Origin of the sequence: Nonomuraea harbinensis (genome assembly GCF_019396385.1) — a bacterium.
GTDB lineage: Bacteria > Actinomycetota > Actinomycetes > Streptosporangiales > Streptosporangiaceae > Nonomuraea > Nonomuraea ferruginea.
This window is the reverse complement of the sequence record NZ_JAHKRN010000047.1, coordinates 1-55,038: the sequence shown is the minus strand read 5'-3', so window position 1 is coordinate 55,038 and position 55,038 is coordinate 1. Positions and strand designations below refer to the sequence as shown.

Sequence of the window (55,038 nt, the reverse complement as noted above, 5' to 3'; positions counted from 1 at the left end):
CCGATCAGCGACTGCGTGGGCGGCAGATCGCCCCAGATCTCCCGTACGGCCTCCAGGAGGATGTCCAGCTTGCCCGCGTCGTGGCCGACGATGTACGTCCGGATCTGAACGACGTGGCCGTAGTCCGACCCGGCCGCGGCGAGCGCGGTGCCGAGGTTCGCGAACGACTGCCTGACCTGCTCGGCGAAGTCGCCGGAGGTCACGTGACCGTCGGGCCCGGAGGCGTACTGTCCGGCGATGAGGACGAGGTCCCCGGAGGCTCGTGCGATGTGGCTGTAACCGAAACCGGTGGGGTCGTGCAGCGTGTCGGGGTTGATGATGGTGGGTTTCATGATCGTGTTCCTTTCTGGATGTGCCGCGTCCGATTGACGCCGACGATGAGCGCGGCGGCCAGGGCCAGCCCGGAGGCCACCCACAGGACACCGGCGACGGCGACCCCGTCAGCGGTGAACCCGCCGAGCAGGGCGCCGAAGGCGATGGACAGGTTGAAGGCCGCCACGAACAGCGACGACGCCGACTCGGTCATCTCGGGCGCGGCCTTGAGCATCCAGGTCTGCAGGGTCACCGACACCCCGCCGTAGGCCAGTCCCCAGACGACGAGCAGGACGGTGCCCGCGAACGGGCCCCCGGTCAGCGCGAACAGAGCAGTGGCCGCGGACAGGACGGCGGCGATCAGGACGAGCGTGCCGCGCAGGTGCGCGCGTACCCGGTGGCCGGCGAGGAAGTTGCCGACGACGCCCGCCAGCCCGTACGCCATCAGCAACGCGCCGATCCAGCCGTCGTCGATCCCGGCGAGGTCGTGCAGCAGAGGGCGGGCGAAGGTGTAGGCGGCGAAGTGCCCGGTGATCAGCAGGGCGGTGACGATCACGCCGATCCGGACACCCGTGTTCGCGCGCAGCAGGGCGGGCAGGTCGGGCAGGCCGATCGTGCGCTGCGCCGGCAGGCGAGGCACCAGAAGCAGCAGAGCGGCCAGCGCCACCAGCCCCAGGATCGCGACGCCGGCGAAGCCGCCGCGCCAGCCGGTCAGCTCACCGATCAGCGTCCCGGCCGGGACGCCGAGCACGGACGCGGTGGAGACGCCACCGAAGATCACGGCGGTCGCGGCGGCGACCTGTCCGGGCGGCACCAAGCGGACCGCGAGCCCGCCCGCGATGGCCCAGAAGCCTCCGACGCTCACCCCGACGGCGAGCCGTGCCACCAGCACGACGGCGACGTGCGGGGCGAGTGCGCAGACCAGGTTCGCCACCGCCATGAGCCCGATCAGCCCGGCCAGCATGACCTTCCGGTCCACCGTTCCGGCCCGCGCCGTGAGCAGCGGGGCGGCCAGCCCGGCGACGAGCCCTGGGACGGTGACCATCAACCCGGCCGTGCCCGGCGAGACGTCCAGTGCCTCGCCGATCGGTGTGAGCAGGCCCACGGGAAGCAGCTCCGAGGTCATCAACACGAAGATCCCCAGCGTCACCGCCGAAACCGCTGACCACCTTTGCACCTTTTCCTTTAACTGGATAGGAAACATCTAGGATTTTCTCCAAAGAAAGCCGCTTCGGGAGAGGAGCCCCTCCCTTTCGCGGGCGCGGATTCAAGCTCGCCGGCTTCGCAATCCCTGGCGGGTCTCGTTCGGCGTGCCGGGGAACCGCGACTCGACCGTGGCCTTGACGTCGGCGAGAGTCCGCGCGGCCAGCTCCGCCCGCCAGAGCAGCTCCGCCTTCCGCATGACCTGGGAGATCACGCAGGTTTCCCGGTAGTCGATCCCCGGCTCGCCGTCGGGGGCGTCGCGCAGGATCTGGGCGCACTGGAACGCGTCCTCCGGCCCCTCGATCGCCACCACCACGTCCAGCACAGTGATCTTCCGAGGGTCGCGGGCGAGCTGGAACCCGCCACGCGGGCCGGAGACCGACGACACGATCCCCGACCTCGCCAGCGCCTGCAACTGCTTGTTGAGGTACGCCGGAGGCAGCTTGAAGTAGTCGGCCAGGACCGCGGCCGGGACGGGGCGGCCGTCCTCGATCCACGTCAGGTTGAGGCACGTGTGCAGCGCCCACTCCACGCCCTCGCTCACCTTCACAATTCTGGATATTACATATCCAGGATTGCTCCCGCAACTCCTGCGGATACCCGGTGGCCGCGACGACCGCCCGCCGTGAATCCTGGAGTGGAGGCCGGTCGCCGCCCGATCTGATCGACGGCGACTTCATGGAAGGAATGCGTCGTGGGTGGAGTGACGGTCATCGAGGTGCCGCAGTGGCGTGGGTCCGGGGCGGCGACGGCGGAGCGGCTGGTGGCAGGGGCCCGACTGCTGGGCGAGATGGTGCCGGCGGACAGGCGGGTGCGGGTCGAGGCGGACGACGACCTCGTGGTGACCGCGTCGCGCGTGCGGAAAGCGCTGTCGGCGGTAGGCGACGGTCTCGTGGTGACCGCGTCGCGGGCGCGGGAGGCGCCGGCGGGGAGCGGCGGCGGTTTCGTGGTGACCGTGGGCGGCGACTGCGGGGTGGAGCTGGAGCCGGTGGCGGCGGCGCGGCGCGCGTACGGAGATCGGCTGGTCGTGGTCTGGTTCGACGCGCACGGGGATCTGAACACTCCCGAGTCCTCGCCTTCGGGGGCGTTCCACGGGATGGTGCTGCGGGCGCTGGTGGACGAGGGGCCGCGAGGGCTGACCGCCGACCCCGGCGTCGATCCCCGGCGGGTGGTGCTGGCCGGGGTGCGGGATCTTGACCCCGGCGAGGCCGCGTTCGTGGCCGAGGCCGGGGTCGGGCACGTGAGGACCGCCGACCCGGACGCGCTCGTGCAGGCGGTGACGGCCGCGGGTCTGCCGGGCACCGGCTCCTCCGGCCGGTTCCCCGCGTCCGGTCCGGGGGACGCGAGCGGCCCGCTTGCGCACGACATGGATACCGGGAAGGACCGCGACCCGGTGGTTTACGTGCATGTCGACCTCGATGTGCTGGAGCCGGAGGTGTTCGGGAGCGTGGGGAGCCCGGTGCCGGGCGGGTTCCTGCCGGAGGAACTCGTGCGCATGGTGACGGCTCTGGGCGAGCGGTTCGAGGTGGCCGGGCTCGGGATCACCGAGTACGAGCCCGGCCGGCCCGAGGATCGGGAGGTGCTCGCGCCCGTGGTGAAGGCGCTGGTCGAGGCGTGTGCCGGTCAGCCCGGACGCACCGCGCCACGGTAGACCGACCCGAAGTAGGGCGAGCGGAGGAACCGGACGACCTTGACCACGTCGCCGGTCTTGGGGGCGTGGACCATGAGACCCGCCCGGAGGTAGAGACCGACATGGGAGGGGTCGCCCGTCCCGCCGCCGAAGAAGACCAGGTCGCCCGAGCGGAGCCGGGACAGGGGGACGCGACGCCCCTGCCGGAACTGGGTGCCGGTGTAGTGACCGAGCCGGACCCCTGCCCTTCCCCATGCGTACATGGTCAGGCCGCTGCAGTCGAAGCCGACGGTGGCGGCTCCCCTGCCGATGCCCCTGGTGGGGCCGGAGCGGGACCCGCCGCCCCAGGAGAACGGGGTGCCGATCCGCGCCAGGGCGGCGGCCGCCGCGACCTCGCCCTTGAGGCGCCTGGTGACCGTGTCCGGCTTGGAGCCGGTGTCCGGTCTGGTGGCCCTGTCTGGCTTCGTGGCGCGCTCCGCCTCGCCCAAGCCGCTCACCTCGGGCAGAGAGAGATGGCACAGGGACGGGTGGTCGAAGAAGCCGCTGCCCGGCGCGGGGCACAGAGCGGCGGCGTGGGCGGGGACGGGCACGGAGACGAGCCCACCGGCGAGAGCGAGCCCTATCAGACGGGTACGTGACTTCATGGTCGGCCTCCTCGTGATCGGGGAGGCCAGGATCATCCGCACGGCATGCCCGCCAACGGGCCGAACGGGGTTCTGGGGACAATGTCGAACTGTCCACAGTCAGGCGGACGGAGCTTGGACGACACGTCAACCCGCGGACTGAGGTCGAGCATGGCGTCGCAGCCGGGTCTTGACCTCGCTGTGAAGCGTCAGCGCGGTATGAGGGCCCACACGACTCGTTCGCCTATGTGCGTGCGGTCGGTGCCCCAGCAGCCGTTGGTGAGGTCGTCCACAACCCACAGGCCCCTACCTCTCGTCTCCTCGGGGCCAGGCATCGAGGGCAGGGGAACACCCTCCGATACGCCGGGATCCACGACGCTCAACCGCCAGTAGCGCCTCTCCCTCTCCTCCACCGCGATCAGGCTCATCCTCACCCAGGGGCCGCCGCCGTGAACCATCGCGTTCGTCACCAGTTCGGATGCGATGAGCTGAAGGTCGGCCAGGGCCTGGTGGTCACCCATCCACCCTCGAAGCTCTCTACGCGCCAGCCCGGCAACCAGCTCACGCTTGCCGACTTCGCTGAGCAGCCACACTTTGATACCTGCGCACGGGTGCTCCGGCACTGTCACTCGCATAATCACCTCGGGGGCCGGGCGTACGACCTCGATTTCGGTCTGCACGCGCTTTTCCTCACCTCTACAAAGATCGTTCGCGCATGTGCGGTGAATCGTCGCGCGCTCTTGAATCACTGGCCAGAGTGCCAGCCAGACGCTACGTTGAGCAGCGAAAGCACCCGACATTCACCACACGAAACGACCCCACATTCCGTGTGTGGCGCTATATGCATCCACGCCAGGTCCCAGGAGTCGACAGATGCCCCCAAAAGAGCTGGACCCTGACGCCGGCCAAGCAGCGAGATTCGGGTACGAGCTGCGTAAAGAACGTGAAGCCAAGGGGATGACACAGGCACAAGTGGGACATCGGCTGGGATTCGCCCCCACCACTATCGGCGCATTCGAGCTCGGCACACGTCGTCCTCACCTGAAGCTCGCGCAAGCGTGCGAGGAACTGTTCAGGCTGGAACCCGGCGAACTCGTCAGATGGCTGCCGGAGGAGCCCTCGAAAGCCGCGCCGAAGTGGTTCGGCCCTTGGACGCTCAGGGAACGCTCGGCCAGGGCCATCTACACCTGGGAGCCGGTCATCGTGACCGGCCTGCTCCAGACCCGCGAGTACGCCGAGATCATCCTTCGGGCCAGACCAGGGAAGAGTCCCAGCCAGGTGCAGGAAGAAGTGGCGGCGCGGATGGAGCGCCAGGCCATCCTCACCCGCGACGATCCCGTGCTGCTATGGGCTTTTATGGACGAATCCATTCTTCATCGTCCGATCGGGTGCGAGGCCATCACCAGAAAGCAACTTGAACATCTCGTCGAGATGTCCGAACGGCCCAACATCACGATCCAGATCCTCCCGTACAGCGCCATGAGCGCCATCGGGATAGGCGGCGCTTTCGCTCTCGCTCAGGTCCCGGACGAGCCGGATGCGGCCTACATCGAGGGCTCTCTCCACGGACAGATCCGAGACACCGGCGACGACGTGGACATTCTCAAGCGGAGAATGGACCACATCAGGTCAGAGGTGCATTCTCAGCGCAATTCCATCGAAATGATTAAGAAGAGGTTGGAGGAAGAATGGACCTGGAGCTGAAACGAGAGCTCACCGACGCCGAATGGATCACGGCATCGAGCGACAACGGCGGCAACTGCCTTGAGGTGGCATTCCTCAGCGGGGACCGCGTCGGAATCCGCGACACGGAGCGGCCGGACCTGGAGCCATGGGTGGTCCGCGGCCCCGTCTGGGAAACCTTCAGCGAGGGCGTGAAGCGAGGCGTCTTCGACCGCTCCCCCTGATCAGATACCCCACGAGGGCCTGGCCCGTCGTCAGGCCCTCCCCCATTTCCAACGACACAGACATGTGTGTCACCGAAGGCTTCGGACACCACAACCGACCTAGGATCGCAGGCATGACCTCCACCGGTGTTGACCGCCTCCTGCGGATTGGCCTGCCCGTGGGTGTGTGGACCAAAGCCAAGGCATCCGGAGGAAACGGCGGGAGCTGTGTCGAGGTGATGCGGCGACCCGATGACAGCGTCCTGCTCCGGGACACCAAGGACCAGGGCAAGGGACCCGTGCTGGCCTTCGGGCCGGACGAGTGGCGGGCTTTCCTGGACGGGGTGTCCAAGGGGGAGTTCGACCTCCCCTGAGCCGATCAGAGCTTGTGTTCCGCGATGCGGGCGAAGGCGTGGATGTCCAGTTGCTCGCCCCGTACCGAAGGGTCCACCCCCGCCGCCCGCAGCGCCTGCTCGGCCCCTGCCGGGCTGCCCGCCCAGCCCGCGAGAGCGGCGCGGAGGGTCTTGCGGCGCTGGGCGAAGGCGGCGTCGATCACCGCGAACACCTCCTCGCGCGTGGCCGTCGTCGGCGGCGGGTCGCGGCGCACCAGCGAGACGAGGCCGGAGTCGACGTTCGGCACCGGCCAGAAGACCGTGCGGCCGACGGGGCCGGCTCTGCGTACGTCGGCGTACCAGGCGGCCTTGACCGACGGGATCCCGTACACCTTGGAGCCGGGCGCGGCGGCGAGCCGGTCGGCGACCTCGGCCTGGACCATGACGAGGCCCCTCTGCAGCGAGGGCAGCACCTCCAGCAGGTGGAGCACCACCGGCACCGCCACGTTGTAGGGCAGGTTGGCCACCAGCGCCGTGGGGGTGTGGCCGGACAGGTCGTCAGGCGTGACCTTCATGGCGTCGGCCTGGATCACCGTGAGCTTGTCGGCGAGGCCCCGCTCGGCGACCGTCTTCGGCAACTGCGCCGCCAGCACCGGGTCGATCTCGACGGCCACCACGTGACGGGTCTCCGGCAGCAACGCCAGCGTGAGGGAACCGAGGCCGGGGCCCACCTCGATGACCACATCGTCCGAGGTCACCCCCGCCACGCGGACGATGCGCCGGACGGTGCCGGCGTCGATCACGAAGTTCTGGCCTAGCTTTTTGGTGGGTCGCAGATCTAGCTTGTTCGCCAAAATACGTATTTCTGCTGGGCCCAGGAGCCTCATCATCCAATAAGTGTCGCGCATCGAAGAACCTGCGATGGCGCACGGGGGCCGGGTGAGGGGAGGATGGGTGGAACAGGAAGGGACATCCCTCATGGAGCCAACGGGCGCCGCCCCGCTTCGCCCGACGGACTTACGGGAGATCGGGCCGTACCGCATGCTCGGGCGGCTGGGTGAAGGCGGCATGGGGACTGTCTTCCTCGCCCGCGCGCCGACGGGGCGGTTCGTCGCGGTCAAGGTGGTGAAGGCCGAGTTCGCCAACCAGGAGGGGTTCGCGGCCCGCTTCCACGCCGAGGTGGAGAACGCCCGGCGGGTGGCGTCGTTCTGCACGGCGCAGGTGCTCGACAACGGCAACACCGGCGACGGCCGGCCCTACATGGTCACCGAGTACATCGCCGGCACGCCCATGTCCGACCAGATCTCCACCTACGGGGCCCTGGATCCCGGGCCGCTGCACGGCGTGGCGCTGGGGGTGGCGGCGGCGCTGGCGGCGATCCACGTGGCCGGGCTGGTCCACCGCGACCTCAAGCCGGCCAACGTGATCCTCTCGCTGTCGGGGCCGCGGGTGATCGACTTCGGCATCGCCAGGGCGCTCGACAGGGAGACGGGGTTCACCATGTCCGGGGAGCTGCTGGGCAGCCCCGGGTGGTGGGCTCCCGAGCAGGTACGGGGACACACCGTCACTCCGGCGGCCGACATCTTCGCGTGGGGCTGCCTGGTGGCCTACGCGGGCAACGGGCGGCACCCGTTCGGCCGGGGCGACCCCATCACGCTCGCCACCCGCGTGCTGCACAGCCAGCCTGACCTGGGTGCGCTGCCCGCGCCGCTCAACGAGCTGGTGCGGCGGGCCACGGCGATGGAGCCGGAGCAGCGGCCCACGGCTCAGGAGCTGCTCATCGCGCTGGTCGGCGGGAGCGCGCCCGCACCGGCGGCGACGGCGAACCCGCCGACCCTGGTGGCGACCGACTTGATGGCGGAGTGGGAGCCGCCCAGGAACGTGGTCGACGAACCGGACATCACCGCGACCTTCACGACGCCCCCGCCCAGTGACACCATGGTGGATCGGGACCCTTCGGGGAAGCGGCCCGCGGGACTCATCCCGTCCCGCGGCCAGGAGGGTCCCCCTTCACAGGACTCCTCACCGCCGGCGGCCCTCCCGAGCGGCTCCTTACCCGGCGGCGCGGCCGTACCGGGTGGAGGGCTGTTACCCACCGGTGCGGGCGAGCGCCCTCCGACGCCGGCAGAGCACCACGCTCCCCCACGCGACGAGGCGCATGCGCCCGCCCGCGAGCAGACCACGCAGCGCAGCCCCGCGCCGTCTCAAGGGGCAGGCACCCCAGGCGATCCGTACGCGACCACGGCGGACACCCCTCCCCAACAGCAGGACCATGAGGGCGAGCCGGTTTCCGTGACCGAGATGGGCAGGCGGGAGGAGCTGGCCGCGCGGGAGGAGCTGGCCCGCTGGCAGTCTGCCGCGCTTCCCCAGACGATCCCGCCGCCCGGCGGCGAACCGACCGACCCCGGCTACCAGCGTCCCCGCAGCACCCGATGGCTGATCGCCGCCGCCGCCGCGCTGCTGGCGATCACCGTCACCGGGGCCGTGCTCATCGTCACGTCGGGCCGCGACACCCCGGCCGGCACCACCGCGACCGGCTCCCCCGCCGCCGCCACCGCACAGCCCAACGACGTCGGGCGGCGGTTCGCGCTCGGCCCGGCGTTCGACGACCCGATGGTGATCGTGCCGGAGGCGCCGCGATGCGGGTTGCGGGAGTACGAGGGCAGGACGCAGGCCCAGGGCCAGCTGTGCGTGGTGCGCTGGGTGATGCTGAACCCGGGCGGCCGGCTGTGGGAGATCGGCGATCCCGTGGTGACCCTGCGCGACGACCGGGGCGGCCGCCACGACCCGATCGACGACGGTGCGGCGCCGGCGGCCATCGCGCCGGGCGACCGGATCGACGGGGTGCTCGTGTTCGACCTGCCGCCTTACCGCAAGCCGGTGGAGCTGTCGGCGACGATGCTGAAGGACGGCGAGCAGATCGAGGTCAAACTGTGAAGATCCGTGCGATTCTGCTGGCGGTGCTGCTGGGTGTGTCAGGGCAGGGGGTGACGTACGCGGCGGGCACGGCCTGCGCCGGGGTGAGCGACTTCGACGGCGACGGGGTGGACGACGTCGCCGTGGGCGACCCCTTCGCCGAGGGCCAGAAGGGCGCGGTGCACGTGCTCTCCGGCGACACCTCCATCCCGGTGACCGTGCAGGGGCTGGCGGAGGGTGACGCGTTCGGCTGGTCGGTGCGGCTGGCGAAGGTGAACGCCGACGAGTGCGCCGACCTGGTCGTGGGCGCCCCGTACACGGATGTGGACGGCAACGCCGACGCGGGCACCGCGTACGTGATCTACGGCGGCGGCGCGCTCGAGCCGCGGCGGCTGGTGGCGGCGGAGCCGCAGCGCGGCGCCCGGCTGGGCTGGTCGCTGGCGGCGCGCGGCGACCTCGTGGTGATCGGGGCGCCGTACGAGGACGACGGCGACCTGGCGGACGCCGGGGCGATCTACGCGCTCAAGGGCGGCGGCGCGTTGCGGCGGGTCACACAGGCGACGGTCGAGGTGCGGGGCAACAGCGAGGTGGGTGACCAGTTCGGCTACTCGCTGGCCATGGGGCCCGGCAACGGCGTGGTGGTCGGCGTGCCGTACGAGAACGACGACGGTCAGGGCCAGCAGGTGGATTCCGGCAAGGTGGACTCGGGTTCCGTGGTGGTCATCCAGGACGTGCTGGCGGAGAAGATCGTCAGCACCAAGCTGGACTCGCCCACGGACAAGGCGGGCGACAAGTACGGGTACGCGGTGGCCTGGGTCGACGGGGCGGGGCCGGCCGTGGGCGCCCCGGGTGCCGGGTACGTGCAGCTCTACGACGAGAAGCTGGCCCCGAAGGCCCGGGTGCGGCAGGAGGGCGAGGAGGCGTTCGGGTTCTCGCTGGCCGCCTCGGCCGACGGCAGGCTGGCCATCGGCGCCCCGTACGGCGGCGGCGTCCGGGTGGTCACGGCCGCGGACGGCAAGGACGACAGGCGGCTGCCGCCCGCGGACGGGCTGTTCGGCTGGTCGCTGGCGTTCAGCGGCAACAAGCTGTTCGTCGGGCAGCCGGACGCGGCCCCGTACGGGAAGGTCACCGTCGCGGCGCGCAACTCCGACGAGCTGCGGGCCGTGCAGCCGCCGAAGGGCGCCGACTTCGGGGTCTCGCTCGGCTAGCCGAACAGGTGGGCTCCGCAGTTCGGCCACTGCTCCTGCCACCGGCCGGCGACCCGCTGGTAGAGGAGCTGCGCCCGGTACGTCTGCTCCTCGGGCGGCCAGGCGTGCGGCATGCCGGTGCCGCCGACGAGCTGCCACATCGGCAGGCTGAACTGGTAGAGCCCGTAGTAGGGGCCGCTGGGGTTGTAGGCGGTGGGGTCGCCGCCGGACTCGCACATGGCCAGCGCGTCCCAGTCGAGCCGCATGACCTCGTCCCCGACGGGCTCGGTGCGGGGCGGCAGCACGGTGATGACCGAGCCTTCGCCGGGGAAGGCGCGCAGCGGCGGCCGGATCAGCGAGCCGGGCTCGTACGAGATCCCGGCGCGTTTGAGCACCTGCCTGACGGTCCTGCCGGTGGTGGTCACGTCGCGGCGGGTGCCGTTGGCGACGATGTGCACGGTCCGCCGGGTGTAGATGATCAGCGCCATGCCCGACAGCGGCACCGGCTCGTACCTGGGCGCCGACATCCTCCCCCGCAGCGCGGCCATGTCCAGCTCGGCCAGCGCGTCGCGCACGGTGGTGGCGGTGACCAGGCGGCGGCTGGTGCGGCCGTCGACGGTCAGCGTGATGGGCCTGGCGTGGCGGACCTCGACGCGCACCCCGTCGGCCAGCGGCGCCCGCGCGCCGGGCCGTACCAGGTCGCCGTCGCCGAAGGGCACGTCATGGTCGGCGAGCAGCTCGTGGACGGAGTCGGCGAAGCTGCGCACTTCTTGCCGCCGGCCGTCGACGATCAGCACCACGTCCTTGGCCATGCCGCCGAGGACCGCGATGGCGCCGGTGGCGAGCAGGCCCGCCAGGCACGCCAGGGGCGTCCACGGCGAGCGCCACGGGATCCGGGGGCGCGGGGCACGTCTCTTTCCTCGCACGTGGGGACCTCCGGTACGTCTCCTGAGGCGCCCGACAGTAGTGGCGGCCGCCACGCCGCCATCACCGCTTCACCGGAACATGGTCACCACTCGCCGAAAACGGTGACTCCGTTGTCGCTGATGGCCTCGCACAACCGGTCAGGATGGACGTTCTTGACCTCGGCGAGGCAGCGCAGCGTGATCGGGACGAGGTAGGGGGCGTTGGGCTTGCCGCGGTGCGGCACCGGCGGCAGGTAGGGGGCGTCGGTCTCGACCAGCATCAGCTCGGCGGGCGCGACCCGGGCGGCCTCCCGCAGCGCGTCGTTCTTCTTGTACGTGACAGGCCCGGAAAATGACATGAAATATCCGGCGTCGGTGCATTTCTTGGCCATATCGGCGTCGCCGGAGAAGCTGTGGAACACCACCACCGGCGGCGCCCCCTCGGCCGCCAGCACCTTCAGCACGTCGTCGTGCGCCTCACGGTCATGGATGACCAGCGCCTTCCCCGTACGCTTGGCGATCTCGATGTGCGCGCGGAAACTGGCGTGCTGGTCGTCCCTGGACGCCCAGTCGCGGAAGTAGTCGAGCCCGGTCTCGCCGACGGCGCGCACCTCCGGCCGCCCCGCCAGCTCCTCGATCTCGGCCAGGACCTCGGGGGTGGCCGCGTGCGACTCGTTGGGATGGACCGCCACGCCGGCGTGGACGTCGGCGTGGGCGGTCGCCACCTCGGCGTTCCATCGCGAGGACGGCAGGTCGTAGCCGATCGTCACCAGCCGGGTGACGCCCACCGCGCGGGCGTCGTCGAGGATGCCGCGCACGGTGGCCGAGGCCGCCTGCGCGGCCTGGGCCACCGGGTCACCCGAGGACGCCTGCCGGTCGCCCACCATGATGTCGAGATGGCAGTGGCTGTCGAACACCGGCGCGGACAGCGGCTCCGGCGGGGCGGGCGGCTTGGTCACGGGATCAGCCTTCCAGCCTGGCCAGCTCTTCGTCGACGACCTTCGGGTCGAGCTTCTTGAACAGCGGCACGGGCGGCGCCAGCGGGATGCCCGGCTTGATCGGCCGGTGCTCCCAGCGGGCCGCGCCGTCGTACTCGCCGGTGATCACGGGGTAGGCGGCGCCGCCGTCTTCGTCGACCTCGCGGATCTCCGGCATGCCGGACCAGACGCCCTCGCCGCCGAGCATCGCGTGGACCTTGTTGGACGAGCCGGGCAGGAACGGCGTCAGCATGGTCTTGGCGTCGTCGACCACCTGGAGGGCGACGTGCAGGATGGACTTCTGCCGCTCCGGGTCGCCCTTGAGCTTCCACGGCTCCTGCTCGGCGAGATAGCGGTTGGCGTCGCGGACCACGTCGAGCGCCTCGGTGATGGCGTTCTTGAACCGGGAGCGGGCCAGCTCGGCGCCGACCGGGCCGAAGGTGTTGCGCGAGCGCTCCAGCAGCGCCCGGTCGGCGTCGGTCAGGTCGCCGGCCTCCGGGATCACGCCGAAGTTCTTGGCCGCCATGGAGATCGACCGGTTGACGAGGTTGCCCCAGGCGGCGACCAGCTCGCCGTTGTTGCGGTTGACGAACTCCTGCCAGGTGAAGTCGGTGTCCTGGTTCTCAGGACCGGCGACGGCGATGTAGTAGCGCAGCGCGTCGGCGTCGTAGCGGGCCAGGAAGTCGCGCACGTAGATGACGACCTGCCGGGAGGAGGAGAACTTCTTGCCCTCCATGGTCAGGAACTCGCTGGAGACCACCTCGGAGGGCACGTCGAGCGCGCCGAGCGAGCCCGGCGTGCCGCCCTTGTCGCCCTGCCCGCTGTAACCGAACAGCATCGCCGGCCAGATCTCGGCGTGGAAGACGATGTTGTCCTTGCCCATGAAGTAGTAGCCCCGGGCGTCGGGATTCTGCCACCACTGGCGCCAGGCCTCGGGGTCGCCGGAGCGCCTGGCCCACTCGATGGACGCCGACAGGTAGCCGATCACCGCGTCGAACCACACGTACAGCCGCTTGTTGGGCTGGTCGCGCCAGCCGTCGAGCGGGATCGGCACGCCCCAGTCGAGGTCGCGGCTGATCGCCCGCGGCTGCAGGTCGCCGAGCAGGTTGAGGGCGAACTTGAGCACGTTGGGCCGCCACTCGCCCTGCTTGGAGCGCAGGTAGGTGCCGAGCACCTCGGCGAAGGCGGGCAGGTCGAGCATGAAGTGCTCGGTCTCGGTGAAGACCGGCGTCTCGCCGTTGATGCGGCTCACCGGGTTGATCAGCTGGATCGGGTCGAGCTGGTTGCCGCAGTTGTCGCACTGGTCGCCGCGCGCGCCGTCGTAGCCGCAGAGGGGGCAGGTGCCCTCGATGTAGCGGTCGGGGAGCGTGCGCCCGGTCGACGGGGAGATGGCGCCCATCGTGGTCTTGGGGAAGATGTAGCCGTTGGCGTGGAGACCCTTGAAGATCTCTTGCGTGACGGCGTAGTGGTTGCGCGTGGTCGTGCGCGTGAACAGGTCGTAGGACAGCCCCAGCCCGGTGAGGTCCTCGGCGATCACCCGGTTGTAACGGTCGGCCAGCTCCCTGGCCGTGACGCCTTCCTTGTCGGCCTGCACCTGGATAGGAGTGCCGTGCTCGTCGGTGCCGGAGACCATCAGCACCTTGTTGCCCGCCATCCGCTGGTAGCGGCTGAAGATGTCGGAAGGCACGCCGAACCCGGAGACGTGCCCGATGTGGCGGGGGCCGTTAGCGTACGGCCACGCGACGGCGGTCAGAATGTGCTGGGACATGGTCCAAGCCTACGGGCCACCGCCGCGCGTCTCGAACCGAACCGCTACACCTGGGGCGTGGCCGCGGCGCTCTCCTCGCGCGAGAGGGCCTCGGCCGCCTCCTCGGCGGCGCGGGCCGCCACGTCGACGGAGGACTCGCGGGTGCGGCGGATGCCGAGGATGCTGACGAACAGCGACGCGAAGATCGTCTGGAAGCTCATGATGAGGGCGGTGGCCGCCGGGACCACGATGCGCAGCGACTCGCGCGGGTCGAGCGCGCCCCAGCTGCGCACCTGCCAGTGGACCAGCGACATGACCAGGCCGACGAGGCCGGCCAGCGCGAGCAGGCCGCCCACGACCAGGCCGCGCTCCAGCGTCACCATGCTGATCAGCTTGCGCACCCGCCGCGACTCGGGCAGGAACCCCTCCTCGGCCGCGTACACCTTGGTGAACAGCGCGAACAGCGCCGACTGGAAGCCGATCACCATCGCGGCCGACGCGCCGACGAGCGTGTCGACGTCGAACGCCAGCTGGCCGATCTTGACCGGCCCGAACGTCAGCGCGGTGCCGGCCACCAGGCCGATCATCATCAGCGCGATGCCGGGATAGAAGAACAGCCACTTGGGGCTGTAGAGGAGCAGGAAGCGCAGGTGGCGCCAGCCGTCGCGCCAGGAGCGCAGGTGGGGCGGGCGGGAGCGGCCGTCGGGCGAGAGCGTGGTGGGCACCTCGCGCACGTCGTAGCCGGCCAGGGTGGAGCGCACGACCATCTCGCTGGCGAACTCCATGCCACCGGTCTGGAGGCCCAGGTTGAGGATGGAGTCGCGGCGGAAGCCGCGCAGCCCGCAGTGGAAGTCGGCGATCTTCGACGGGAAGAACAGCCGCCCGACGAACGACAGCACCGGGTTGCCGAGGTAACGGTGGAGCGGGGGCATGGCGCCCGGCGCGATGCCGCCCTTGAACCGGTTGCCCATCACCAGGTCGGCGCCGTCGCGCAACTGCTCCACGAACGGCATCAGGGAGCCGAAGTCGTAGGAGTCGTCGGCGTCGCCCATGATCACGTACTTGCCGCGCGCGGCCCGGATGCCGCCCATGAGCGCGTTGCCGTAGCCCTTCGCGTCAACGTGGACCACACGCGCGCCGGCGTCGCGAGCGAGCTGCTGCGAGCCGTCGGTGCTGCCGTTGTCGGCGATCAGCACCTCGCCCTCGATGCCGTGCTCTTCCATGCACGCAAGAGCCTTGCGCACGCAGACTTCCACGGTCTCGGCCTCGTTGAGGCAGGGCATGACCACCGTCAGTTCCACGTCTCAACCCTTCAGTTACGGCTCTTCACAGCCCACCATCATGCCGTGTGCCCGGCAATGGTCGCGGCATGTCATCCAAACGACTGGCATTCTTTACAGCATGGTGAGCGTCGCGGAGGGCACTTCTGTGGACCACTCCGCCCCTGGCCGGATGGCGCGCGTGCTCTCGTTTCCGCGCCGTCATCGGGTGTTCGCAGCAGCTTTCGCCGCGGGTGCGCTGCTGCGGGTCGTCACCATGCTCGGCTACGGGCCCGCCATGTGGTTCAACGATTCGTACGAGTATGTGTCGGTAGCTCTGCACCCGAGGCCGCACCCGATCCGGCCCGACGGCTACGGGTTCTGGCTGATCCTGCTCAAGCCTTTTCACAGCTTCGCCCTGGTGACCTTTACCCAGCACCTGATGGGGCTGGCCACGGCGGTGCTGATCTACGCGCTGCTGCGCCGGAAGTTCGCGCTGCCCAAGTGGGGGGCGACGCTGGCCGCCGCGCCGGTGCTGTTCGACGCCTACCAGATCCAGCTCGAGCAGCTGATCATGTCGGACACGCAGTTCACCCTGCTGGTCGTGGCGGTGATCACGCTGGTGCTGTGGCACCGGCGGATGACGTGGCGGATGGGCGCCGTGGTCGGCCTGCTGCTGGCGCTGACCTGGCTGACCCGCTCGATCGGCCTGCCGATCCTCGTGCTCGTGCTGGCCTACCTGCTCGTCAAGCGCACCGGGTGGAAGCCGATCGTGGCGGTCCTGACCACCTGCGCCATCCCGGTGGCGGCCTACATGGGCTGGTTCGCGTCCGCGTACGGCAAGTTCGCGATGACCAACAGCGACGGGCTCATCCTCTACATGCGCACGGCGATCTTCGCCGACTGCGAGAAGATGAGCATCGACCCCTACAAGGAGGTCGAGCTGGTCCTGCTGTGCATCAACGACCCCGTCAGCGAGCGCAAGGACTACGCGCAGTGGTACCTGTGGGGCCAGGGCAGCGGCGACGGCGAGGGCACCGGCGAGGTGCTCCACCGCTGGGGCAGCGTGAAGTTCACCGACATCACCAACGAGGCGGCCAGCGCGTTCGCGATGCGCGCGATCACCTCCCAGCCGGGCGACTACCTCCAGGTGGTGCTCCGCGACTTCCTGCGCAGCTTCCACTGGGCCCGGCCGCGCTTCCCCGACGCGGCGACCTACAACATGTACGAGTTCAAGCCGTACTACGAGCTCGACAGCACCGGAAACCCGAAGCGGCTGCCCAACTGGCCGTCCTACCAGGGCCGCACCGACACCGACGCGTTCGCCTACGAGCAGGGGCCGCCGGAGACGCGGATCGTCTCGCCCTGGGCGGAGATCATGAGCGGCTACCAGAAGGTGTTCTACCTGCGGGGCATCGTGCTGGGCGGCATCATGCTGATCGGCCTCTACGGCATCGCGGTGCGCTGGCGCAAGCTGGGCGGGCCGGTGATCCTGCCCTGGCTGGGCGCGTTCGGGCTGCTGCTCGCGCCGGCCGCGACGGCCGAGTTCGACTACCGGTACGTGCTGCCCGCCGTGCCGCTGGCGTGCATCGCGGCGGCCATCACGCTGCGCCACGGCGTCACTTGGGTGCGGGGGTCACCCAGGAGGTCATCAGCATCCGGTCCCACCACTCCGCCCGGGTCAGGGTCTCAGCCGACAACACCGGGTGAAGCCACCAGAAGTTGATCAGTACGATCAGCGCGAAGGCCCCCACGACCGCCGCCCCGGCGGCCCTCCGCGGCGGCGGCGCGTCGGCCCTGCCGAGCAGGAGCCCGGCCATGAGCGTGACGGCCAGCACCATGAACGGCACCAGGGGGATCATGTAGAACAGGTACATGGTCCGGTTCTGCGCGATCGCGTAGTAGAACCAGGGCAGCCAGCCCGCCGCGTAGGTCAGCAGCACCGCCCCGGCCCGCCAGTCACGCCCGGTGACATACCAGGCGACGCAGCCCAGCAGGGCGAGCACGGCCCCGTACCAGAGGGCGGGGGTGCCGACCCCGATCACGGCCTGCGAGCAGGCGTCGCCCCCGCACGCGGAGGGCGGCAGGCCGGTCGGGTAGTGGAACGACACGGGCCTGAAGAGCACCGGCCAGGTCCACGGCTCCGACATGTAGGGATGGTGGAGGTCCAGCCCGCTGTGGTAGCCGAGCACTTGAAAGTGATACTTCAGCCACGACCGGGCCGAGTCGACGACGAAGAAGAGCGGCCCGGCCGAGGTGGCCTGGTCCCAGCCGCGCCCCCAGCCGGCGTCGGTGACGAACCAGCCGGTCCACGACAGCGCGTACGCGAACGCGGGCACGGCGGCGAACGCGGCCGCCGCCGGCGGCAGGTCGTGCGAGAACGCCCCCCGGTACGGTTCGCGCAGCCCGATGGCACGCCTGGCCCCCATGTCCCACACGAAGGCGAGGACCGCGAACGCGATCAGGAAGAAGACCCCCGACCACTTGACCGCGCACGCCGCGCCCAGGCAGACGCCGGCGGCGATCCGCCACGGCCGGAGCCCGAGCCGCGGCCCCGTGGTGGAGACCGCGGCGCTCTCCCACCAGTCGACCAGCCGCTCGCGGGCCTTGTCCCGGTCGACCACCAGGCAGGCGAAGCCGGCCAGGACCCAGAACATGAGGAAGATGTCGAGCAGCGCCGTCCGCGACAGCACGAAGTGCAGCCCGTCCAGCGCCAGCAGTAACCCCGCGAAGCAGCCCAGCAGCGTCGAGCGGGTCATCCGCCGCGCCACCCGGGCGAGCATGAGGATCGACAGCGTGCCGACCAGGGCGGCGGCGAACCGCCAGCCGAACGGGTTCATCCCGAACAGCCACTCGCCCACGCCGATCATCCACTTGCCGAGCGGCGGGTGCGCCACGTACGAGGCGCACTGGTCGTAGTCGGCGCACCGGCGGAAGATGTCGAGATCGCCGGCGATGAGGCGCTTGTCCGCGACGGGGTTGTCGGAGTCGCCGAGCATGGCCCGCTCCGCCCCGTACCGGAGCAGGGCGTACGCGTCCTTGGCGTAGTACGTCTCGTCGAACACCACCGCGTGCGGCCGGCCGAGCCCGGTGAAGCGCAGGACACCGCCGAAGATCGCGACGAGGACGGGCCCCAGCCACCCCCAGAGCGCGCTTCCCCTCATCGGCGGGACAAGGCGGTGCCGCGAAACCCCCCAGTTCCTCACCATGGGCACACTATGGGGTGGCGGAACGCCTGTGAACCGCGTCATAGAGCTCGCGCTTGGGCACGCCCGCCGCCTTGGCCACGTCGGCGACGGCCGTCTTGCGCTGCTCCCCCGCCGCCACCCTCCTGTCGACCTCGGCCACCAGCGCGGGAAGGTCGGCCTCCTCGTCCGCGGCGGTGTGGCCGGCGACCACGACGGTGATCTCGCCCTTGACGCCCGCCTCCGCCCACGCGGCCAGCTCGCCCAGCCCGCCGCGGCGCACCTCCTCGTACGTCTTGGTCAGCTCGCGGCAGACGGCCGCGGGGCGGTCGGCGCCGAACGCGCCGGCCATCGCCTCCAGCGAGGCGGCCAGCCGGTGCGGAGCCTCGAAGAACACCATCGTGCGCTCCTCGCGCGCCAGCGCCTCCAGGCGGCGGGCCCGGTCGCCGGGCTTGCGCGGCGGGAAGCCCTCGAAGCAGAACCGGTCGCTGGGCAGCCCCGAGACGGCCAGCGCGGTGGTGACGGCGCTCGGGCCCGGCAGCGCGGTGACCGTGACGCCCGCCTCGACGGCCAGGCGGGTCAGCCGGTAGCCGGGGTCGGAGACGCCCGGCATGCCCGCGTCGGTGATGACCACGACCGTGCGGCCCTCCAGGAGCGCCTCCAGCAGCTCTTCGGCGCGGGCGGCCTCGTTGGCGTCGTAGTAGGACACCACCCGGCCGGCGATCTCCACGCCCAGCTCGACGGTCAGCCTGCGCAGCCTCCTGGTGTCCTCGGCCGCCACCACGTCGGCGCCCGCCAGCGCCTCGCGCAGCCGCGGCGACACGTCGCCCGCCTGCCCTATCGGCGCCCCCGCCAGCACGAGCCTGCCCTCACCAGTCATCCGGCCATTGTGGCAGCCTCGGGGGCGGCCCGAATTGAGCCGTGTTTCTTGGGAAGCACCGGCTTGAGACCCGTACGATGTCCGAATGGCGGTGACCGATTTCCCGTACCAGACCTCCGGCGGCCCGGAGTCTGACGAGAGCAGTCCCCGCGCGCTTTCCGTGCGTGACCGGGTGATTCCGGCGATGCGCGGCAGCGTGCTGTGGGGCTGGATCGGCCCGCTGCTCGTCATGATCTTCGGAGGCATCCTCCGCTTCATCGGCCTGGGGCATCCGCACGAGGTGGTCTTCGACGAGACCTACTACGCCAAGGACGGCTTCTCGCTGATCAACTGGGGCGTCGAGCGCACCACGGTCAAGGACGCCGACAAGGCGATCCTGGCGGGCGACACCGACATCTTCCAGAAGTGCGCCGACGGCAGCCTCGACCCGTGCGCCTCCTACGTCGTCCACCCGCCGCTCGGCAAGTGGATGATCGGCGCGGGCGAGTGGCTGTTCGGGATGAACCCGTTCGGCTGGCGCTTCGCCGCCGCCGTGATCGGCACGCTGTCGATCCTCGTCCTCGCCCGGGTGGCGCGGCGGATGACCCGCTCGACGCTGCTCGGCTGCTTCGCCGGCCTGCTGCTGGCGCTCGACGGCCTGCACTTCGTGCTGTCGCGCACGGCACTGCTCGACATCTTCCTCATGTTCTGGGTCCTGGCCGCCTTCGCCTGCCTGGTCGTCGACCGCGACAGGACGCGCGAGCGGCTGGTCGACTGGTACGAGACCTCGCCGCTGTCGCCGCAGGGCCCCTGGCTGGGGGCGCGGCCGTGGCGGATGGCGGCCGGCGTGTGCCTGGGCCTGGCGATGTCGGTCAAGTGGTCCGGGCTGTTCTTCGCGGTCGCCTTCGCCGCCATGTCGGTGATGTGGGACTTCGGCGCGCGCCGCGCCGTCGGGCTGCGCAACCCGTACGGCGGCGCGCTGTCCAAGGACGTGCCCAACGCGCTGGTGGGCTTCGCCGCCGTGCCGTTCGTGTCCTACATGGTGACCTGGGCCGGCTGGTTCTCGACCGCGACCGGCTACGGGCGCAACTGGGACCAGGCCACCTCGTCGGGCAACCCGTTCTTCTTCATCCTCGACTCGGCCCGCTCCTGGGTCCAGTACCAGTGGCAGGTCTTCACCTTCCACGAGGGCCTGGAGACGTCCCACCCCTACATGTCCGAGCCGTGGACGTGGCCGCTGCTGCTGCGCCCGGTGGCCTTCCACTACGAGGGCGAGAAGACTGGCTGCGGGGCGTCCTCCTGCTCGGAGGCGGTGCTGGGGGTCGGCACGCCGGTGATCTGGTTCGGCGCGCTGGCCGCGCTGGTGGCGCTGATCGCGTGGTACGTCGCCACCCGCGACTGGCGGGCCGGGGCGGTGCTGCTCGCCTACGCGATGGGCTGGCTGCCGTGGTTCTACTTCGCGTTCTCGAGCAACCGGACGATGTTCCTGTTCTACGCGATCCCCATGGTGCCGTTCATGATCCTGGCGATCACGCTCTGTGCCGGATGGCTGATAGGCCCGGCCACGAGACTGGCCGACGGCAGCATCCCGGCCAGGCGGACGTACGGGGCGGCGGCGGTCGGCGGGTTCGCCTTGCTCGCATTGATCAACTTCTGGTGGTTGCATCCTGTACTGTCGGCCGAGCTGATCCCCTACGCGGAGTGGAAGGTCAGGATGCTCTTCGACAAACGATGGATCTAGTTCAGTCACCGTCCATTACATAGTGATTTCATAGGGTTGTCGCTGTGCTAGACCCAATACGCACGGGATTCGGTCATCGTCAGGGCTGGGGTCCATACGGCAAACTTCGAGGCATGAGTGCACCGGACGTCGCCGCGCTGCTGGCGGAGTTGGAGCGGTCCCACCCGGACCTCGCCGACGAGGCCAGGACCGCGGTCGAGTGGCTGACCGGCGGCGAGCCGCTGGAGACGGTGACGCAGCTCGATGTCTGCGAGTTCCTCTGGTACACCCTGCCCCTCAAGGTGGGGGGTGACCACGAGCGGCTGGCGCGTTCGCTCGGGCGGCTGCTGCAGCTCGGCGGCCTCGAACGGTACGCGGCGCTGTGCACCTCGCAGACCACGACGCGGATCCTGCGCGCGTACGCCCGCGACGGCGAGGACGCCGGCACCCGCGCCTACCACGAGGCGCTGGAAGAGACGGGCGTGCTCCCGCCGGACGTGCCGGAGCTGCAGTGGAGCATGATCATGGGGCCGGAGGAGCTGGGCGCCCACGTGGCCTGCTCGGCGGCCCTGGAGCTCTCCATCCTGGCCGGCGATAGTGTCGACCGGGTGGCGCTGACCCGCCGCTGGCTCACCGAGCCGCGCGCCGACCTGGGCGGCGACAGCTGGCTCCACCGGGTGCAGGGCGAACGGCTCAACCGCTGGGTGCTGGGCCGCGGCCCGGCCAGGCGGAAGCTGGCCCAGCCGTTCGAGGTGCGGCTGCACGCGCCGGTGACCCCGCAGCCGCTCCCGGCGCTGCACCGGCTGCTGTCGCTGGCCGCGTCCGAGGGCACCCTCCCGCTCCGGCTGGCCCCGTCACCCGAGGCGCTGAGGCTGCGCGAGCTGGCCGAGCACGAGCTGGGCGCGCTGAGCCGCGAAGGCACCCGCCTGACCGTGACCGGCTTCGGACGGCAGCTGCTCTCCGCGCCGGAGCTGATGTGGGACGCGGTGACCAAGCTGCTGCTGGCCGGGGGCGACGAGTTCGAGCTGTCGGCCAGGGAGGCCGCGCTCATGCTGCTGGCCGACGGCGAGCTCCTGTCCCCCGCCCAGCTCCGCGAGCAGGTGGCGGAGGTGGTCGGCGGCGAGGGCTGGCACCCCGCGTCGGGACCGGACGACGTCGCGGCCGCGCTGACCCGCCTCGTCGACCAACTCGCGGCACTCGACCTCGCCTTCGCCGACCCCCTGGCGGTGCGGCTCACCCGCGGCGGCCAGTTCGCCGCCCTGGCAGCGCTACGCGCCCACGCGCTACGCCCCAGAAAGTACGTCAACGCCACCTGACCCCAGCTTCCCCCACGCCGCCGGCACCCGCCGGCGGCCCGCTCCACAAGCCGCGCCGCCGAAACCCACCGACGGCACCTGCTTGGAGGCCCGCTCCGCGAATCGTGCCGCCGAAACCCACCGTCCGCACCTGCCTGGAGGCCCGCTCCGCGGCATGTGTACCGACGGCGCGCTTCGCGGACTTCGGAAGGGTGTCTCCTGTCTTTGGCGGTCGCGTGGCGGCGGGTGGGCGTGTTGACTGGGGGCATGTCGACGATCCTGGTGCTGGGCGGCACCGGCAAGACGGGCCGGCGCGTCGCCGCTCGGCTCCGGGCGCGCGGTGCGGAGGTCCGCGCGGCCTCGCGTCGCGGTGAGACCCGCTTCGACTGGTACGACCACGACACGTGGGAACCGGCCCTGTCAGGCGTCTCGGCCGCCTACCTGGTCGACTCGCAAGGGCCTGACGCGGCGGGGCTGCTGGCCGCGTTCACCGGGGCGGCGGTCGCGCGGGGGGTGCGGCGGCTGGTGCTGCTGTCGTCCCGTGACTGGCCCAAGCTCGGCGACGACCGCCTGCTGGCCTCCGAGCGGGCGGTCAAGGCGTCCGGCGGCGCGTGGACGATCCTGCGGCCGACCTGGTTCGCGCAGAACTTCAGCGAGGACCCGATGCTGCGCGACCCGGTCGACGCCGGGCTGGTCGAGCTGTCCGCCGGCCATGGGCAGGAGCCGTTCGTGCACGCCGACGACATCGCCGACGTGGCGGCCGAGGTGCTGCTGCGCGACGGCCACGCCGGGCGGACCTACGAGCTGTCAGGGCCCCGGCTGCTGTCCTTCGGCGACGCGATCGGCGAGATCGCCGCCGCGACCGGGCGGTCGATCACGTACGTGCCGGTCTCACCGGAGGAGCACGCGGCCCGGCTCGCCGCCCGCGGCTACGACGCCGACCACATCGCGCTGGTTAACCGGCTGTCCGCGTCGATCGACGCGGGCACCAACGCCCACCTCTCCGACGGCGTGCGGCAGGTCCTTGGCCGCGAGCCACGCGACTTCACCGAGTACGTCCAATCCACCTGGTGACCCGAGCATCACAGCGCCGTCCCCCCGCCTAAGCGGTGGGCCGTGCGTCCGTGAGGGCGTGCTCCGCGGCGACCTGCTCCAGCGTGAGCCCTTCCAGCATCCGGTCCAGGATCCCCCGCAGGAAGTCACACTCCCGTACCGGATGCTCGGCGGGGCAGTCGATCGCGTGGCGCAGGAACTCCTGCGCCGTCCTGGCCCGCTCGATCAGCTCCTCCAGCGCCTCGATCCGCTCGCAGACGGTGGCCCGCCACTGCTCCCCCGGCGCCTCCAGCACCGCGCCGGCGGTGTCCAGCGGGATGCCCAGCCGCTGCGCGCTCTGCAGGAACACCAGCCGGCGCAGCTCGTCCCTGCCGTACACGCGCCGCCCCTGCCGACGCCCCGCCGGCGGCACCAGCCCGCGTTCCTCGTAGTAGCGCAGCGCGGAGGCGTTCATGCCGAGCATCCGGGCCGCCTCACCGATCGGGATGAATTCGTCCATGTTCCCATTTGACTTCAAGTCAGCTTGAACCGCTTTGCTGTGGTGCATGGGAACCACGACATCCTGGGTCACCGGCCGCGAACACGACTCGTCCTTCGCCGCCCCCTCCGGCCTCATGGGCCGCCTGGCCGGCCGCGTCATGCTCTGGACCAACCGCCAGCGGGACCTGCTGCCGCTGCTCGACATCCGGCCGGGCGAGCACGTGCTTGAGGTCGGCTACGGCCCCGGCGCCCTGCTGCGGCTGCTGAGCCGTACGGGAGCCGGACGGGTGGCGGGCGTCGACCCGTCACCCGAGATGCGCGCGCTCGCCGTCCGCAAGGCGCCCGGGACCGAGCCGGGGCTGGGCACCGCCGACCGCACCCACCAGCAGGACGCCGCGTTCGACTGCGTCGTCTCGGTCAACAACGTGGCCATCTGGCCGGAGCTGGAGCCGGGGCTGCGCGAGCTGCACCGGGTGACGAAGCCGGGCGGCCGCCTGGTGATCGCCTGGCACGGCGGCGACGCCCCGTCGCGGCTCGCCCGGGGGTTGCGCCTGCCGGACAAGGTGCTGGCCACGCTGGAGGCGGCCCTGCGCGAGCGCTTCGACGACGTCACGCGGCACGAACTGCCCAGCCTGACGGCCTTCGTCGCCAGGCGGGCTCCCGCGTAACCCTCCAGCGGCGGGCCGCGCCGGTAGAAGGCCGTGACGCGGGTCGTGGGCGACCAGGACCGGCCTGGTCAACGGGCGGTCCCGAGGCTGCCCGCAGAGCGTCGCGCCGGCCGCCCGCCGAGCCAGAACAGCGGGACCCACTGGATGACCGGCGCCAGGAGGACCGAGAGCTCAGCGCGGCGAACCACCATAATCGCGATCTTCTCGGCATGCCCCCAGAACCTACCGGCGCGGAATCGTCCCCGCCGGACTTCTCAGCCGCGCCAGCCGCAGGACCGCCCACAGCAGCACCGCCAGGACCCCCACCAGCAGGTACTCGATGGCGGGGATGCGGACCACCTCGGTCGCCTCGCCGATGCCGCGCACCGCGTACACCGCCACCACCGCCCCGGCGTAGCAGGCGGCCAGGATCCAGCGGGTCGTGGCGCCGAGGCCGAGGCCGTGCATCTGGGTCAGGACGAACACGCCCAGGAAGCCGAAGAGGAACATCGGCCACGCCCCGTCGGGGCCGGTGTTCATGAAGGCCACCAACGTGCCGTGCGCGGCGACCAGGAGCTCCAGGGCGAGGGTCCACCAGCGGTTGGTGTGCGCGCGGGTGAGGAAGAGGCTGCCCTGCAAGAGGATAAGGAACATGTAGAAGAACCCGATAAGGTGGCCGCTCGTCGTCTCCATCGGGTGATACCAGAACGTGTAGACGGCGGCCCAGCTGAACAGATAGCCGTGGTACCGGCGGGCGAAGGACGTGACCTCCGCCGAGATGGGCGCCGGGCGGCCGGCGAACAGGCCGCGGCGGCGGTTCTCCATGAGCAGCACCACGATCAGCAGGAGCACCACCGAGGCCTGCGAGCTGAAGATGGACACGTCCTGCGCCAGCCCGTCGTAGAACACCTGGGTCTGCGCCTGGTGCAGCAGGATGAACCCGAAGTTGACCGCCAGGGCCACGACGTTCACCCGGTGCAGGCCGCCGGTGTAGCGGCGGACCCGGGTCTGCGCGTAGTAGATCAGGCCCCAGAACGCGACCTGGTGGGCGGCGTAGCCGAGCCAGGCCGACAGCCGTGTCCAGACAGTGGGCTCGGGCAGCTTCCAGTAGTACCAGGACGCCCCCTGGTCGGGGAGTAACGCGATGCCGGCCAGCCGCTGCCCGGCCAGCCAGACGAGCCCGGTGAGCGCGGCGCTGGCGACGACGCCCCAGGCCAGCGCGGTGTTCGCGCCCGTCGTCCGTGCTCCCGCGGTCACAGTCCCAACGCCTCCGGCTCGAATCGGTGCACGCCCGCCTCGCTGGGCTCACACGCGCACATGATCTCCGGCACGCTCCACCGTACGCGTCCCGAGAGCGGCCCACAGCGCGACCGCGATGTACAGGGCCTGCTCGGGCACCCGCAGCCACAGCGGCGTGACGTCCTGCCCGGCCAGCGCCGCGTACACGTTGGCGGGCAGGAGCAGCACGAACATCACCGCCAGCCACAGCCCGGCGGCCCGCCGGGTGCGGCTCAGCACCAGTCCGGCCGCGCCGAGGATCTCCAGCACGCCGGTCGCGTACACCATGAAGGCGGGGAACGGCACGAACGGCGGCACCATCGCCACGAGGTCGGCGTGGGTCGTGGTGAAGCCGCTGCCCTCGGGGGCGAAGTGGGCGCTGCCCGTGATGACGAGGAACAGCGCGAGCCCGTGCGCCGCGCTGACCCGCCAGGTCGCGAACCGCCGCACCCCGAACGCGCCCAGCAGCCGGAATACCAGGGTGGCGATCACCAGAACGAGTGACATCTCGAATCCTTTCGATAGCAGCACTATCCAGTTATTAGATAGTGACACTATCCAGTACGGGCCGTCAAGATGCCGTCCCATGACCATGACCGCCAACGGCCGCCCCGCCTTCGTCGTCAACGTCGAGGTCTTCCTGCGCCGCGACGGCCGCTGGCTGCTCATCAGGCGCGGCGACGGCGAGTCGCACGCCCCCGGCACGCTCGCCGGCGTGGGCGGCAAGGCCGAGCCGGACGGCGCCGGTCAGCGGGTGCTGGAGGAGACCGCCCGCCGCGAGGTCGCCGAGGAGATCGGCGTCGACCTGACCGGCGTTCCCCTCACCTACGCCTCCAGCGGGTTCTTCGTCACCGACGACGGCGACCCGGTGGTCAACGTGGTGTTCGCGGCCCCGATGCCGCCGCACGCCGAACCGGTCGCGGCCGCGCCCGCCGAGGTGGCCGGGTTCGTCTGGCTGACGACGGCGCAGGCGGAGGCCGACCCCGCCTGCCCGCCCTGGGTGCTGAGCAGCCTGCGCGACGCCGCGACGGCCTGACGCCCCTCAGCCGGCCGGGCGGAGCAGCGCCCAGCTCCGCTCGTCGCCCCAGACCGAGGCCGGATCCACGTACGGGCGCAGCAGCGCGACGAGTTCGGGGTCGCCGTGCCCGCCCAGCTCGTCCTCCGCGATCCGCCTGGCCACCCCGGCCAGGAAGTCGGCGACCTGCACCCGGGGCTCGTGGAAGGAGTCGGCCAGCCGCAGCCCGGCCAGATCCACCACCCGCTTCAGGTGCGCGACGCGCTCCTCGGTCAGGCCGTTGTGCTCGTCGTGCAGGATCGACACCGGCCGCCGGTCGCGTCCCCAGTGCACGACCGCCCGCATGATGGCCGGGATGAGCGGGTCCAGCGCCGGCATCTCGCCCGGCCGTTCCAGGAAGTCCTCCAGCGGCTGCCTGGACCGGTCGAGCAGGCGCATGATCTCCCCCACCCGCCCGCCGGCCCCGGCGAGCTCCTCGACGGTGAGGAAGAACCGCTCGGCGGGGGCCCGCCGGCGCATCACGTCGTTGAACGACTCCAGGAACGCGGTGAACCGCTCCGGGCCGAGGCTGACCGGCCCCTCACGGTAGAGGTCCGCGGCGAGCGCCCGGTCCCCGCCTGCGCCCGTGTACGCCACGTCCCCGGCGATGAGGTCGGCGATCTTCCGTACCGCGAAGTAGGCCTTGTCGGCCAGGAACACCCGCGCCCGGCCGTAGATGGGCCCCGAGGGGGCGAGCAGCCAGACCAGCACCGCCCGGTGCTTGCCGCGGAGCAGGTGGTTGGCCTTGTACTCGGTGGCGGGGGAACGGATGCGGGCGCGGGTCTCGCGGACGCACTCCGCGGCGGCCTCGGCGCCCAGGAGCACGGCGGCGTGCGCGAAGACGGCGGTGTTGCCGCCGACGAGCTTCTCCCCTTCCGAGCCGGACTCGTCGCAGGCGATCTCAAGAGGCCACAGCTCAGGAACCTACGCCTGCCCTCCGCCGATCGCCAGACGTTTTCGACCGGCCCCGGTGATCGTGCCCATTCTCGGACGGCTGCGGCAGCGAAGAGGACATGGTGGCGAGAGGCCTGGCCCGGCACCCCATCCTCGACGCCCGCCCGCCCGGCGCCCGCCGCGACGGGGAGCCGCGGGACTCCTGCGAGGATGACGACGAGATCGTGAGCGTGCCCCAGAGCCCTGTCGGTGGTCCTGGTCGATCCGCCCGGGGCGTACGCCGTCTCGCTCGAAGCGTCGGTGAACAACGGCGGCGGTTGCTACGACTAGATCCGGGCGAGGAAGCCCAGCACCCGCTCCATCATCAGCCTGGCCGCCGGCTCGTCGTAGGAGGGCAGGCTGCCGTCGGCGAACAGGTGGTCCTTGCCTTCGTAGAGGAACAGCTCCGCGCCCGGAGTCGACTCCACGAGGGCGCGAGCCGCCTCCACATCGCCCTCGCCGGCGAAGAACGGGTCGCCCTCCATGCCGTGGACCTGCACCGGCACGCTCTCGGGCCAGGACTCGCCGAACTCCGTGACCGGCACGCACGAGTGGAACAGCAGCGCGCCCTTCGCCCCCGCCCGCGTCTGGGCCAGCTGCTGCGCCGGCAGCACCCCGAGGGAGAACCCGGCGTAGACCAGCTCGCCCGGCAGCCATGCGGCGAAGGACCGCCCGCGCTCGATGATCGTCTCGAACCCGGTCTCCTGCGCGTAACCGCCGCCCTCGTCGAGCGACTCGAAGACGCGCCCCTCGTACAGGTCGGGCACGTGCACCGTGTGGCCCGCCCGCCTGAGCTCCTCCGCGAACTCCCGCACCCCGGACGTCAGCCCCTGGGCGTGATGGAACAACAGCACCTCGGCCATGTCTCTCCCTTCGCCGCGCTCAGCATGCCCCACGCCGCCGACAGTTTCCGGAGTCAGCCGGGCGCGCGGAAGGTCCGCCGGTAGGTGTCGGGCGAGACGCCGACGGCGCGGGTGAAGTGCCTGCGCAGGGTCGCCGCCGTGCCCATCCCGGTGCGGGCCGCGATCTGCTCCACGCCGGCGTCGGTGGTCTCCAGCAGCTCCTGTGCCCGGTGCACCCGCTGGGCGTGCAGCCAGTGCAGCGGGGTGACGCCGAGGGCGCGGTGGAAGTGGCGGGCGAGGTTGCGGGTGCTCATCCCGGCGCGGCGGGCCAGGTCGCGTACGGTCAGCGGTTCGTGCAGGTGGGCCTGCGCCCACTGGAGGACGTCGGCGAGCCCGTACTGGCCGGCCTGGTCCGGCACCGGCGCCGTCACGTACTGCGCCTGCCCGCCGGCCCGGTGCGGCGGCACGACCAGGCGGCGGGCCAGCGCGTTCGCCACCGCCGCGCCGTGGTCCTTCCTGACGACGTGCAGGCACAGGTCGAGCCCCGCCCCCTTGCCCGCCGAGGTCAGGACGGTCCCCTCGTCGATGTAGAGGACGTCGGGATCGACCCGTACGCGGGGATAACGGGTGGCGAGCAGCGCGGCGTGCATCCAATGGGTCGTCGCCCGCCGCCCGTCCAGGATCCCGGCCTCGGCGAGCACGAAGGCCCCGGTGCACAGCGACACGATCCGGGCCCCGCGCTCGTGGGCGGCCCGCACGGCGTCCACCGCGTCACCCGGCGGCGGCCCGATCTCCACGTCGCAGGAGGACACCACCACCGTGTCGGCGTCCACCACCGCGTCCAGGCTGTGCGGGGTGTCCACCCGCAGCCAGTCGCCCACCCGGCCCCGGCTCGGGCCGCACACGCGGAAGTCGTACCACGGCTCGGCCAGGTCGGACCGGTCGATCCCGAACACCTCGACGGCCGCGGCGGCCTCGAACAGCATGGCGCCGTCGTACAGGGCGAGCGCCACGGAGTGCATGTCCGGAATTGTACGCATACCGCCATTACGGCCGGGCCGGCCCGCGAGGCATGGCCCGGTTCGCGGTCAGTCGGTGCCGAACTCCATCGCGGCGCGGTCGAGCAGCTCGTCGTCGTCCGCGACGTCGCCGCGTGAGGCGATGGCCTCGGCGCCGCCCTCCGGCATGTCGCCGATGAGCTCGGTCGGCGCCGCCGGCGGGGCCTCGATGAGCGCGGAGTGGCTGGTGCCGACCATGCCCATGCTGGCGTACTGCTCCAGCTTGGTGCGCGAGTCGGCGATGTCGAGGTTGCGCATGGTGAGCTGGCCGATCCGGTCGACCGGGCCGAACGCCGAGTCCTCCGTACGCTCCATCGACAGCTTGTCCGGGTGGTAGCTGAAGGCCGGGCCCGAGGTGTCGAGGATCGAGTAGTCCTCGCCGCGCCGCAACCGCAGCGTGACCTCGCCGGTGATCGCCGTGCCGACCCAGCGCTGCAGCGACTCGCGGAGCATCAGCGCCTGCGGGTCGAGCCAGCGGCCCTCGTACATCAGCCGGCCGAGCCGCCGTCCCTCGTTGTGGTAGTACGCCAGCGTGTCCTCGTTGTGAATCGCGTTGACCAGCCGCTCGTACGCGGCGTGCAGCAACGCCATGCCGGGCGCTTCGTAGATGCCACGGCTCTTGGCCTCGATGATCCGGTTCTCGATCTGGTCGGACATGCCCAGGCCGTGCCGGCCGCCGATGGCGTTGGCCTCCATCACCAGGTCGACCGGGGTGGCGAACTCCTTGCCGTTGATCGACACCGGGCGGCCCTGCTCGAAGGCGATGGTCACGTCCTCGGCCGGGATCTCCACCCCGTGGTCCCAGAACCGCACGCCCATGATCGGCTCGACGGTCTCGATGCCGGCGTCGAGGTGCTCCAGCGTCTTGGCCTCGTGGGTGGCGCCCCAGATGTTGGCGTCCGTGGAGTACGCCTTCTCGGTGCTGTCACGGTAGGGCAGGTCGTGGGCGAGCAGCCACTCCGACATCTCCTTGCGGCCGCCGAGCTCGGTCACGAAGTCGGCGTCGAGCCAGGGCTTGTAGACCCGCAGGTGCGGGTTGGCGAGGAGACCGTAGCGGTAGAACCGCTCGATGTCGTTGCCCTTGAACGTCGATCCGTCGCCCCAGATCTGCACGTCGTCCTCCAGCATCGCCCGCACCAGGAGGGTCCCCGTGACGGCGCGGCCGAGCGGCGTGGTGTTGAAGTAGGCCCGCCCGCCGGAGCGGATGTGGAACGCGCCGCAGGCGAGCGCGGCCAGCCCCTCTTCCACCAGCACCGCGCGGCAGTCGACCAGCCGCCCGACCTCGGCGCCGTACGCCACCGCACGGCCGGGCACCGAGGCGATGTCGGGCTCGTCGTACTGGCCGATGTCGGCCGTGTAGGCGCAGGGGACAGCGCCCTTGTCGCGCATCCACGCGACGGCGACGGAGGTGTCGAGACCACCCGAGAAGGCGATGCCGACACGCTCGCCGATGGGCAGAGAGGTGAGAACCTTGGACATAAGAGAAGAGTATGCATTGTGGCGTATGGTTATGCAAAGCCCCCCTCCTGAAGAGCCCTTTCATCCGCCTCGGGCAGCGGCTTACAGGACCTTCCATTCGAGTTCGCCGTCGACCACCTCGGGCTTCCACCAGCCGATGGAACCGCCGCTCTCCAGGGCGTCGGCGGTGGTTCTCAGCAGGGCGTGGTACGAGCGGATCCAGGTCCCGCCCGGCTCGAAGCTCATGGCGCCCTCGTGGTCGGTGTAGCCGATGTCACGCCGCGCCGAGTCGACCACCAGGTGGTCGCCCGAGCCGTTGGCGCCGACGGGGATCATCCGCCCGTCCCACCAGTCGTCGCGCGGCCCGGCCCGGTCCACGCTGTCGATCTCGCAGAGCATCCGCCAGGTGTCGCGGATCTCACGGACGCCCATGTTCCCGTTGCCCAGGAAGCCGAACCCCCAGGTGTCCCGGACGGGCACGACCCCGTTGTGGCGCAGCAGCGAGGCCTTCAGGTCGTCGGGGAACCGCAGGCCCATCTGCGCCTCCGCCACCGCGATGGTCCTGGCCTTCGCGGGCTTGCCGAGCGTGCGGTAGCTCCTGGGGGCGTTGGCCTTCAGCCAGGTCTCGATCCGCCGCCACTGCCGGTTCACGGCCCGGGTCACCTTCGGGTCGGGCCTCCGCACGCGCGGGGTGGCGCTTCCGGGCCCGCAGTCCGCGTCGGCCGGGTCCTCCACGTACGCCTCGCGGACCTCCGTGTACCGCGCGGCGTCCTCCGGCACCTGGGCGTACGGGGACATCACGACGGTCTCCGCGACCACGCCCGTGTCCTCCTTGGAGAAGACCGCGGACTCCATCAGGTAAGTGCCGGCCGCCAGCACGGCGAGCGCGAGCCCGGCGACGCCCCACCGGGTCAGGTTCCGCCGGGTGGGCGCGTCGAGCGGCGGTCCTGGCTCGCGCGGCTCCAGGAACTTGGCGACCGCGGGGCGGTCGAAGAAGGAGGGCCTGTGGACGTAACGCCGGAGATCCTCGGCGGTGGGCGTGCCGAGGATCGGCACGGGCGGCCACTGCGCCACGGGCGGCGGAGCCGGGGGCGGGTCCGCGACGACTGCCTTCGGGCGGCGGGAGCGGACGACCGCCACGATCACCACCGCCGCGACGGCAGCGGACAGCGCAAGCCATACCCCACGAGATGTGATCAATCGCCGCACGTCCGGCAGGGTATCCGGAATCAGCCCTGATCGTGATCGAAAGCGTTCTGTCGGGGCTGACTGCGATACTCCGCGCATGCGCGAACCTCCCTGCGCGGACACCCCGTTCAGCCTCCAGCCGGGCCCGGAGCCGTGGCAGACCTCCTGGATCGCCCGCGGCGAGCTCCGGGACCAGCGGTTCGAGCCGCCCGCCGGGGTCACCGAGGTGACCTTCGACCGGGCGCGGCTGGTGAACGTCGACTTCTCCGGCATGCGGTTCTCGGAGTTCCGCGTCCACGGGAGCGCGTTCGAAGGCTGCGACTTCACCGGCGCGGCCTTCGACCAGCTGTCCCTGGGCGACACGTGCCTGCGGGGACCGTGGGACGGCGCCCGCTGGCCGCGGTCGGTCTTCCGCGGCTGCGTGTTCCGCCGCACCCGCTTCGCGCCGCACACCTTCTTCGGCAACGTCCGGTTCGAGAAGTGCCTGTTCGACCGGTCCCGGCTGCGAGACCAGACATCCACGTTCGAGGCCGAGTTCGTCGACTGCGTCTTCCTCGGCCGCGTACGGGAGGTCAACTTCTGGGGCCGCCCGCACGACGACGACCGGGCCGCGCTGGGCCGCGACCGCAACGACTTCACCGGCAACGACTTCACCGGGGCCGAGCTCGACGGCGTCGCCTTCCACCACATCGACCTCCGGGCCCAGCGCCTGCCGGGGCCGCCCCGCTACGCCCTCCTCGACCGGGTCAGCGAGCGGGTGGAGGCGGTGCTGCCCCTGGTGGAGCGCCTGCCGGAGGAGCGCCACCGCGAGGAGGCCGACTTCAGCCTGGAGTTCCTCGCCGACCACGCCCTGGAGCGCAACGACGACCAGGCGCTGGTGAGCGCTCTGGACATGGGCAGGAGACTGCCGCCCGCGCTCCGCGAGGAGCTGTTCGAGGCGCTCAGGCGCACGTCCAGCGATACATCCCCTGGTCGAGCCGGGCCGCCTCGCGGGCCAGGTCCCGCAGGGCCGTGACGCGCTCGCGCTCATACTCGTCGAGGAGCTCCTCCTCGGCGTACTCGCGCAGCCGTGCGTCGTCCACCGCGGCGAGGGCGGCGACGGTCCCGGCCGTCATCCGCTCCACGCCGGCCGACTCGCCGTCGTCGGCCAGGACCTCGCTGTCGCCGAACTCGCTGAGGTCGCGTCCGCTCAGCTCGGCGGCGAGCGTGTCGAGCTCGTCGAGCCATCCCTTGCAGTCGACGTACGGCAGCTTCGCGCCCGCCGGCCCGCCGTCGAGGGCCAGCCGGGCGGACTGGTCGGAAGCCGCGGTGAAGTAGTCGACGAGCACACCCATGCGGGCGAATCTACTCCCTCCGGGCAGAGGCCCGTCCGGACGGCTGGACGGGCCTCGCGGGGGTCAGGTGCCGTCGATCAGGCGGATCGCGATGTCCGGGCTGAACTGCCCGGCCGGGGTGCCCGGGGCGATGCCGCAGTTGCCGTCGGAGTCGCCGGGGATCTTCACCCACAGCAGCATCTCCGTCCCGCCGTCACCGCCGAGCTGGGCGGGGGTGCCGATCTGGCGGCCGGCGGGGTTGCACCACTCGCCGTTGGAGCCCTTGCCGTTGCGGCTGGTGTCGATCACCCACTTCGCGCCGCCGCCGAGAGCGGTGTTGACCGCCGACGCGTAGGTGGCCGACTGGCCGGTCGGGTAGTAGTTGGAGACGTTCACGGCGAAGCCTCGGATGTTGCCGACGCCCGCGTCGCCCAGCCGCGCCGCCATCGTCGCGGCCGGCACCCAACCGGCGTTGCCGGCGTCGAGGTAGGCCCAGGTGTTGGGGGCCCGGTCACGGAACTGCTCGGTCGCGTACGTCAGCATGCGGTTGCGCGCCTGGATCGCGGCGGCGTCCATGCAGGCGAAGTCGCCGAGGGAGTCGGGCTCGATGACGACGACCGCCGGCCGGTCGCCGATGCCGGACGCGAACGCGGAGATCCACGCCCGGTACTCGGCCTCGCTGCCGGCCCCGCCGCCGGAGTGCCCGCCGCACGCGTCGCGGCCCGGGATGTTGTACGCGACCAGGACGGGGAGCTTGTCGGCCGAGTCGGCGGCGGACACGTACGCCGAGACGGAGGCGCCGACGTCACCGCTCCAGCCGCCGACCCAGCGGGCCATCGGCTTGGACGCGATGGACGACTGGATGCGCGCCGCCCGGGAGTCACCCGGGTTGTTCCGCACCCAGGTCGCCGGGTTGGAGTTCGGGTCGACGTAGAAGCCGTTCGTCATGCCGATCGGGCCCGAGGCGCCCTGCTCGGTCAGCGACACGTTGTCCAGGAAGAAGCTGAAACCGGCGCCGCCGCCGAGCTGGAACGACACCTGCCCGGCCGGCGTGCCGAGGCCCGAGGTGAAGGGGAAGCTGAAGCGCTTGCTCGTGGTGGTGAGCGAGATCGCCTTGGTCAGCGTGTTGGTGTAGGGGGCGTCCGCGAGCTGCACGGTGGTGACCGCGCTGACCGGGGCCGAGGCCGAGGCGTCGAACGAGAGGGTGTACGACTTGCCCTGGGTCAGGGGGATGGCGTTCTGGGCCACCATCGCGTCCCACGGGTTGGCGGTGCCGCCGGTCACGTTGACGCGCAGCCGGCCGGACTCCACGGTCATCGAGGTGTTCGCCGAGTTCCACCAGGGTGCGGTGCCGGCGGCGAACGTGCCGTTGACCACGAGCTGGGGCGCCGCGGTGGCGGGCGCCGCTGATAACGCGATGACGGCCGAGGCCGCGACCGCCATCGAACGGGTTAACAGTCGCACGTAGTACTTCCCTTCTGGGATTCCACGATCACACGATGATCCAGAATCACAGAGATCAGCAAATTTCGTGACAACTTGTGAAAAGTACCTACGTGCGGCGATCAGCGCCCGAGCGCGTCGAGCAGCTCGCGCTCGCGCCCGGCGCTCAGACCGGCCCGCCTGACCCGCTCCAGCCCCTGCTCGCGCTCCCACAGCAGGGTGTCCGCCAGCAGTTCGGCCCGGGGCCGATGACGCAGCCCGGCGGCGGCAGCCGCGGACCCGTCGCGGGCCGACCACCCTTCCCAGCCCGGCTCGACGAGCCACATCGGCAGCGACTCGTCGCCCATGTACTCGGTCACGCCGTTCTCCAGCAGCCATGCCGGGGCGGCGGTGACCACCGGCCCGGTGTGCCCGGCGGCGGCGCGGGCGAGCTCGATCCACTCCCCGAACGGCACGACCGGGCCGACCGCGTTGTAGGTGCCGGCGGTTCGCTTCTCCGCCGCGTCCAGCAACCAGGCCACGAGGTCCCGTACGTCCACCACCTGCGTGGGTATGTCCGGCGTGTCGGGAACCAGCATCGGCCCTCGCGGGTCACGGGCGGCACGGGCCGCCCAGTAGCCGGAGCGCCCGCTGTGGTCACCCGGCCCGCCGATGAGCCCGGCGCGCGCGACGAGGAGCCGGTCGCCCACCGCGTCCGCGGACGCCTGCTCGCAGGCCGCCTTCGCCTCCCCGTACAGCTCCCGGCCGACCTCGCGCCGGTCGGTCGGCGGCAGGAGCGGCGCGGACTCGTCGGCGCCCGGCGTCGCGTGGGAGGCGTAGACGTTGCCGGAGGAGACGTAGGTCCAGTGGCGGGCCCGGCCGCCCAGCGCGCCGAGCGCCTCACGCACGAACCCGGGCTGCCAGGACACCTCGAAGACCGCGTCCCACGTACGGTCCGGCAACGCGTCGTACGCGGCGGGATCGCGCCGGTCGGCGGCCACCAGCGTCGCGCCCGCCGCGACGTCCCCGCTCTCGCCGCGCGCCAGGCACGTCACCCGATGACCGCGCTCCATCGCCACCCGCGACAGCTCCCTGCCCACCCACGCCGTGCCACCCAGCACCAAGACATCCATCCCGACACCCAAGCAGCCCGACCGGCCGGACATCCAGCCATATTCACTCACAGCGCACCCGGACCCGGCAGGATGAGTGCCGTGCAGGACTGGATTCTCGACTTCGCCGAGTACGTCCGGGAGCTGTTACCCGAGCCGCTCGCGGAGCCGTTCATCGCGCTGGCGCGTCCGGCCGTCCGGCTGTCGATCGCCGAGGAGGGCGAGACCGTCGTGGGCCGGCTGGGCGGCCTGCCCCGGCTGCCCGAGGGGGTGCCCTGGCCGGGCGGCGGCTCGGCGATGCAGTTCCTCGCCGAGCTCGACTGCGCGGCGCTCGCCGCGTACGAATCCGACCTCGACCTGCCCGCCGAGGGCGCGCTGCTGTTCTTCGCCGCCTGGGACGGCACGGCCGCGCGGGTGATCCTGCTGCCTCCCGGGGCGGTACGCGTGCCCGAGCGCGAGGCGCCCGTCAGCGGGGACGCGCGGTTGTTTCCCGAGGCCCCGCTCGCCGCCGAGACCGTGGCGACCTGGCCGACCCGCAACCATGACGAACTGGTCAAAGTGGGCGACGAGATCTGGGACCGCGTCGTCGGGGAGGACTGGGAGGTGTTCGCGGACCAGCTGGCCGAGTTCGCCGAAGCGGAGGGCGGCCGCGCGCACCAGGTCGGCGGCTACTCCGACGCCCTGCACCGGCCCGTCGAAGCCAGTGCGGCGGCCTGGACCGGGCTGAACTCGGAGGATCCCGGCTTCGCGGCGGAGGCCCTCCGGTGGTGCAACCTGCTCCAGCTCGACGAGGACAACGGCATGACGTTCGGGGACGGAGGGATCATGATCTTCGGCATCCGCCGGGACCGGCTCGCCGCCCGCGATTTCACCCAGATTTTCCCTTACATCCAAGGACACTGACTCCGGTTGATACGTTCTGACCCGTGAAACGCGGCGGCCGGACACGTGGTAGCGGAGCTCGGGGCCTGGTCGTGCTCGGCTGGTTCCTCCTCGTCCTGGGCGGCTGCGCGGCCCTGACCGGGGCGGCGGTGCTGGTGCTCGGGTTGATGGGCCTCGGCCTGGGATGTCTCATCACCGCCGTCGTCCTGGCGGTCGAACACCTCCCGCGCCACTGGTATCCCCAGAACGATCCCGACGCCGGCGAGGTTCGCCGAGCCGCTCGTCCCCGGCCATGAGCGAGTGCGGCCGTCACAGGTGCCGTTCCAGGGCGCGGCGGTGTTCCGTGACCCAGCGCCAGGCGTCGCGCACCGTACGGACGACGCCTTCGTCCCGCAGGCGCGTCATCGCCGGATCGCCGGCGGCCGCACCGGCGGCGATCCCGCGCCGGCAGCGGTCCTGCCACCACAGGATCGTCTCGACGAGCCGCTCCTTGCCGTCCAGGCCGTAGACGTCGCAGACCAGCCGCAGCGACCGTCCCGCCTCGCCCACGTCCGCGATCTCCGGCCCCAGGTTCACGTACTGCCAGCACACGTGCGCGACGTCATGGATGCGCGCGCCCGGCGCGGCGATGTCCCAGTCGATGAAGGCCACCGCCCACGGGCCGCCGTCGCGCTCCCGGTACACGGTGTTCTTCGGCGACAGGTCGTTGTGGCAGACCACTTCCCCGCCCTCGGCGAGCGGGGTTCCCGCCGTCAGGTCGTGGAACTCCCGTACGAGCTCCACGACGGAGACCAGGCTGTCCTCGGAGGCCACCCGCAGGCGCTGATCCGGCTGCCAGGCGACGAGTCCGGGCAGGTAGCCCAGCATCTCCCGGCCCTGCCCGTCCGTCCCCAGGAACCGGGGCGCCCCCGCCCACCCCCGCCGCTCGAACAGCTCCAGCAGATCATGCACGAAGTCACTCCGGGGCGTCAGTGCCCGGCGCACGGTGTCACCGACCCGGACGACCTCGTTGACGAACCCTCCCGGCAACCGCTCTTCCCGCACATGTCCCCCTGACCGCGACACCGCACATGACTTCAGGCGCTCCGGACCGGGCCCGCGAGCCGTGGACCGACATCGGGGAACGAGCCGTCGCCGAACAAGATCCGCGCCGCCAGCGTACGCCCGGCACGGCCGCGCAGCGCGGTCACCGCCGCCTCGGCCGCGGCCGGGGACCGGATGCCGGCGAACACCCGGCGCAGCAGCAACCGGCCCCGGAACCGGGCACGCAACGCGCCTCCGTCGTACCGGCGCAGCACGCGCGCGTCCCCCGTACGCAGGTAGTCGGCGGCGACCGCCGCGGCCAGCTCGGACATGCGCAGACAGGGGTCCAGCCCACCGGCCGTCAGCGGCGACACCGCGCCCGCGGCGTCCCCGACGAGCAGCCCCGCCGGGCACGCCAGCCGCCGCAGCACGCCGCCCACCGGGATCGGCCCGCCCCGGCGCTCGACCGGCCCGGTCGGCGCCGAGCGGCCGGGCGCGTCCTCGGCGAAGGCGTCCAGCAGGTGCCGGATCCCGGTACGCATCGCGCCCGGATACCCCGCGACCCCGACATGCGCATGCCATCCGTCGTCGATCACCCAGCCCAGATATCCGGGAGCGACCCGCGGATCCAGCACGCAGTGGAAGGCCGGGGCGGTCCTGCCCGGCGCGATCGGATGGACGATCTCGGCGCCGACGAGCAGGCGGCGGTTCACGTCGAGTCCCAGATCACGGGCCACCCGCGACCGGGCCCCGTCGGCGCCGACGACGAACCGGGCCGTCACCGGCTCCGCGCCCACGAACCGCACCAGCCCCGCCGACATGCCGTCATACCGTACGCCCAGCAGCACCCGGGCCCCGGCCGACTCCGCCGCGCGCCGCGCGTGCTCGTAGACGGCCGCCATGTCGGCCACCCGGTACTCGTCCCGGTCACTGGTGAGCCGGACCGGCGACCGCCGCGACGGCGGATACAGCAGCACGTCCCTGATGCCGGGCCCGAGCAGCCGGTCCGGCAGGTCGAAGTCGTCGAGGGTGCGCCGTACGAAGATCCCCGTCGTACGGATCCCGGCCGACAGCGACCTGCGGCGGTCGGCCACCATCACGTCCAGGCCCCGCCGCGCGAGCAGGCGAGCCGTGTGCAGGCCGGCCAGGCCCGCGCCCACGACGAGTACGTCCACTGTCTGCATATCCTGCGACGTTAGGCGCGACACCCCGCCCATCCGGTCGTTTGCACGCTATCCGCCCGATACCTCCACAACGCCGCCACATAGACGGTTACTTGACCACACGTCCCGTGATCTTCCGCCCGTCCAAGGGGGCGGCCAGGCAGTACACGGTCCTGGTGCGGGGCCAGTCCTCCTGAGCGGGCCAAAGCCCCCATAGGCCCATTTCATCCCTTTTCGAGTCTTCGATGCGCATTCTCGGAAGGCATCCGACTTCCATGAGCCGCGTCATCTCCGCTCCCGGATACGGCCCTTCCGGGAGGACGTACGTGGTGGCGAACTCGGCCGAGTGCGGCACATCGCAGGGGACGACGGTCACCGTGAACGTCTCGGGCAAGGGCTCGACGCAGTCGCCGGGCCTCAGCTCGGTGGCGTGGTACTGCTGCGGCGGCGTTCCCGAGGCGGAGTCGGGTGTCGGCGCGGACGACGCCGGCGGCGAACCCGCGCAGCCGGCGATCGAGACGAGTAAGCACCAGGCCACCATCCATGTGCGAACCATGACGAAGAGGGTGACAGCTCCAGATCACCTTGCGCCAGGTTCAACGGGCCGAGGCACGAAGGGCTGCCGCGATCCAGGCGAAGAGCGCGGGGGCCTCCTCGCCGAGGTCGGGCGGGGTCCCGTTGATCACGGCTACCAGGGACAGGTATCTGCCGTGGGTGGCGTCGTACCGGGCGTTCTCTTCCGCATCCGAGCGCTGGATCTCCTCGACCATGAGGAAGGCCGTGGCCAGCCGCTCACGTGACTCGGCCGTGGAGCGCCCGCCGGCGAGGGCCCCGGCGGTCGCGTCCGCCATGCCGACGACCAGCTCCCGCGACCGCGGGGAGTCGGCCGGCAGCCCCGAACGATACGCCTCCAGGACCTCCTTCCCGATCTCCATCCCCTCCTGGTGGATGAAGTCCCACACCGGCGCGTCGGCCAGCCGCCGTCCCGGGAACGTGCCGTAGGTGTCCTGGAGCCAGGAGCGGACAGCGCCGCGGAACTCCTCGCCCCGCACCAGGTCGGCCAGCTCGATCCAGGCTTCGAGCTGGGCGGCCGTGGGGTCCTCCGGCAGGCGCGGCCGCATCGTGTGCAACCGCTCGACGAAGCCGGGAGGGACGTCCAGGTTCTCGCCGACCTCGTTCCAGAAGTCGTCGAGCAGCCGCTCGCGTTCCTCGTCGGGCATCGAGACGAGCTTGTGCATCAGGGCGACCTTGGCGGCCGTGCCGCCTTGCTTGACCAGGGTCCTGAGCACGGCCCGCCTGGCCCGGAGGTCACGTTCCTGACGCTCGACGAGCTCCAGGTGCGTCGCGAGGAGATCGTGCAGCGACGTCTCGCCGTCGAGCAGCCGGCGGATGTCGTCCAGCCCCGCGTCCAGGTCCCGAAGGGTACGGATGAGCTCCAGCCGGGCGATGGCCCGGACGTCGTACAGTCGGTAGCCCGCCTCGGTCACGTGGGTGGGCGCGATGACCCCGGCGTCGGAGTAGTAGCGGATGGCGCTGACGCTCAGACCGGTCCGGCGCGCCACATCCCCGATCGGGTACGTCTCGTTGTTGTCGTCCATGCCCGTCACTGTGACTCCTCCGCTCCCTGAAGGGAGCGGCTTCTCGCTAAGCCGCTTCCGCAGCCTGGCGAAGGGCAAGCCCTGCCCTCAAGATGTTGACCGCCGCGTTCACATCAGCGTGCGCGGCATGCCCGCACGACACGCACCGGAACTCGGCCTGGGTGAGGCGGTTCTCCTTCGCCACGTGCGCGCAACGCGAGCACGTGCGGGAGGTGCCGGCGGGGTTCACCGCGATCAGCTTGCGACCGGCGCTTTCAGCCTTGTGCGACAGGATCGTCAGGAACACCCCCCAACCCGCATCCAGGATGCTCCGGTTGAGGCCGGACTTCTGTGCGACGTTCCGGCCGGGAGCCTCGATCGTGCCGGACGCCGAGCGGGTCATGTTCGTGATCCGCAGGTCTTCGTGCACGATCACGTCGTAGGCGCCGACCAGCACGTTCGCGGCCTTGTGCGCGTGGTCCAGGCGCTGACGGCGGACCTTGCCGTGCAGGGCGGCGACGCGGGCCACCGCCTTGCGCCGCCGCCGGGAGCCGCGCCGCTTGCCGGCCAGGTCGCGCTGCGCGTCCGCCAGGCGGCCGGCGGTGGCGGCCAGATGGCGCGGGTTCGCCACCTGCACGCCGTCGGAGGTGGTGACGAGCGAGGCCACACCCATGTCGATCCCGGCCACCGCACCCGTCGCAGGCAGCGGGCCGACAGGTACCTCGTCGCACGACAGGACTACGTACCAGCGGGAGCTCTCACGCTTGACGGCGATCGTCTTCACCCGGCCGCGCACGGGCCGGTGCCGGTGGACGCGGACGTGCCCGACCCCCTGAAGCCGGACATAGGTGGCCGAGGGGTGCTCGGGCTGGGAGTCCCACCGGCAGCCATCACCGTCCTTCGGCCACTCGACGGTGTCGAACCAGCCACGGCCCTTAAAACGCGGGAAGCCCGGGGCTCGTCCGGCCTTGACGCGGGCGAAGAACGCGCGGAACGCCTTGTCGAGGCGTCGCAGGGTGGCCTGCTGGGAGGAGAACGACCAGCGGCCCTGCCCGCCGGTGTCATCGCCCCGGATGTGCTTCAACTCAGCCGACTGGTCGCCGTACCGGACGCTCACGCCCGCCTTGGCGTAGGCGGTGCGGCGGTGCTCCAGGGCTGCGTTGTAGAGCTGCCGGTGGTCTTCCAGACACGCGGTGAGAGCGATCTCCTGGTGGCGGGTGGGGCGCAGCAGGAACTTCAACGACCTGCGCACACCCCACCTCCCATCACACTCGGTAACGACATTGCCACGATATCGGCCGGCGCCGACAAAACCAGGAAGGACATCCCTGATGCGCGGACCTGACAGGTCAGGGCACGCTCGGGCCTTGGCGGCTCTCCCGCTCCCGATTCCCCCGTTGTCTGAAGGCGACGGTCCCCTCGGGAGGATCTGATGGAGTCTCAAGCGGCCTGAGACTCAAGCCCCGCTCTCGCACCGTCGCGCCCCCACCACAGGAGGAACCTGGTGACCAGCCACGGCGCCCAGACCTTGGACCCCTTCGGCACGCTGCGCCGCGCGTTGTGGATCGGCGGCGGCCAATGGGCCGGCAAGTCGACCGTCGCACGGCTCCTGGCCGTCCAGTACGGCGTCACCGTCTACCACTACGACTACCACGACGCGCGCGGCCACAACGACCGCCGGATCGCCCGTCGCGTCGGCCGCGGCGAGCCGGTCACCGGTCCCGACCCGGACCGGATGTGGGTCCACACCACTCCGGAGGAGATGGCCGCCGAGACGCTGGCCGGCTTCCCGGACCGGTTCGAGTGGGCCCTGGACGACCTCCGCGCGCTCGTCTCGGGTCACCCGATCATCGCCGAAGGCTGGGGGCTCCGCCCCGAACTCGTCGCGCCCGTCATCGACTCACCGCGCCGGATGGTCGTCATCGTGCCCACCCCGGAGTTCCGCCTGCGCCAGGTCCAGGAGCTCCCCCGGGCCGCCTCACTCGGGCACCGCGTCAGCGACCCGGCCCGGGCGCAGGCCAACCGCCTCACCCGTGATCGCCTCGTCGCGGAGGACGCCGTCCGCACCGCCCAGCGGATCGGCATCCGGGTGATCGAGGTCGACGGTTCCCGCGACGCCGCCGCGATCGCCGAGCTCGTCGCCGACCACTTCAGCCCTTACCTTCCACAGAAGGTCTGAAAGACGGTCACTGGCCCCATTGCTCCGGCTCCCGTCGTCCGTACTCGACCAGAAGTTCCATGACCCGCCGCTGGCCGGGGCTCCGCGACCTCGTCGATGAGGGTCGTCCACGTCGGCCTCCGCCAGCGCGGCCATTTTCAGGTTCCACTCCTGCCACGGCGAGCTCTGCCCGACACCGGCGCGATAGGGGTCGACGAGCTCGGGAGACGACGTGGGATCGTCCCCGTGTGGCCTGGACCGGGGGTGGACTGGTCGAGCCCGACCCCAGCACCCAACATCTCCAGCGCATTTCTAGTCGATGGTGGGCTGACCGGCGGAATCGCGGGCGAGGGCGACGATCCGCTCCAGAGCCGCCGCATGCCGCTGGAAGGCCAGCCGCCCCTGCGGGGTGAGCTGCACGTACGTCCGCCGCGCGCGCTTGTCCTGGTCCTTACGGACGATGACGTACCCGGCGGCGGTCAGCGCGGAGACCTGCTTGGACAGCGCCGAGTCGCTGGTGCCGACCGAGTCCCTGAGGAAGCCGAAGTCCACCCATTCGGCCGGCGCCAGCAGCGCCACGATCGACAGGCGCGCCGGGACGTGCAGGAACTCGTCGAAGAGCGGATCCATCAGGCGACCCTGCCGTCCTGCTGGACGATCGCCTTCATGAGGGAGCGGTTCACGGGCGTGGCCGCGACGTAGGCCAGGGCCGCCACGGTCGCGCCCGCGGCGGCCTGTGACAGCAGCCCCTGAGACGGCAGGTCGAACAGCGCGAAGGAGGCGATCCGGCCGACGATGAAGGCCACCATGATGCAGGCCAGCAGGCCGCCGTGGAAAAGGACCTCTGGCGGGGTGGGCTTGCGGCGGACCGAGGCCCGGTGCTCGTGGACGATCCCCACGCCCGCGTACACCGCCCACCCGAGCGCCAGACCGACGAAGTTCCAGGGGCGCGGGAGGTCGATGGCCGCGAAGGCGGTGAAGAGGCCGAGCGCGGAGATGACCACGCGCGGAAGCGCGAAGCTCTGGCGGACGATCTGCTCACGGGTCCTGTCCTGGAGGCGGTGGATGTCGTCGAGCGAAGCCTGGGCATCGTGCTGGTTCATGGGACTATCCCCCGAGGTCGACTACTACTTTCCTATAAGGAAAGTACCATCTGTTTTCCTCGCAGGAAAGTAGTCGACGGAAGCCGTGCGGTGCCTCCCGCACGTCCATTCCGCCCGTGTCCGTCAGCGCGTCGGCGACCTCGCCGAGTCCCATGCCCAGCGCGGTGAGCTTGCGGATCTGCAGCAGGCGGCTCAACGCCCCGATGCCGTAGGTCCGATAACCTCCGGCGGTACGCTCCGGCTCGGCGAGCAGCCCGATCCGGTGGTAGTGACGGACTGTCCGGGGGGTCACGCCCGCGAGCTTGGCGACTTCGCCTATCAGCAACATGGCGAACAGTAGAAGCCCTGTCCTTGCCACAAGGTCAAGCCGGCCCTGAGAGCGCGGCCGTCGAACGGGCGATCTCGTGCTCGGTGCGCGTCCGCCACACGCCGTCGGTGGAGCCGAGACGCGCGCGGCAGGAGGTGAAGTACTCCAGGGCTCCGCGCTCGTCCCCTCTCCGGCGGCACAGCTCTCCGAGGGCGAACGCGGTCAGGGCCTCGCCCTGCGCGTCACCCGCGCGGGCGCACATCTCCATGCTCTCCCGCAGCATGCCCTCCGCGCGGTCGAAACGCCCGAGCGCGGCATGGGCCTCGCCGAGCCTGCGCAGGGTCGCCCGTACGCCCTTGGGCCACTGGAGCTCGCGGCTGAGGTCCAGGCTGGCCTGGTAGTGGCCGATCGCCTCCTCGACCCGGCCCGTCTCGTAGCACGCGATGCCGAGGCCGCGAAGGAACCCGGCGCGATGCACCTTGCTCCTGTCGTCGGTCGCGATCTCCAGCGCGCGCCGGCAGGTCCTGATGATGTCGTCGTAACGGCCCTGGAGGACCGCGACCCCCGCCACGACCATCCAGGCCGCCAGCATCCCGTGGGCGTCGCCGGCCGAGCGGAGCGCGGAGAGCGCCTTGGAGGCGTTGGACAGGGCCTGCTCCAGTTCCCCTGATTCGAACTGGCAGGAGGCGAGCCCGACGAGCGCGTACCCGCCCGCATGATGGTCGGCGACCGCCTCGAAGTGCGCCAGCAGCGCACGGAACTCCGGCTCGACCGTGTGGCTTCGACGCCGGTCGATCTCGACGTCGGCCCGGACCAGCCGCGTGTGCGTCTCGGTCCGCGTGTCGCCGTGCCGCCGGGCTGATCGGATCACGGCGTCCAGCACGTGACCCGTGTCGTCGTGGAAGCCGCGTACGGTGCCGAAAGCGGAGAACGCGTAGGCGAGGTCGGCGGCGACGGACACCATGCCCGCCTCGGCCGTCGCCTCGATGGCCGAGACGAGGACCGCGCGCTCCGCGAGCAACCAGGCGCGTCCCTCGGCGGACGGCGGTGCCGGGATCTGAGCTCGCGGCGGGGCGACGGCGTGGGGAAGCTCCCACGACGCGGCGGTGACCCGGGCGAGCGCCTCCGCGGCGAGCCGGCCCAGCGCGTCCGACCGGGACTCCGCACCGGACAGCTCGGAGGCGAAACACCGCAGCAGGTCGTGCATGTGGTAGCGGGGCTGCGCGGCTCCGTCGATCTCGTCGGCGGTGAGCAGGCCCGCGGCGGTGAGCTCCTCCAGGGCGTGGTCCACGACGCGGGCGGGCTCCCCCAGCAGGGCGCCGATGGACCAGGCGGCCACGCCGTCGACTCCGAGGTGCCCGAACGCCTGGAACGCGCGCCGCGCCTCGTCGGACAGCGTCGCATAGCTCATCGCGAAGGGCCGGCGGATGCTCAGCCGCCCGGACCGGAGCTCGTCCAGGCGGGTCGAGGCGTCCGTGAGCCGGTGGGCCAGCTCGGCCAGCGGCCATGCCGGACGGGTGACGAGGCGCGCCCCGGCGATGCGGAGCGCGAGCGGGAGCCGGCCGCATGCCCGCACGATGGTCTCGGCGGCCTCGGCGGCGCTCTCGACACGGTCGGCGCCGACCACCTCCGCGAGGAACTCACGGGCGTCCGCGGGCGACGGCACGTCCAGCGTCAACGCGGTGGCACCCGCCAGCATGGGCAGCGGCCCCCGGGACGTGACCACCACCGCCGACCTCGACGTGCCCGGGAGCAGCGGCTGCACCTGGGCTTCACCGCCCGCGTCGTCGAGCAGCACGAGGACGGCGCGGTCGGCGATCCTGGCCCGGTACAGCGCCGCGCGGTCCTCGACGGCCGCGGGCATCATGACGCCGTCCACCCCGAGCGCTCTGAGCAGTTCGGCGAGCAGGTCGGCGGGGTCACGGGGTGCGGGCGAGGCGCCGTCCAGCCGGACGAACAGCTGGCCGTCCGGATAGTGCTCCCGCATCCGGTGGGAGACGTGGACGGCCAGGGTGCTCTTGCCCACACCGGGCGGGCCGGACACCACCACGATCAGCGGTGCGGCGGAGCGCGTTCCGGTCCCGCGCAACGCCTCGACCATGGCGCGCGCCTCGCGGTCGCGCCCGACGAAGTCGGCGACGTCCGGGGGGAGCAGGCAGACACTCGCTGGACCGGGGACGACCCGCCCCGGTGCCGGCGGGCGCTGGGCGGGGGCGTCGTCGAGCAGCGCGGCGTGCAGGTCGCGCAGCTCCTGGCCGGGTTCGACGCCCAGTTCGGAGACGAGCACGGACCTCGCCCGCCGGTAGGCCTCCAGCGCCTCCGCCCGCCGTCCCGCCCGGTGCAGCGCCAGCATCAGCCGGTGCCACAGCCGCTCGCTGAGCGGCGCGGCCTCCACCAGCGCCGTCACCTCGCCGACCAGCTCGGCGTGCCGGTCCGACCGCAGCCGCAGGTCGATCCAGTCGAGCCGGGCGCTCGTCGCCTGCTCCTCCAGCTCGCTGATGCGCGGGGTCAGCGCCGCGCCGAGCGCGGCCCCCTCCGCGGGTCTGCCGCGCCACAGCAGGAACGCCTGCTCGAACAGGGGGAGGGCGTCGTCCACGTTGCCCAGGGCGACCTGCCGCCTGGCCTGCCGTACCGCGTCGCCGAAGGCCAGGAGGTCGAGCCGGGCGGGGGTGAGCGGGAGACGGTAGCCCTGGTCGTGGGTCTCCACCTCGATCGCCGCCCTGCGGAGCAGGGACACGTAGCTCTGCAGGTTGGCCCAGGCCGATCGGGGCGGATCATCCCAGACCGACATGACCAGGCGGTCCTTGGAGACGACCGTGTTCGGATGCAGCAGGAGGGTGGTGAGCACCGCGCGCGGCTTGGGCGGTAATCGCACCGGACGCCCTGAATCGAGGACCCGAAGAGGCCCGAGGACAGCGAAATCCACACGCGCCCCGCGTTCCACGGACATGTGTAGCGACCTTATAGAGCTTTTGTGGAGCTGCCTAGAACTCTTGGTCGAGAAGGACACCGGGAGGAGGTGCTCAGCATGAAGATCGAAGTTCGCAAGGTCGAGGCCGTCAAGGCCACCGCCGCCCCGCCCGTCTGAGGCGTCGCCACCTAGCAGGCGGGGGACGGCCTGGCCGTCCCCCGCCCCCTGTCACCGTGATGGATCGGAGTGGCGATGCGCGTCATGTTGAAAGAGTGCGTCTGGGAGTCCCTCGGCGACGACCTCGTCGTGGTCCACGACCCCAGGGAGGCGCTCACGCTGGCCGACCCCGAGGGGAGGGTCGCGGCGCTTCTCGGCGTACTCGGCCGGGGCCCGGCCTCGGCCGAGGAGCTGTCCTCCGCGCTGGCCGCCCGGGGCATGGCGGTCACCGTCACGGAGGTGCAGGAGGGCCTGGCCGGGCTCGACTCCCTCGGGCTGATCGAGAACGCCGCCGAACGATGGCTGGGTGACGCCGCCGCCGACGAGCGGCACTTCTCCAACCTCACCTTCTTCGGTTCCTACGCGACGCTGGAGAGGTCCCGGGCGGAGTTCGTCCGGCGGCTGCGCGACTCCCGCGTCCTGGTCCTCGGCGTGGGCGGCGGCGGCTCCTCGCTCGTCCAGTGCCTGGCCGGACTGGGCGTGGGCGCGATGACGCTGGTGGACCGCGACGACGTCGCGCCGCGCAACTTCGCCAGGCAGTTCCTCTACCGGCACGTGGACATCGGGCGGTCGAAGGTGGAGCGCGCCGCCGCGTGGGTGCACGCGTACGACCCCGGCATCGAGGTCCGAGCCGTCGACCGGTGGATCTCCGGGCCTGACGACCTCAAGGGCCTGTTCGACGGCGTGGACCTGGTGGCGGGCGGCCTGGACGGGGAGCGCGACGCCCACCTCTGGGTGAACGAGGCCGCCCTGCGGGCCGGCGTCCCGCTCGTCTCCGGCGGGATGACGCGGACCCAGCTCATCTACTCCTCGGTCGATCCGGGCAGGAGCCCGTGTCTGCGGTGCGACGACTCGGACCGGCCCTCCCCGGACGAGCCCACGTCGCGTGGCGTCGCCCACCGGCTCGCCCAGGGGCTGCGGTTGAACAACGGGCTCAACGGGCCGATGGCCATGCAGGTCGGCTCGCTGATCGCCTTCGAGGCCCTGCGTTACCTCACCGGGTTCGAGCCGCCCCAGGCCGCCGGCGGCCGCGTCACGCTCGACCTCCGCGACGGGCTGCGCGCCTCCTGGGAGCCGTTCCCCCGCGATCCCGGCTGCCCGGCGTGCGCGCTGGTCCCGCGGTGAGCGGCACGACGGTCCCGCTGCGCGCGCTGACCCTGGTGCCCGAGGGCGACGAGGTCGTGGTCGGCGACCCCGAGACCGGCACGTTCGTGACCGTGCCCGCGGTGGGCGGGGTGGTGATCTCCGCGCTGCGGCGCGGCGCGACGACGGACGAGGCCGCCGCCGAGGCCGAGGCGTTCGCCGGTGAGCCGGTCGACGTGCCGGCGTTCGTCCAGGTCCTCACCGAGCTCGGCTTCGTCGACGACCGCACCGGCGAGGAGCGCGAAGCCGTACGCACCGCGCCCATCCAGTTCCGCCGCTGGATGGGCGGCGTGAGCCAGAGGCCGGCCCGCCCGTTCTTCGGCCCGGTGGCCTGGACCGTCTACGCCGCCTGCGCCCTGTTCTCCGCCGGCGTCTTCGTCGTCTCGCCCTCGCTGTTCCCTCAGCCGGCGCGGGACGCGTTCCCGCTCGGCGACATCGGCCTGAGCGCGCTCCTCCTGGCGCCCTTCGCGCTGGCCTCGACGGCCCTGCACGAGTGCGGACACTGGCTGGCCGCCTGTGCGGCCGGGGTCAGGTCCCGGTTCGGGATCGACCGCCGCATGATGCTGCTCGTCTTCGAGACCGACCTCACCCAGGTGTGGACGGTGCCCCGCCGGCAGAGGTACGCCCCGCTGCTCGGCGGGCTGGCGGTGGACGCGGTGCTGCTCAGCCTGCTGCTGAGCGGGCGCCTGATGGTCCAGGCGGGCCTGTGGACGCCCCCGCCGACGGTGGACGCGCTGCTCGCGGTGTGGGTGTACGTGAAACTGACCGGGATGCTGTGGCAGTGCATGATCTTCCTCCGCACCGACCTGTACGCGGTGCTGGTGAACGCCCTGGGCTGCCGCGACCTGTGGCGGGTCAAGTCGCTGATGCTGCGGCAGGCGTTCGGCCGCCTGTCCCCCGGTCAGGCGGCGGAGCTGGCGCGGGCGTCCGCGGCCGACCGGCGGGCCGGCCGCTGGTTCCGCTGGGTGTGGCTGGCAGGGTTCGTCGGAGTTCTCGGCTGGTTCGCGTTCTTCCTGCTTCCCGTCATCGTGACCGTGCTCCAGTGGACCGCCGCCGGTCTGGCCCTCGGCCCTCTTACGGGCCGGTTCTGGTACTCCCTCCTCTGCGCCGCCCTGCTCCTCAGCCCTCAGACACTCGCCGCCGCTCTGGCCGTCAAGGAGTACGCCCGCCGGTTCCGGCAACGCGCTTGACTCCGTATCGTTTGTCGATACCATCGAAACTCGATAATATCGATCAACGATGCGGAGCCGTACTGTGCCCCTCAACAGATCCACCCCCCTGAAGTGGACGGCGATAGTCGTCCGCGTCTTCCTGGTGCTGTTCGCCGTGACGACGGCCACCGAGGTCGGGCGCGCGGTCTTGACCGGCGGAGAGAACGCGTGGGGTTCTCTCGGCACCCAGAGCCTGGTGTGCGTGTCATCACCGAACATCCTCGACGTGGAGGGCAACGTCGCCGAGAACCCCCAACGCCGGAAAGCCGTGCAGACGAGCGGCGCCCTCGACACCGACCCCTACCCCGTGGAGAAGGGAGTCGAGTTCGTCTACGACCTGCCCCGGATCTGCAAGGACGACTCCAGCCTCGGCACGCAGCTGCTGTTTCAGTCGTCGCGGTTCGCCACCGCGCTCGTCCTGCTCGTCTCGATCGTCCTCCTCGACCGGCTGATCAGAGGCGTACGGCGGGAGAACGGTTTCGATAAGGTGGTCGTCCGCAGGCTGTGGTTCCTCGGCGTGTTCGTCATGGCCGGCACAGTCGCGGCGTCGCTCTACACGACCGTCGTCGAGACCGGCCTGGCCGTGTCGATGGTGGCCGGCTCCATCAGGGACGTGTGGGAGATGGCCCTGTTCGGCTGGACCGTCCCCTGGGCGTTCCTGCTCGCCGGGCTCGGACTCGTGGTGATGTCGAAGGTCGTCAGCGTCGGCGCGCACATGCGCGAGGAACTCGAAGGAACAGTCTGATGTCGCCCGCCGAGAACCCCGAGCACACCATCGAGGTGCACCTGGACAGGTTGCTCGAAGAGCGCGGCATGACGGTGGTCGAGCTGGCCGACAGGGTGGGCATCACCAACGTGAACCTCTCGATCCTCAAGAACAACCGCGCCAAGGCGATCCGCTTCTCCACCCTGAGCAAGCTCTGCGAGGTCCTCGACTGCCAGCCCGGCGACCTCCTGTCCTTCACTCCCCGCTCCTCCACGGACTGACCGCGCGAGGCGGCCGCCCTGACGCCTACCCCACGGCGGCCCGGAGGCCGAGGACGACGAGGACGACCGCCGTCAACCTGCCCGCCGCGCGCCTGAACCCGGCCCCGCGCACGAAATGCGCCCCTCGGTGGAGGAGGCCCGTCCAGGTCAGCAACCACACCGCCATCAGCAGGGCGTGCGCGGTGGCCAGGGCGAGGATCTGCCCGCCGAGATCGTGGCCGGGCAGGACGAACTGCGGGACCAGGGTCAGATAGATCGAGGCCGCCTTGGGGTTGAGCACGTTCGCGAGCAGGGCTTGCGTATAGCCGGAGCCCGACCGTTCCGGCTGGTCCGTCAGCGCGGGAGGCGAGGGCAGGGTGGTCGAGCGCCACGTCCACAGGCCCAGGCCCACGAGGTAGACCGCGCCGAGGAGCTTGACGGCGGTGAAGGCCTGGCTGGAGTGCATGACCAGTGCCGACAGGCCGGCGGCGGCCAGGGCGGCGTGCCCGTACAGGCCGGTGACCGTACCGAGGATGACAGGGATAGCCTGACGGCGCCCGCCGGCGGTGACGTGCTGGATCAGCAAGGTCAGGCTGGCTCCCGGGGTGGCGATGACGGGCAGGATCGCCAGGAGGAACGCGGCGATCGCGGACGGGTGGATCATGCCTGGAGCACGACGCGGAAATGGGTGGTCAGGCGGCCGTCGTCGTCCAGGACGTGGAAGGCGAGGCCGGGCGGTTGCTCGCGGTCGGCGGGCCGGTCTCCCTCCCACGGCATGCGCAGGGTCCAGGTGACGGCCGGTGCGACGATCAAGGGGCGGCCCGCGAAGGTGGACGCGGCCGCGGTGTGAGCGTGCCCGGTGAGCACGGCGGCGACCCGCGGGTGGGCGTCGAGCAGCGCGGCCAGGTCGCCGGGCTCCTCCAGCCGGGAGGAGTCGGGCAACGGGTGGTGGAGTTCGACGGGCGGCTGGTGGAAGGCGATCAGCGCGGGCGTGCCGGGGGCGAGCCCGTCGAGGGTGGCGTACATCCAGGCGAGGGTCTCGGGGTCGAGCCGGCCCTCGTCGTGGCCGGGGATGGTGGAGTCGCACATCAGGATGGCGGTGCCGGCGATGTGGTGCACCTGGTTGACGGGGCCGGGGCCGGGCGGCTGCCGCAGCAGCGCCTTGCGGTAGGCCGGGCGGGCGTCGTGGTTGCCGGGACAGGTGAGCACCGGGAAGGGGGCGGCCAGGATCCGGGCGGCCTGCTCGTACTCGGCCTCCTCACCGTGATCGGCGATGTCGCCGGTGACCAGCACGGCGTCGACCGGGCGAGGGAGCGCCCGCAGGTGGTCCATGACGCGGGTGGCGCGCCGGGTCGCCCGGTCGGTGCCGTCGAGGTGCAGGTCGCTGATCTGAGCCAGCAACAGCGTCATCGTGTCACCCTTTCGTCTAATGGTTAAATGGAATTTACCGTTAGAGACCGTAGGGTACGGAAGAGGAGCGGGCAACCGGAAGGGGTTGGAGTGGAACGCTGGCCGGCCTTGGAACTGGCGAGCACGATCCGCCATGACGGCAACGGCGGTGTCGCCGACGACCTGGCCACGCCGCAGAGCATGACCCGCTGGATCGGCCGGCAGGCGGAGCTGCTGGCCGGCCACGTCGACGTCGCGCAGCTCAGCGGGGACGAGCAGCTGAGAAGCGAGATCGTCGAGCTGCGCCGGGCCGTGCGGGCGCTGTTCGCGCGAGCGGTCAGCCCGGCGCCGCCGAGCCGGGCCGACGCCCACCGGCTGATGCCCGCCGAGCAGGCGCTGGCTCTCCTCAACGCGGCGGCCGCCCGCGAGGCGATCGTCCCGCACCTGCACTGGCCCGCGGACGGGGAGCCCAGCACAGGGGTGCTGTCGGCCGAGCCCGACGCCGACGTCCGGCTGATCGCGGCCCTGGCGCGGGCCGCCATCGACTTCCTGAGCGGTCCGCAGCGCGAGCGCCTGCGGGCCTGCGACGCGCCTCGCTGCGTGCGCTACTTCGTCCAGAGCCATGGGCGGCAGGAATGGTGCAAGCCGTCATGCGGCAACCGAGCCCGCGCGGCCCGCCACTACCAGCGCCACAACGCCGCTCTCCCCGAGACCTGAGCGTGCCGGGGCGAGGGGGTTGGCCGGAAGACCATGATCGTGTTTTCTGGAGGCACCCCCCCACCTGAGGACAGCCGATGCCCCAGCCCTTCACAGCGCTCGCCACCGTGCTCGCCACCGTGCTCGCCACTGTGCTCCTGTCCGCCCTGCTGACCGCCGGTCCCGCCGGCGCGGCGGCGGACCCGCCCTTACCCTCGGCGATCTTCCGCGCCACCCACAACAGCTACTCCGGCGACCTGGACGGCACCAGGGGCTCGATCACCCGCCAGCTCGACCAGGGCGTCCGCTTCATCGAGCTCGACATCCACGACAACGGCTACGCCACCGCCCGCGACTACGCGATCGGCCACGACGCCCCCGGCGACCTCGTGGACCGCGCCGGCAACCCGGCCTCGAACCTCCTGCGCGACTGGCTCACCGTGATCGACACCTGGTCCACGAACCACCCCACCGCCGCGCCCATCACCGTCGCGCTCGACATCAAGGACGACCTGACCGACAACACCTCGTACGCCGCGGGCAACCTCGCCGCACTCAACCAGGAGCTCGTCTCCGTCTTCGGCGCCAAACTGCTGCGCGCGTCCGACTACCCGGCCACCCCGCCGACCGTGGGCGCGCTGCGCGGCCGCGTCCTCGCGCTGCTCTCCGGCAACGCCAGGACCCGCGCCCTCTACAAGCGAGACTCCGGCACCAGTCCGGCCGTCGCGATGAACGGCCGCGGCCAGGTCGTCGAGGTGCACGACTCGGGCTCGGGCGACCTCTGGTACTGGAGCGGCACGTACGGCTCGGACGGCACGGTGACCTGGCTGCGCCACGGCCGCTACGACTCCGGCATGACCCCCGCCGTGGCCCTCAACGACCACGGCGACCTGGTCGAGGTCCACCGCTCCCAGAACGCGACCACCCTGTGGTACCGCGTCGGACGGCTCGCCGCCGACGGCGAGATCACCTGGTCACCGAGCCGCCAGTACGACAACGGCGTCCTGCCCACGATCCGGTTCGACGCCACGGGCACCCGGCTGCGCGAGATCCACCGCAGCCAGAGCAACAGCCAGAACTGGACCTGGGCAGGCGCCCTCGACCCCGCCGCGCGCACGGTCACCTGGACGGGCAACGCCAAGACCACCGACCCCCGCCACGACAAGACCACCTCGGCCGCCGGCGCGTCCAGCGTGCGCGTCTGGACCGGCGCCGACGGCCCGACCCCGGCCCAGACCCTGCGCGTCGACACGGCCCAGCGCACCGGTGACCGCATCCGCTACCAGCAGATCGCCTTCGACGAGTTCCAGCAGGGCGACAGCGCCGAGCTCCAGCAGGGCGCGCTGTACTACGCCGCCCCCGCCAGTCAGTCGTCGTTCATCACCGCGGCCCGGCAGGCCGGACGGCTCGTCCGCGGCTGGAACCTGGACTCGGCCTCCCAGGCGACCGATCCCCTGGCCACCTTCCCGGCCACCAATCACCCGTATGCCAGCTGGTACCAGAACCTTCTCAGCCAAGCCGGCACCGTCCAATGACCGGCCGTCAGGGCGTCTCGCCCGGCCTGTCGACGATGCCGGAGTCCAGGACGGACATGGCCATGCTGTGACCGCCGCGCACGCTCTTGACGCCGAGGTAGCGGTAGGTCCGGGGATCGAGAATCGTGTACCCCTTGCCCGCCTCGCCGAGATCCAGGACGACCGCCAGGCCGGGGCGGCCTTCGGCGGTGGCGACGTTCTCCTCGATCGTGACGCCGGGGATCTTCGCCATCGCCCTGAACATCGTCGCGGCGGTGTCCGGCGGAATGATCGGCCCGTACTTCAGGTACCACTGGATCGCACCGTAGGCGCGGCGGTCCCGTTCGCTGCCCGGCGGGCATTCGGGCTCGCAGATCGACAGGGCCGCGCGCTCGCGCTTGAGCCGGTAGAAGTGCCGCAGCATCGCGTCCGGGTCGCCGGGCAGCGCTTCTATCTCGCGCAGGGTCTTCGCGGAGTTGGTCGGCCCCTTCTCCGACTCGCTCACCTTCAGCTCGCCGTCGCTCCCCCGCAGAGCCGTCATGGCGCCGTCCATCCGGCTCCAGTGCTCGTACACGGGGAGGGAGTCGACCGGCTGCGACTCCTTCATGTAGAACCACTGGTCCGGCCGTACCGTGGTCGCCTTCGTCCTCTCGGCCACCAGCGCGGCGTTCTCCAGCACCGCGGCGGCGCTGACCGGCGGCTCGCCCTCTTCGGTGGCGCCCCCCAGTTGGGTGGCCGCCACCGCCACGGCCGCCGCCAGGCCGGCGGCGCTCACCAGTGCCCCCAGGCGCACGGCCCGCCTGGGCCGGGCATCAGGAGTACGGCGGATCTCGGTGAGCAACCTGTCCCGTGCCGCGCTCAGGTCGGTCGGCGGCGGGACCTCGTCAGATCGGGAGGGCGTCGTG

General features: G+C 71.5%; 56 protein-coding genes (1 of these 56 only partly in view). 22 read left to right on the top strand and 34 right to left on the bottom strand.

Features of this window, described 5'->3' with window-relative positions:
* From KME79_RS34895 to KME79_RS34885, 3 genes are all read right to left on the bottom strand, one after another.
* Nucleotides 1–332: the 5' portion of a RidA family protein gene (locus KME79_RS34895; RefSeq protein WP_219549463.1), read on the bottom strand. 64 nt of this gene lie to the left of the window's left edge; only the first 332 of its 396 coding nucleotides appear in the window; the start codon lies at nucleotides 330–332; its stop codon lies beyond the left edge, outside the window.
* Nucleotides 329–1,516: an MFS transporter gene (locus tag KME79_RS34890; protein WP_219549461.1), complete on the bottom strand. Its 1,188-nt coding sequence runs from the start codon at nucleotides 1,514–1,516 to the stop codon at nucleotides 329–331. The genes KME79_RS34895 and KME79_RS34890 overlap by 4 nt, the downstream gene beginning before the upstream one ends.
* 63 nt (nucleotides 1,517–1,579) lie before the next feature.
* On the bottom strand, nucleotides 1,580–2,059 hold the full coding sequence (locus KME79_RS34885) for an RrF2 family transcriptional regulator (RefSeq protein WP_308249172.1): 480 nt from the start codon (nucleotides 2,057–2,059) through the stop codon (nucleotides 1,580–1,582).
* A gap of 150 nt (nucleotides 2,060–2,209) precedes the next feature.
* On the opposite strand from KME79_RS34885, the gene KME79_RS34880 reads away from it, so the two are divergent.
* Nucleotides 2,210–3,166 (top strand): arginase family protein, encoded by a 957-nt coding sequence (locus KME79_RS34880; protein ID WP_219549457.1) that lies wholly within the window; start codon nucleotides 2,210–2,212, stop codon nucleotides 3,164–3,166.
* On the opposite strand, the gene KME79_RS34875 is transcribed toward KME79_RS34880, so the two are convergent.
* Nucleotides 3,139–3,789 carry an NlpC/P60 family protein gene (locus KME79_RS34875; protein WP_219549455.1) on the bottom strand — a complete coding sequence of 217 codons (651 nt, stop codon included), beginning with the start codon at nucleotides 3,787–3,789 and terminating at the stop codon, nucleotides 3,139–3,141. The genes KME79_RS34880 and KME79_RS34875 overlap by 28 nt on opposite strands.
* Nucleotides 3,790–3,977: 188 nt before the next feature.
* On the bottom strand, nucleotides 3,978–4,448 hold the full coding sequence (locus tag KME79_RS34870) for an ATP-binding protein (RefSeq protein ID WP_219549453.1): 471 nt from the start codon (nucleotides 4,446–4,448) through the stop codon (nucleotides 3,978–3,980).
* Between the two features lie 193 nt (nucleotides 4,449–4,641).
* Here KME79_RS34870 and KME79_RS34865 point away from each other — a divergent pair, with 193 nt between their 5' ends.
* Genes KME79_RS34865 through KME79_RS47230 form a run of 3 tightly spaced genes read left to right on the top strand, consistent with a single transcriptional unit; the run spans nucleotide 4,642 to nucleotide 6,028 of the window.
* Nucleotides 4,642–5,472 carry a helix-turn-helix domain-containing protein gene (locus KME79_RS34865; RefSeq protein ID WP_219549451.1) on the top strand — a complete coding sequence of 277 codons (831 nt, stop codon included), beginning with the start codon at nucleotides 4,642–4,644 and terminating at the stop codon, nucleotides 5,470–5,472.
* Nucleotides 5,457–5,675, top strand: a complete 219-nt coding sequence (locus tag KME79_RS34860) for a DUF397 domain-containing protein (RefSeq protein ID WP_219549449.1) — start codon at nucleotides 5,457–5,459, stop codon at nucleotides 5,673–5,675. Before KME79_RS34865 ends, KME79_RS34860 begins: the two co-directional genes overlap by 16 nt.
* Complete coding sequence (locus tag KME79_RS47230; protein ID WP_308249171.1) at nucleotides 5,600–6,028, top strand: DUF397 domain-containing protein; 429 nt, start codon at nucleotides 5,600–5,602, stop codon at nucleotides 6,026–6,028. Before KME79_RS34860 ends, KME79_RS47230 begins: the two co-directional genes overlap by 76 nt.
* A gap of 5 nt (nucleotides 6,029–6,033) precedes the next feature.
* On the opposite strand, the gene rsmA is transcribed toward KME79_RS47230, so the two are convergent.
* Nucleotides 6,034–6,873 carry a 16S rRNA (adenine(1518)-N(6)/adenine(1519)-N(6))-dimethyltransferase RsmA gene (gene rsmA, locus KME79_RS34850; RefSeq protein ID WP_219549495.1) on the bottom strand — a complete coding sequence of 280 codons (840 nt, stop codon included), beginning with the start codon at nucleotides 6,871–6,873 and terminating at the stop codon, nucleotides 6,034–6,036.
* Nucleotides 6,874–6,964: 91 nt separating this feature from the next.
* Here rsmA and KME79_RS34845 point away from each other — a divergent pair, with 91 nt between their 5' ends.
* The gene (locus KME79_RS34845; RefSeq protein ID WP_219549445.1) at nucleotides 6,965–8,923 is read left to right on the top strand and encodes a serine/threonine-protein kinase; all 1,959 of its coding nucleotides are present in this window, start codon (nucleotides 6,965–6,967) and stop codon (nucleotides 8,921–8,923) included.
* Complete coding sequence (locus tag KME79_RS34840; protein ID WP_219549443.1) at nucleotides 8,920–10,110, top strand: FG-GAP repeat protein; 1,191 nt, start codon at nucleotides 8,920–8,922, stop codon at nucleotides 10,108–10,110. Before KME79_RS34845 ends, KME79_RS34840 begins: the two co-directional genes overlap by 4 nt.
* On the opposite strand, the gene KME79_RS34835 is transcribed toward KME79_RS34840, so the two are convergent.
* The 4 genes from KME79_RS34835 to KME79_RS34820 all read right to left on the bottom strand — a co-directional run bounded on the left by KME79_RS34835 (nucleotide 10,107) and on the right by KME79_RS34820 (nucleotide 15,019).
* Nucleotides 10,107–11,015 (bottom strand): resuscitation-promoting factor, encoded by a 909-nt coding sequence (locus KME79_RS34835; RefSeq protein ID WP_148029084.1) that lies wholly within the window; start codon nucleotides 11,013–11,015, stop codon nucleotides 10,107–10,109. The two genes, KME79_RS34840 and KME79_RS34835, sit on opposite strands and share 4 nt — an antisense overlap.
* 83 nt (nucleotides 11,016–11,098) lie before the next feature.
* The gene (locus KME79_RS34830) at nucleotides 11,099–11,953 is read right to left on the bottom strand and encodes a TatD family hydrolase (protein WP_219549441.1); all 855 of its coding nucleotides are present in this window, start codon (nucleotides 11,951–11,953) and stop codon (nucleotides 11,099–11,101) included.
* A gap of 4 nt (nucleotides 11,954–11,957) precedes the next feature.
* Nucleotides 11,958–13,739: a methionine--tRNA ligase gene (metG, locus tag KME79_RS34825; protein ID WP_219549439.1), complete on the bottom strand. Its 1,782-nt coding sequence runs from the start codon at nucleotides 13,737–13,739 to the stop codon at nucleotides 11,958–11,960.
* A gap of 44 nt (nucleotides 13,740–13,783) precedes the next feature.
* Entirely contained in the window at nucleotides 13,784–15,019 is a 1,236-nt protein-coding gene (locus KME79_RS34820; RefSeq protein WP_219549437.1) for a glycosyltransferase family 2 protein, read from the bottom strand.
* Between the two features lie 187 nt (nucleotides 15,020–15,206).
* Between KME79_RS34820 and KME79_RS34815 the strand changes: the two genes are divergently transcribed.
* The gene (locus KME79_RS34815) at nucleotides 15,207–16,703 is read left to right on the top strand and encodes a hypothetical protein (protein ID WP_308249170.1); all 1,497 of its coding nucleotides are present in this window, start codon (nucleotides 15,207–15,209) and stop codon (nucleotides 16,701–16,703) included.
* Here the strand turns inward: KME79_RS34815 and KME79_RS34810 are convergent.
* Both KME79_RS34810 and rsmI read right to left on the bottom strand, forming a co-directional pair.
* Complete coding sequence (locus KME79_RS34810; RefSeq protein WP_219549435.1) at nucleotides 16,597–18,141, bottom strand: dolichyl-phosphate-mannose--protein mannosyltransferase; 1,545 nt, start codon at nucleotides 18,139–18,141, stop codon at nucleotides 16,597–16,599. The two genes, KME79_RS34815 and KME79_RS34810, sit on opposite strands and share 107 nt — an antisense overlap.
* A 52-nt stretch (nucleotides 18,142–18,193) precedes the next feature.
* Nucleotides 18,194–19,042: a 16S rRNA (cytidine(1402)-2'-O)-methyltransferase gene (gene rsmI, locus KME79_RS34805; RefSeq protein ID WP_148029080.1), complete on the bottom strand. Its 849-nt coding sequence runs from the start codon at nucleotides 19,040–19,042 to the stop codon at nucleotides 18,194–18,196.
* Nucleotides 19,043–19,127: 85 nt separating this feature from the next.
* Between rsmI and KME79_RS34800 the strand changes: the two genes are divergently transcribed.
* From KME79_RS34800 to KME79_RS34790, 3 genes are all read left to right on the top strand, one after another.
* Nucleotides 19,128–20,762: a dolichyl-phosphate-mannose--protein mannosyltransferase gene (locus KME79_RS34800; RefSeq protein ID WP_148029079.1), complete on the top strand. Its 1,635-nt coding sequence runs from the start codon at nucleotides 19,128–19,130 to the stop codon at nucleotides 20,760–20,762.
* Nucleotides 20,763–20,875: 113 nt separating this feature from the next.
* Nucleotides 20,876–22,057: a hypothetical protein gene (locus KME79_RS34795; RefSeq protein WP_219549433.1), complete on the top strand. Its 1,182-nt coding sequence runs from the start codon at nucleotides 20,876–20,878 to the stop codon at nucleotides 22,055–22,057.
* A 246-nt stretch (nucleotides 22,058–22,303) separates the two neighbouring features.
* Complete coding sequence (locus KME79_RS34790; protein WP_219549431.1) at nucleotides 22,304–23,110, top strand: NAD(P)H-binding protein; 807 nt, start codon at nucleotides 22,304–22,306, stop codon at nucleotides 23,108–23,110.
* A gap of 28 nt (nucleotides 23,111–23,138) precedes the next feature.
* On the opposite strand, the gene KME79_RS34785 is transcribed toward KME79_RS34790, so the two are convergent.
* A complete protein-coding gene (locus tag KME79_RS34785) occupies nucleotides 23,139–23,588 on the bottom strand; it encodes a MerR family transcriptional regulator (RefSeq protein WP_219549429.1) in 450 nt (149 codons plus the stop codon).
* 46 nt (nucleotides 23,589–23,634) lie between these two features.
* On the opposite strand from KME79_RS34785, the gene KME79_RS34780 reads away from it, so the two are divergent.
* Entirely contained in the window at nucleotides 23,635–24,237 is a 603-nt protein-coding gene (locus tag KME79_RS34780) for a class I SAM-dependent methyltransferase (RefSeq protein ID WP_219549427.1), read from the top strand.
* A 222-nt stretch (nucleotides 24,238–24,459) separates the two neighbouring features.
* On the opposite strand, the gene KME79_RS34775 is transcribed toward KME79_RS34780, so the two are convergent.
* Both KME79_RS34775 and KME79_RS34770 read right to left on the bottom strand, forming a co-directional pair.
* Nucleotides 24,460–25,473: a hypothetical protein gene (locus tag KME79_RS34775; RefSeq protein WP_308249169.1), complete on the bottom strand. Its 1,014-nt coding sequence runs from the start codon at nucleotides 25,471–25,473 to the stop codon at nucleotides 24,460–24,462.
* A gap of 48 nt (nucleotides 25,474–25,521) precedes the next feature.
* On the bottom strand, nucleotides 25,522–26,001 hold the full coding sequence (locus KME79_RS34770; RefSeq protein ID WP_148029074.1) for a DoxX family protein: 480 nt from the start codon (nucleotides 25,999–26,001) through the stop codon (nucleotides 25,522–25,524).
* 79 nt (nucleotides 26,002–26,080) lie between these two features.
* Between KME79_RS34770 and KME79_RS34765 the strand changes: the two genes are divergently transcribed.
* A complete protein-coding gene (locus KME79_RS34765) occupies nucleotides 26,081–26,530 on the top strand; it encodes an NUDIX domain-containing protein (protein ID WP_219549424.1) in 450 nt (149 codons plus the stop codon).
* 6 nt (nucleotides 26,531–26,536) lie between these two features.
* Here KME79_RS34765 and KME79_RS34760 read toward each other — a convergent pair whose 3' ends face one another.
* From KME79_RS34760 to KME79_RS34740, 5 genes are all read right to left on the bottom strand, one after another.
* Complete coding sequence (locus KME79_RS34760) at nucleotides 26,537–27,373, bottom strand: hypothetical protein (protein ID WP_246640920.1); 837 nt, start codon at nucleotides 27,371–27,373, stop codon at nucleotides 26,537–26,539.
* Nucleotides 27,374–27,768: 395 nt separating this feature from the next.
* Complete coding sequence (locus tag KME79_RS34755; protein ID WP_219549422.1) at nucleotides 27,769–28,344, bottom strand: dienelactone hydrolase family protein; 576 nt, start codon at nucleotides 28,342–28,344, stop codon at nucleotides 27,769–27,771.
* A 53-nt stretch (nucleotides 28,345–28,397) separates the two neighbouring features.
* A complete protein-coding gene (locus KME79_RS34750) occupies nucleotides 28,398–29,345 on the bottom strand; it encodes a helix-turn-helix domain-containing protein (RefSeq protein WP_219549420.1) in 948 nt (315 codons plus the stop codon).
* Between the two features lie 66 nt (nucleotides 29,346–29,411).
* Nucleotides 29,412–30,860, bottom strand: coding sequence for an argininosuccinate synthase (gene argG / locus KME79_RS34745; RefSeq protein WP_219549418.1), 1,449 nt, complete (start codon nucleotides 30,858–30,860; stop codon nucleotides 29,412–29,414).
* Nucleotides 30,861–30,941: 81 nt separating this feature from the next.
* The gene (locus KME79_RS34740; protein WP_219549416.1) at nucleotides 30,942–32,048 is read right to left on the bottom strand and encodes an SMI1/KNR4 family protein; all 1,107 of its coding nucleotides are present in this window, start codon (nucleotides 32,046–32,048) and stop codon (nucleotides 30,942–30,944) included.
* 76 nt (nucleotides 32,049–32,124) lie between these two features.
* On the opposite strand from KME79_RS34740, the gene KME79_RS34735 reads away from it, so the two are divergent.
* Nucleotides 32,125–33,042 carry a pentapeptide repeat-containing protein gene (locus tag KME79_RS34735; protein ID WP_219549414.1) on the top strand — a complete coding sequence of 306 codons (918 nt, stop codon included), beginning with the start codon at nucleotides 32,125–32,127 and terminating at the stop codon, nucleotides 33,040–33,042.
* Here the strand turns inward: KME79_RS34735 and KME79_RS34730 are convergent.
* The 3 genes from KME79_RS34730 to KME79_RS34720 form a co-directional block, all read right to left on the bottom strand.
* A complete protein-coding gene (locus KME79_RS34730) occupies nucleotides 32,969–33,361 on the bottom strand; it encodes a hypothetical protein (RefSeq protein WP_219549412.1) in 393 nt (130 codons plus the stop codon). The two genes, KME79_RS34735 and KME79_RS34730, sit on opposite strands and share 74 nt — an antisense overlap.
* 63 nt (nucleotides 33,362–33,424) lie before the next feature.
* Nucleotides 33,425–34,804: a glycoside hydrolase family 6 protein gene (locus KME79_RS34725; RefSeq protein ID WP_308249168.1), complete on the bottom strand. Its 1,380-nt coding sequence runs from the start codon at nucleotides 34,802–34,804 to the stop codon at nucleotides 33,425–33,427.
* 101 nt (nucleotides 34,805–34,905) lie between these two features.
* Nucleotides 34,906–35,895, bottom strand: a complete 990-nt coding sequence (locus KME79_RS34720; RefSeq protein ID WP_219549410.1) for an NAD-dependent epimerase/dehydratase family protein — start codon at nucleotides 35,893–35,895, stop codon at nucleotides 34,906–34,908.
* An 81-nt stretch (nucleotides 35,896–35,976) separates the two neighbouring features.
* Here KME79_RS34720 and KME79_RS34715 point away from each other — a divergent pair, with 81 nt between their 5' ends.
* Both KME79_RS34715 and KME79_RS34710 read left to right on the top strand, forming a co-directional pair.
* The gene (locus KME79_RS34715) at nucleotides 35,977–36,777 is read left to right on the top strand and encodes a DUF1963 domain-containing protein (RefSeq protein ID WP_219549408.1); all 801 of its coding nucleotides are present in this window, start codon (nucleotides 35,977–35,979) and stop codon (nucleotides 36,775–36,777) included.
* Between the two features lie 23 nt (nucleotides 36,778–36,800).
* On the top strand, nucleotides 36,801–37,052 hold the full coding sequence (locus KME79_RS34710; RefSeq protein ID WP_219549406.1) for a hypothetical protein: 252 nt from the start codon (nucleotides 36,801–36,803) through the stop codon (nucleotides 37,050–37,052).
* 13 nt (nucleotides 37,053–37,065) lie between these two features.
* Here the strand turns inward: KME79_RS34710 and KME79_RS34705 are convergent, their stop codons facing one another.
* The 4 genes from KME79_RS34705 to KME79_RS34690 form a co-directional block, all read right to left on the bottom strand.
* Entirely contained in the window at nucleotides 37,066–37,707 is a 642-nt protein-coding gene (locus KME79_RS34705) for a phosphotransferase family protein (protein WP_308249167.1), read from the bottom strand.
* A gap of 125 nt (nucleotides 37,708–37,832) precedes the next feature.
* Nucleotides 37,833–38,963: an NAD(P)/FAD-dependent oxidoreductase gene (locus tag KME79_RS34700; RefSeq protein ID WP_219549402.1), complete on the bottom strand. Its 1,131-nt coding sequence runs from the start codon at nucleotides 38,961–38,963 to the stop codon at nucleotides 37,833–37,835.
* A 575-nt stretch (nucleotides 38,964–39,538) separates the two neighbouring features.
* Nucleotides 39,539–40,540, bottom strand: a complete 1,002-nt coding sequence (locus KME79_RS34695; protein WP_219549400.1) for a MerR family transcriptional regulator — start codon at nucleotides 40,538–40,540, stop codon at nucleotides 39,539–39,541.
* Between the two features lie 46 nt (nucleotides 40,541–40,586).
* A complete protein-coding gene (locus KME79_RS34690; RefSeq protein ID WP_219549398.1) occupies nucleotides 40,587–41,771 on the bottom strand; it encodes an RNA-guided endonuclease InsQ/TnpB family protein in 1,185 nt (394 codons plus the stop codon).
* A gap of 252 nt (nucleotides 41,772–42,023) precedes the next feature.
* Between KME79_RS34690 and KME79_RS34685 the strand changes: the two genes are divergently transcribed.
* On the top strand, nucleotides 42,024–42,698 hold the full coding sequence (locus KME79_RS34685; protein WP_219549396.1) for a hypothetical protein: 675 nt from the start codon (nucleotides 42,024–42,026) through the stop codon (nucleotides 42,696–42,698).
* 291 nt (nucleotides 42,699–42,989) lie between these two features.
* Here the strand turns inward: KME79_RS34685 and KME79_RS34680 are convergent, their stop codons facing one another.
* From KME79_RS34680 to KME79_RS34665, 4 genes are read right to left on the bottom strand one after another with little or no spacing between them, the layout of a single operon-like run.
* Nucleotides 42,990–43,307 carry a winged helix-turn-helix domain-containing protein gene (locus tag KME79_RS34680; RefSeq protein ID WP_219549394.1) on the bottom strand — a complete coding sequence of 106 codons (318 nt, stop codon included), beginning with the start codon at nucleotides 43,305–43,307 and terminating at the stop codon, nucleotides 42,990–42,992.
* Nucleotides 43,307–43,780: a hypothetical protein gene (locus KME79_RS34675; protein WP_219549392.1), complete on the bottom strand. Its 474-nt coding sequence runs from the start codon at nucleotides 43,778–43,780 to the stop codon at nucleotides 43,307–43,309. Before KME79_RS34675 ends, KME79_RS34680 begins: the two co-directional genes overlap by 1 nt.
* Before the next feature lie 4 nt (nucleotides 43,781–43,784).
* Nucleotides 43,785–44,108: a MerR family transcriptional regulator gene (locus KME79_RS47225; RefSeq protein WP_308249166.1), complete on the bottom strand. Its 324-nt coding sequence runs from the start codon at nucleotides 44,106–44,108 to the stop codon at nucleotides 43,785–43,787.
* Nucleotides 44,109–44,142: 34 nt separating this feature from the next.
* A complete protein-coding gene (locus KME79_RS34665; RefSeq protein ID WP_219549390.1) occupies nucleotides 44,143–46,962 on the bottom strand; it encodes an AfsR/SARP family transcriptional regulator in 2,820 nt (939 codons plus the stop codon).
* Between the two features lie 288 nt (nucleotides 46,963–47,250).
* Between KME79_RS34665 and KME79_RS34660 the strand changes: the two genes are divergently transcribed.
* From KME79_RS34660 to KME79_RS34645, 4 genes are read left to right on the top strand one after another with little or no spacing between them, the layout of a single operon-like run.
* Nucleotides 47,251–48,339: a HesA/MoeB/ThiF family protein gene (locus KME79_RS34660; protein ID WP_219549388.1), complete on the top strand. Its 1,089-nt coding sequence runs from the start codon at nucleotides 47,251–47,253 to the stop codon at nucleotides 48,337–48,339.
* Nucleotides 48,336–49,547, top strand: coding sequence for a hypothetical protein (locus tag KME79_RS34655; protein ID WP_308249165.1), 1,212 nt, complete (start codon nucleotides 48,336–48,338; stop codon nucleotides 49,545–49,547). Before KME79_RS34660 ends, KME79_RS34655 begins: the two co-directional genes overlap by 4 nt.
* 49 nt (nucleotides 49,548–49,596) lie before the next feature.
* Nucleotides 49,597–50,313 carry a DUF2975 domain-containing protein gene (locus tag KME79_RS34650; protein WP_219549384.1) on the top strand — a complete coding sequence of 239 codons (717 nt, stop codon included), beginning with the start codon at nucleotides 49,597–49,599 and terminating at the stop codon, nucleotides 50,311–50,313.
* Nucleotides 50,313–50,555 carry a helix-turn-helix domain-containing protein gene (locus KME79_RS34645; protein WP_219549382.1) on the top strand — a complete coding sequence of 81 codons (243 nt, stop codon included), beginning with the start codon at nucleotides 50,313–50,315 and terminating at the stop codon, nucleotides 50,553–50,555. Before KME79_RS34650 ends, KME79_RS34645 begins: the two co-directional genes overlap by 1 nt.
* 25 nt (nucleotides 50,556–50,580) lie before the next feature.
* Here KME79_RS34645 and KME79_RS34640 read toward each other — a convergent pair whose 3' ends face one another.
* Entirely contained in the window at nucleotides 50,581–51,198 is a 618-nt protein-coding gene (locus KME79_RS34640) for a LysE family translocator (RefSeq protein ID WP_219549380.1), read from the bottom strand.
* Nucleotides 51,195–51,944, bottom strand: a complete 750-nt coding sequence (locus KME79_RS34635) for a phosphodiesterase (RefSeq protein WP_219549378.1) — start codon at nucleotides 51,942–51,944, stop codon at nucleotides 51,195–51,197. Before KME79_RS34635 ends, KME79_RS34640 begins: the two co-directional genes overlap by 4 nt.
* Nucleotides 51,945–52,034: 90 nt before the next feature.
* Here KME79_RS34635 and KME79_RS34630 point away from each other — a divergent pair, with 90 nt between their 5' ends.
* On the top strand, nucleotides 52,035–52,640 hold the full coding sequence (locus tag KME79_RS34630; RefSeq protein ID WP_219549376.1) for a CGNR zinc finger domain-containing protein: 606 nt from the start codon (nucleotides 52,035–52,037) through the stop codon (nucleotides 52,638–52,640).
* Nucleotides 52,641–52,717: 77 nt separating this feature from the next.
* Nucleotides 52,718–54,154 carry a PI-PLC domain-containing protein gene (locus KME79_RS34625; RefSeq protein WP_219549374.1) on the top strand — a complete coding sequence of 479 codons (1,437 nt, stop codon included), beginning with the start codon at nucleotides 52,718–52,720 and terminating at the stop codon, nucleotides 54,152–54,154.
* Nucleotides 54,155–54,161: 7 nt separating this feature from the next.
* On the opposite strand, the gene KME79_RS34620 is transcribed toward KME79_RS34625, so the two are convergent.
* A partial coding sequence (locus tag KME79_RS34620) for a CU044_5270 family protein (RefSeq protein ID WP_219549372.1) occupies nucleotides 54,162–55,038 on the bottom strand: 877 nt, incomplete at its 5' end.

What these genes read in the sequence shown, in the direction of transcription:
- KME79_RS34890 (WP_219549461.1), bottom strand. Translation starts at nt 1,516, where the DNA reads ATGTTTCCTATCCAGTTAAAGGAAAAGGTGCAAAGGTGGTCAGCGGTT.
- KME79_RS34875 (WP_219549455.1), bottom strand. Translation starts at nt 3,789, where the DNA reads ATGAAGTCACGTACCCGTCTGATAGGGCTCGCTCTCGCCGGTGGGCTC.
- KME79_RS34865 (WP_219549451.1), top strand. Translation starts at nt 4,642, where the DNA reads ATGCCCCCAAAAGAGCTGGACCCTGACGCCGGCCAAGCAGCGAGATTC.
- KME79_RS34860 (WP_219549449.1), top strand. Translation starts at nt 5,457, where the DNA reads ATGGACCTGGAGCTGAAACGAGAGCTCACCGACGCCGAATGGATCACG.
- KME79_RS47230 (WP_308249171.1), top strand. Translation starts at nt 5,600, where the DNA reads ATGGGTGGTCCGCGGCCCCGTCTGGGAAACCTTCAGCGAGGGCGTGAA.
- rsmA (WP_219549495.1), bottom strand. Translation starts at nt 6,873, where the DNA reads ATGAGGCTCCTGGGCCCAGCAGAAATACGTATTTTGGCGAACAAGCTA.
- KME79_RS34845 (WP_219549445.1), top strand. Translation starts at nt 6,965, where the DNA reads ATGGAGCCAACGGGCGCCGCCCCGCTTCGCCCGACGGACTTACGGGAG.
- metG (WP_219549439.1), bottom strand. Translation starts at nt 13,739, where the DNA reads ATGTCCCAGCACATTCTGACCGCCGTCGCGTGGCCGTACGCTAACGGC.
- KME79_RS34810 (WP_219549435.1), bottom strand. Translation starts at nt 18,141, where the DNA reads ATGAGGGGAAGCGCGCTCTGGGGGTGGCTGGGGCCCGTCCTCGTCGCG.
- rsmI (WP_148029080.1), bottom strand. Translation starts at nt 19,042, where the DNA reads ATGACTGGTGAGGGCAGGCTCGTGCTGGCGGGGGCGCCGATAGGGCAG.
- KME79_RS34800 (WP_148029079.1), top strand. Translation starts at nt 19,128, where the DNA reads ATGGCGGTGACCGATTTCCCGTACCAGACCTCCGGCGGCCCGGAGTCT.
- KME79_RS34795 (WP_219549433.1), top strand. Translation starts at nt 20,876, where the DNA reads ATGAGTGCACCGGACGTCGCCGCGCTGCTGGCGGAGTTGGAGCGGTCC.
- KME79_RS34790 (WP_219549431.1), top strand. Translation starts at nt 22,304, where the DNA reads ATGTCGACGATCCTGGTGCTGGGCGGCACCGGCAAGACGGGCCGGCGC.
- KME79_RS34785 (WP_219549429.1), bottom strand. Translation starts at nt 23,588, where the DNA reads ATGGACGAATTCATCCCGATCGGTGAGGCGGCCCGGATGCTCGGCATG.
- KME79_RS34780 (WP_219549427.1), top strand. Translation starts at nt 23,635, where the DNA reads ATGGGAACCACGACATCCTGGGTCACCGGCCGCGAACACGACTCGTCC.
- KME79_RS34770 (WP_148029074.1), bottom strand. Translation starts at nt 26,001, where the DNA reads ATGTCACTCGTTCTGGTGATCGCCACCCTGGTATTCCGGCTGCTGGGC.
- KME79_RS34765 (WP_219549424.1), top strand. Translation starts at nt 26,081, where the DNA reads ATGACCATGACCGCCAACGGCCGCCCCGCCTTCGTCGTCAACGTCGAG.
- KME79_RS34755 (WP_219549422.1), bottom strand. Translation starts at nt 28,344, where the DNA reads ATGGCCGAGGTGCTGTTGTTCCATCACGCCCAGGGGCTGACGTCCGGG.
- KME79_RS34750 (WP_219549420.1), bottom strand. Translation starts at nt 29,345, where the DNA reads ATGCACTCCGTGGCGCTCGCCCTGTACGACGGCGCCATGCTGTTCGAG.
- argG (WP_219549418.1), bottom strand. Translation starts at nt 30,860, where the DNA reads ATGTCCAAGGTTCTCACCTCTCTGCCCATCGGCGAGCGTGTCGGCATC.
- KME79_RS34735 (WP_219549414.1), top strand. Translation starts at nt 32,125, where the DNA reads ATGCGCGAACCTCCCTGCGCGGACACCCCGTTCAGCCTCCAGCCGGGC.
- KME79_RS34730 (WP_219549412.1), bottom strand. Translation starts at nt 33,361, where the DNA reads ATGGGTGTGCTCGTCGACTACTTCACCGCGGCTTCCGACCAGTCCGCC.
- KME79_RS34720 (WP_219549410.1), bottom strand. Translation starts at nt 35,895, where the DNA reads ATGGATGTCTTGGTGCTGGGTGGCACGGCGTGGGTGGGCAGGGAGCTG.
- KME79_RS34700 (WP_219549402.1), bottom strand. Translation starts at nt 38,963, where the DNA reads ATGCAGACAGTGGACGTACTCGTCGTGGGCGCGGGCCTGGCCGGCCTG.
- KME79_RS34695 (WP_219549400.1), bottom strand. Translation starts at nt 40,540, where the DNA reads ATGGACGACAACAACGAGACGTACCCGATCGGGGATGTGGCGCGCCGG.
- KME79_RS34680 (WP_219549394.1), bottom strand. Translation starts at nt 43,307, where the DNA reads ATGGATCCGCTCTTCGACGAGTTCCTGCACGTCCCGGCGCGCCTGTCG.
- KME79_RS34675 (WP_219549392.1), bottom strand. Translation starts at nt 43,780, where the DNA reads ATGAACCAGCACGATGCCCAGGCTTCGCTCGACGACATCCACCGCCTC.
- KME79_RS47225 (WP_308249166.1), bottom strand. Translation starts at nt 44,108, where the DNA reads ATGTTGCTGATAGGCGAAGTCGCCAAGCTCGCGGGCGTGACCCCCCGG.
- KME79_RS34660 (WP_219549388.1), top strand. Translation starts at nt 47,251, where the DNA reads ATGCGCGTCATGTTGAAAGAGTGCGTCTGGGAGTCCCTCGGCGACGAC.
- KME79_RS34650 (WP_219549384.1), top strand. Translation starts at nt 49,597, where the DNA reads ATGCGGAGCCGTACTGTGCCCCTCAACAGATCCACCCCCCTGAAGTGG.
- KME79_RS34645 (WP_219549382.1), top strand. Translation starts at nt 50,313, where the DNA reads ATGTCGCCCGCCGAGAACCCCGAGCACACCATCGAGGTGCACCTGGAC.
- KME79_RS34640 (WP_219549380.1), bottom strand. Translation starts at nt 51,198, where the DNA reads ATGATCCACCCGTCCGCGATCGCCGCGTTCCTCCTGGCGATCCTGCCC.
- KME79_RS34635 (WP_219549378.1), bottom strand. Translation starts at nt 51,944, where the DNA reads ATGACGCTGTTGCTGGCTCAGATCAGCGACCTGCACCTCGACGGCACC.
- KME79_RS34625 (WP_219549374.1), top strand. Translation starts at nt 52,718, where the DNA reads ATGCCCCAGCCCTTCACAGCGCTCGCCACCGTGCTCGCCACCGTGCTC.